Origin of the sequence: uncultured Oscillibacter sp. (genome assembly GCF_900546705.1) — a bacterium.
Taxonomy (GTDB): domain Bacteria; phylum Bacillota; class Clostridia; order Oscillospirales; family Oscillospiraceae; genus Oscillibacter.
Window position 1 is genome coordinate 53,899 of sequence record NZ_URDP01000002.1, and the last position, 43,908, is coordinate 97,806.

At 64.7% G+C, this 43,908-nt stretch carries 44 protein-coding genes (1 of these 44 only partly in view); 15 read left to right on the forward strand and 29 right to left on the reverse strand.

Going from position 1 to position 43,908, the window contains the following annotated elements; genetic code table 11:
- Nucleotides 1–1,159, forward strand: partial view of an ABC transporter permease gene (locus QZS13_RS00885; protein ID WP_295584311.1) — the 3' portion only. Its footprint begins 176 nt before the window's first position; only the last 1,159 of its 1,335 coding nucleotides appear in the window; its start codon lies beyond the left edge, outside the window; its stop codon occupies nt 1,157–1,159.
- A 217-nt stretch (nt 1,160–1,376) separates the two neighbouring features.
- On the forward strand, nt 1,377–2,762 hold the full coding sequence (locus QZS13_RS00890; protein WP_295584314.1) for a sodium:alanine symporter family protein: 1,386 nt from the start codon (nt 1,377–1,379) through the stop codon (nt 2,760–2,762).
- A 55-nt stretch (nt 2,763–2,817) separates the two neighbouring features.
- On the opposite strand, the gene QZS13_RS00895 is transcribed toward QZS13_RS00890, so the two are convergent.
- From QZS13_RS00895 to murI, 10 genes are all read right to left on the reverse strand, one after another.
- Complete coding sequence (locus QZS13_RS00895) at nt 2,818–3,918, reverse strand: TPM domain-containing protein (RefSeq protein WP_295584316.1); 1,101 nt, start codon at nt 3,916–3,918, stop codon at nt 2,818–2,820.
- 26 nt (nt 3,919–3,944) lie between these two features.
- Nucleotides 3,945–5,117 carry a toxic anion resistance protein gene (locus tag QZS13_RS00900; protein ID WP_295584318.1) on the reverse strand — a complete coding sequence of 391 codons (1,173 nt, stop codon included), beginning with the start codon at nt 5,115–5,117 and terminating at the stop codon, nt 3,945–3,947.
- 55 nt (nt 5,118–5,172) lie between these two features.
- Nucleotides 5,173–5,883, reverse strand: coding sequence for a 5-bromo-4-chloroindolyl phosphate hydrolysis family protein (locus QZS13_RS00905; protein WP_295584320.1), 711 nt, complete (start codon nt 5,881–5,883; stop codon nt 5,173–5,175).
- A gap of 128 nt (nt 5,884–6,011) precedes the next feature.
- Nucleotides 6,012–6,551, reverse strand: a complete 540-nt coding sequence (locus QZS13_RS00910) for a DUF6512 family protein (RefSeq protein ID WP_295584322.1) — start codon at nt 6,549–6,551, stop codon at nt 6,012–6,014.
- Nucleotides 6,552–6,630: 79 nt separating this feature from the next.
- Nucleotides 6,631–6,966, reverse strand: a complete 336-nt coding sequence (locus QZS13_RS00915) for a branched-chain amino acid transporter permease (RefSeq protein WP_295584324.1) — start codon at nt 6,964–6,966, stop codon at nt 6,631–6,633.
- On the reverse strand, nt 6,957–7,655 hold the full coding sequence (locus tag QZS13_RS00920; RefSeq protein ID WP_295584326.1) for an AzlC family ABC transporter permease: 699 nt from the start codon (nt 7,653–7,655) through the stop codon (nt 6,957–6,959). The genes QZS13_RS00915 and QZS13_RS00920 overlap by 10 nt, the downstream gene beginning before the upstream one ends.
- Before the next feature lie 9 nt (nt 7,656–7,664).
- Nucleotides 7,665–8,189: a hypothetical protein gene (locus tag QZS13_RS00925; RefSeq protein WP_295584328.1), complete on the reverse strand. Its 525-nt coding sequence runs from the start codon at nt 8,187–8,189 to the stop codon at nt 7,665–7,667.
- 69 nt (nt 8,190–8,258) lie between these two features.
- A complete protein-coding gene (gene argS / locus QZS13_RS00930) occupies nt 8,259–10,004 on the reverse strand; it encodes an arginine--tRNA ligase (RefSeq protein WP_295584331.1) in 1,746 nt (581 codons plus the stop codon).
- Nucleotides 10,005–10,033: 29 nt separating this feature from the next.
- The gene (locus QZS13_RS00935) at nt 10,034–10,480 is read right to left on the reverse strand and encodes a DUF1934 domain-containing protein (RefSeq protein WP_295584333.1); all 447 of its coding nucleotides are present in this window, start codon (nt 10,478–10,480) and stop codon (nt 10,034–10,036) included.
- Nucleotides 10,467–11,282 (reverse strand): glutamate racemase, encoded by an 816-nt coding sequence (gene murI, locus QZS13_RS00940; RefSeq protein ID WP_295584335.1) that lies wholly within the window; start codon nt 11,280–11,282, stop codon nt 10,467–10,469. The genes QZS13_RS00935 and murI overlap by 14 nt, the downstream gene beginning before the upstream one ends.
- Before the next feature lie 201 nt (nt 11,283–11,483).
- Between murI and QZS13_RS00945 the strand changes: the two genes are divergently transcribed.
- A complete protein-coding gene (locus tag QZS13_RS00945; protein WP_295584336.1) occupies nt 11,484–11,897 on the forward strand; it encodes a hypothetical protein in 414 nt (137 codons plus the stop codon).
- Between the two features lie 50 nt (nt 11,898–11,947).
- Nucleotides 11,948–13,066 carry a DUF362 domain-containing protein gene (locus QZS13_RS00950; protein ID WP_295584338.1) on the forward strand — a complete coding sequence of 373 codons (1,119 nt, stop codon included), beginning with the start codon at nt 11,948–11,950 and terminating at the stop codon, nt 13,064–13,066.
- Nucleotides 13,067–13,126: 60 nt separating this feature from the next.
- On the opposite strand, the gene arcC is transcribed toward QZS13_RS00950, so the two are convergent.
- Nucleotides 13,127–14,071, reverse strand: coding sequence for a carbamate kinase (gene arcC, locus QZS13_RS00955; protein ID WP_295584340.1), 945 nt, complete (start codon nt 14,069–14,071; stop codon nt 13,127–13,129).
- 117 nt (nt 14,072–14,188) lie between these two features.
- Between arcC and QZS13_RS00960 the strand changes: the two genes are divergently transcribed.
- The 7 genes from QZS13_RS00960 to QZS13_RS00990 all read left to right on the forward strand — a co-directional run bounded on the left by QZS13_RS00960 (nt 14,189) and on the right by QZS13_RS00990 (nt 20,900).
- Nucleotides 14,189–14,938 (forward strand): esterase, encoded by a 750-nt coding sequence (locus QZS13_RS00960; RefSeq protein ID WP_295584342.1) that lies wholly within the window; start codon nt 14,189–14,191, stop codon nt 14,936–14,938.
- A gap of 135 nt (nt 14,939–15,073) precedes the next feature.
- Nucleotides 15,074–16,090: a stage V sporulation protein AD gene (gene spoVAD, locus QZS13_RS00965; protein ID WP_295584344.1), complete on the forward strand. Its 1,017-nt coding sequence runs from the start codon at nt 15,074–15,076 to the stop codon at nt 16,088–16,090.
- Nucleotides 16,091–16,115: 25 nt separating this feature from the next.
- A complete protein-coding gene (gene spoVAE, locus QZS13_RS00970; protein ID WP_295584346.1) occupies nt 16,116–16,472 on the forward strand; it encodes a stage V sporulation protein AE in 357 nt (118 codons plus the stop codon).
- Nucleotides 16,473–16,595: 123 nt separating this feature from the next.
- A complete protein-coding gene (locus QZS13_RS00975) occupies nt 16,596–17,846 on the forward strand; it encodes a polysaccharide deacetylase family protein (protein ID WP_295584348.1) in 1,251 nt (416 codons plus the stop codon).
- Nucleotides 17,847–17,869: 23 nt separating this feature from the next.
- The gene (locus tag QZS13_RS00980; RefSeq protein ID WP_295584350.1) at nt 17,870–18,100 is read left to right on the forward strand and encodes a hypothetical protein; all 231 of its coding nucleotides are present in this window, start codon (nt 17,870–17,872) and stop codon (nt 18,098–18,100) included.
- 9 nt (nt 18,101–18,109) lie between these two features.
- On the forward strand, nt 18,110–18,541 hold the full coding sequence (gene cdd, locus QZS13_RS00985) for a cytidine deaminase (RefSeq protein WP_366557930.1): 432 nt from the start codon (nt 18,110–18,112) through the stop codon (nt 18,539–18,541).
- A 205-nt stretch (nt 18,542–18,746) separates the two neighbouring features.
- Nucleotides 18,747–20,900: an S-layer homology domain-containing protein gene (locus QZS13_RS00990; protein WP_295584354.1), complete on the forward strand. Its 2,154-nt coding sequence runs from the start codon at nt 18,747–18,749 to the stop codon at nt 20,898–20,900.
- Nucleotides 20,901–20,961: 61 nt separating this feature from the next.
- On the opposite strand, the gene QZS13_RS00995 is transcribed toward QZS13_RS00990, so the two are convergent.
- Nucleotides 20,962–22,365: a GNAT family N-acetyltransferase gene (locus tag QZS13_RS00995; RefSeq protein ID WP_295584357.1), complete on the reverse strand. Its 1,404-nt coding sequence runs from the start codon at nt 22,363–22,365 to the stop codon at nt 20,962–20,964.
- 143 nt (nt 22,366–22,508) lie between these two features.
- On the opposite strand from QZS13_RS00995, the gene QZS13_RS01000 reads away from it, so the two are divergent.
- Entirely contained in the window at nt 22,509–24,041 is a 1,533-nt protein-coding gene (locus QZS13_RS01000; RefSeq protein WP_295584359.1) for a sodium-dependent transporter, read from the forward strand.
- A gap of 92 nt (nt 24,042–24,133) precedes the next feature.
- On the opposite strand, the gene QZS13_RS01005 is transcribed toward QZS13_RS01000, so the two are convergent.
- On the reverse strand, nt 24,134–24,979 hold the full coding sequence (locus tag QZS13_RS01005; RefSeq protein ID WP_295584361.1) for a DegV family protein: 846 nt from the start codon (nt 24,977–24,979) through the stop codon (nt 24,134–24,136).
- 148 nt (nt 24,980–25,127) lie between these two features.
- Here QZS13_RS01005 and QZS13_RS01010 point away from each other — a divergent pair, with 148 nt between their 5' ends.
- Nucleotides 25,128–25,766 carry a sugar O-acetyltransferase gene (locus QZS13_RS01010; RefSeq protein WP_295584363.1) on the forward strand — a complete coding sequence of 213 codons (639 nt, stop codon included), beginning with the start codon at nt 25,128–25,130 and terminating at the stop codon, nt 25,764–25,766.
- A gap of 50 nt (nt 25,767–25,816) precedes the next feature.
- Here QZS13_RS01010 and mreB read toward each other — a convergent pair whose 3' ends face one another.
- From mreB to QZS13_RS01055, 9 genes are all read right to left on the reverse strand, one after another.
- A complete protein-coding gene (gene mreB, locus QZS13_RS01015) occupies nt 25,817–26,842 on the reverse strand; it encodes a rod shape-determining protein (RefSeq protein WP_295584365.1) in 1,026 nt (341 codons plus the stop codon).
- A gap of 103 nt (nt 26,843–26,945) precedes the next feature.
- Nucleotides 26,946–27,617 carry a ComF family protein gene (locus tag QZS13_RS01020; protein ID WP_295584367.1) on the reverse strand — a complete coding sequence of 224 codons (672 nt, stop codon included), beginning with the start codon at nt 27,615–27,617 and terminating at the stop codon, nt 26,946–26,948.
- Nucleotides 27,614–27,838, reverse strand: coding sequence for a helix-turn-helix domain-containing protein (locus QZS13_RS01025; RefSeq protein ID WP_295584369.1), 225 nt, complete (start codon nt 27,836–27,838; stop codon nt 27,614–27,616). The genes QZS13_RS01020 and QZS13_RS01025 overlap by 4 nt, the downstream gene beginning before the upstream one ends.
- A gap of 144 nt (nt 27,839–27,982) precedes the next feature.
- Entirely contained in the window at nt 27,983–30,199 is a 2,217-nt protein-coding gene (locus QZS13_RS01030) for an ATP-dependent RecD-like DNA helicase (RefSeq protein ID WP_295584371.1), read from the reverse strand.
- A gap of 21 nt (nt 30,200–30,220) precedes the next feature.
- On the reverse strand, nt 30,221–30,544 hold the full coding sequence (locus QZS13_RS01035) for a hypothetical protein (RefSeq protein WP_295584373.1): 324 nt from the start codon (nt 30,542–30,544) through the stop codon (nt 30,221–30,223).
- 44 nt (nt 30,545–30,588) lie between these two features.
- Nucleotides 30,589–31,089, reverse strand: coding sequence for an rRNA maturation RNase YbeY (gene ybeY, locus QZS13_RS01040; protein ID WP_295584375.1), 501 nt, complete (start codon nt 31,087–31,089; stop codon nt 30,589–30,591).
- Nucleotide 31,090: 1 nt separating this feature from the next.
- Complete coding sequence (locus tag QZS13_RS01045) at nt 31,091–32,074, reverse strand: PhoH family protein (RefSeq protein WP_295584377.1); 984 nt, start codon at nt 32,072–32,074, stop codon at nt 31,091–31,093.
- A 23-nt stretch (nt 32,075–32,097) separates the two neighbouring features.
- On the reverse strand, nt 32,098–33,294 hold the full coding sequence (locus QZS13_RS01050) for a sporulation protein YqfD (RefSeq protein WP_295584380.1): 1,197 nt from the start codon (nt 33,292–33,294) through the stop codon (nt 32,098–32,100).
- On the reverse strand, nt 33,295–33,582 hold the full coding sequence (locus QZS13_RS01055; RefSeq protein ID WP_295584382.1) for a YabP/YqfC family sporulation protein: 288 nt from the start codon (nt 33,580–33,582) through the stop codon (nt 33,295–33,297). It lies immediately after the preceding gene.
- 98 nt (nt 33,583–33,680) lie between these two features.
- Between QZS13_RS01055 and QZS13_RS01060 the strand changes: the two genes are divergently transcribed.
- Entirely contained in the window at nt 33,681–34,601 is a 921-nt protein-coding gene (locus QZS13_RS01060; protein ID WP_295584384.1) for a nucleoside recognition domain-containing protein, read from the forward strand.
- A gap of 69 nt (nt 34,602–34,670) precedes the next feature.
- Here QZS13_RS01060 and QZS13_RS01065 read toward each other — a convergent pair whose 3' ends face one another.
- The 7 genes from QZS13_RS01065 to QZS13_RS01095 form a co-directional block, all read right to left on the reverse strand.
- Nucleotides 34,671–35,612, reverse strand: a complete 942-nt coding sequence (locus tag QZS13_RS01065) for an ABC transporter permease (protein ID WP_295584386.1) — start codon at nt 35,610–35,612, stop codon at nt 34,671–34,673.
- Nucleotides 35,609–36,751 (reverse strand): ABC transporter permease, encoded by a 1,143-nt coding sequence (locus QZS13_RS01070; RefSeq protein ID WP_295584389.1) that lies wholly within the window; start codon nt 36,749–36,751, stop codon nt 35,609–35,611. Before QZS13_RS01070 ends, QZS13_RS01065 begins: the two co-directional genes overlap by 4 nt.
- A 3-nt stretch (nt 36,752–36,754) precedes the next feature.
- The gene (locus tag QZS13_RS01075) at nt 36,755–38,263 is read right to left on the reverse strand and encodes an ABC transporter ATP-binding protein (protein WP_295584405.1); all 1,509 of its coding nucleotides are present in this window, start codon (nt 38,261–38,263) and stop codon (nt 36,755–36,757) included.
- 168 nt (nt 38,264–38,431) lie between these two features.
- Nucleotides 38,432–39,601, reverse strand: coding sequence for a BMP family protein (locus tag QZS13_RS01080; protein ID WP_295584391.1), 1,170 nt, complete (start codon nt 39,599–39,601; stop codon nt 38,432–38,434).
- A gap of 177 nt (nt 39,602–39,778) precedes the next feature.
- Complete coding sequence (gene deoD / locus QZS13_RS01085) at nt 39,779–40,498, reverse strand: purine-nucleoside phosphorylase (protein ID WP_295584393.1); 720 nt, start codon at nt 40,496–40,498, stop codon at nt 39,779–39,781.
- 15 nt (nt 40,499–40,513) lie between these two features.
- On the reverse strand, nt 40,514–41,173 hold the full coding sequence (deoC, locus tag QZS13_RS01090; RefSeq protein WP_295584395.1) for a deoxyribose-phosphate aldolase: 660 nt from the start codon (nt 41,171–41,173) through the stop codon (nt 40,514–40,516).
- A 21-nt stretch (nt 41,174–41,194) separates the two neighbouring features.
- Nucleotides 41,195–42,190 (reverse strand): MBL fold metallo-hydrolase, encoded by a 996-nt coding sequence (locus QZS13_RS01095; protein ID WP_295584397.1) that lies wholly within the window; start codon nt 42,188–42,190, stop codon nt 41,195–41,197.
- Between the two features lie 130 nt (nt 42,191–42,320).
- On the opposite strand from QZS13_RS01095, the gene QZS13_RS01100 reads away from it, so the two are divergent.
- A complete protein-coding gene (locus tag QZS13_RS01100) occupies nt 42,321–43,886 on the forward strand; it encodes a S1C family serine protease (RefSeq protein ID WP_295584399.1) in 1,566 nt (521 codons plus the stop codon).
- Nucleotides 43,887–43,908: the final 22 nt, after the last annotated feature.

Consider the following 43,908-nt stretch of genomic DNA (forward strand, 5'->3'; position numbering starts at 1 on the left):
GACCATCATCACCGTCAGCGCCCCCCAGGGGGGCCGGGGCAAGACGAAGCTGGACGATCCCCTGGTCAAGAATCTGCGCACCATCTACGGGGTGGAGGCCGTCACCCCCAAGCAGACCCTGGAGGCGGACAGCATCCGCCTGGTCACCGGCACCGGCAAGCGCTATGTGTCCGAGTGGACCACGGTGGTGGGATTGGACACGGAGGCCATGGACCAGATGGGCTACCAGCTCATCGACGGCACCGCCGTCCGCCGCAGCGGCGACGTAATCGCCGGGCAGTACCTGGCCTACGGCTTCAAGGACACCCTGCGTCCCGAAGGCCGGAACATGATCGACCGCTGGGGCGGTGAGCTGGATCTGGGCGGCACGGAATCCAACCTGCCGGACCCCTACTTCAACCCCCTGAACCAGGACTACACCCTGGAGGTGGAGCTCCAGGGGAGCAAATTCTCCGTGCCCGTCCACGCCACCGGCGTTTCCAAGGAGGACTACTCCAAGGGGGCGGAGACCTCCGACGGCATCATCATGAGCCTCTCGGACCTGAAAAAGCTGCTGGAAAAGGCCCCGGGCGTCAAGAAGAAGCTCTCCTACGACTCCGTGCTGGTGAAGGTCACCGACATCTCGGCGGTGGAGCGGGTGGAGGGCGAGATCAAGGCCATGGGGTACAACACCGAGTCCATGGAGAGCATCCGCAAGCCCATGGAGAAGGAGGCCCAGCAAAAGCAGATGATGCTGGGAGGCCTGGGCGCCATCTCGCTGTTCGTGGCGGCCCTGGGCATCACCAACACCATGATTATGTCCATCTCCGAGCGCACCCGGGAGATCGGCATCATGAAGGCCCTGGGCTGCTACGTGACGGACATCCGGATTCTCTTTTTGTCGGAGGCCGGGGCCATCGGCCTCATCGGCGGCCTTATCGGCTGCATCATCAGCTTCTGCGCCTCCGTCATCATCAACCTGATATCCCTGGGGGTATCGCCGGACAACCTGCTGCCCGCCCTGCTGGGCGGCGAGGGCGTCAGCCGGGTCTCCGTGATTCCCTGGTGGCTGCTGCTCTTTGCGGTGGTGTTTTCCGTGTTCATCGGCCTGGGCTCTGGCTACTACCCGGCCAACAAGGCCGTTGGGATTCCGGCCCTGGAGGCCATCAAAAGCGAGTGAAATCGCCCGCCGGGGAAGGACAACGTCCTTCCCCGGTTTTTTTCGTCCGCAGACGCAAAAAAGGGCGCCCGGCGGCGAAACAGGGAAAAAGCGGTTGCATCCTCGGCACGTCCATAGTACAATGGTAGGGCCCGGCGCATTGGCGCTTTAAATGCATAGAGTCTCCCCATTCCGGGCGGCCGGATTTCCCGGCACCATCACTTAGGAGGCATGTTTCATGGAATTCATCGTCCAGCTCATCTCCCGGGCCTACGGCCTTTTGTGGGGCGATCTCATTACGCTGCCCCTGCCCGGCGGCGGCAGCGTGGGGCTTTCCCTGCTGGTGCTGCTGCTGATCCCCACGGGCGTTTTCTTCACCCTCCGCACCCGCTTTCTCCCGGTGCGATTGTTTCCGGAAATGCTCCGGCTGACGGTGGAAAAGCGGGGCACCGACGGCAGCGCCATCTCAGGTCTCCAGGCCCTCATCATCTCCACGGCCACCCGGGTGGGCATGGGCAACCTGATCGGCGTGGTGGCGGCCATCTCCGCCGGCGGTGCCGGGGCCGTGTTCTGGATGTGGCTCTCGGCCCTCATCGGCTCGTCCACCGCCTTTGTGGAGGCCACGCTGGCCCAGCTGCACAAGCAGCCCGATCCCCTGTACGGAGGCTACCGGGGCGGCCCCGCCTACTATATCCACGATTTTCTGGCCAAGGGCCGCCGCAAGTCCCTCATCGCCGTGCTCTTCGCCGTCTCGGGCCTCATCTGCTGGTGCGGCATCAGCCAGGTCATCAGCAACTCCGTTTCCTCCGCGTTCTACAACGCCTTCTCCGTGCCGCCCCTCTATACCACCGTGGCGCTGGTGGCGGTGGCCGCCGTCATCGTACTGCGGAAAAACGCCACGGTGAAGGTGCTGGACGTGCTGGTGCCCATCATGGCCGGGTGCTACTTTCTCATGACCATCTTCCTGATCGTGAAAAACGCCGCGCTGCTGCCGGCCGTGTTCTCCCAGATCTTCGAGGAGGCCTTCGGCATCCGCCAGGCGGTGGCCGGCGGCTTCGGCGCCGTGCTGATGCAGGGGGTCAAGCGGGGGCTTTTCTCCAATGAGGCCGGCTCCGGCTCCGCCCCCTGCGCGGCTGCCGCGGCGGATATCTCCCACCCGGCCAAGGCGGGACTTTTGCAGGCCTTCGGCGTGTTTCTGGACACCATCGTCATCTGCTCGTGCACGGCCATGATCATGCTGCTGACTCCGGCGGAGAAGATCGCGGGCCTTTCCGGCATGGACCTGCTCCAGACGGCCATGGACTACCACCTGGGCTCCTTCGGCGTGGTGTTCATCGCGCTGATCTTGCTGCTGTTCAGCTTCTCCACCTTCATCGGCGTGCTGTTCTACGCCCGGTCCAACGTGGCCTACCTCTTCGGGGACAACTGGGCCTCTCAGACAGCTTACAAGGTTCTGGCCCTGGGCATGCTCTTTGTGGGAGGCCTGGCCGCCTACACCTTCGTATGGGACCTGGGCGACGTGGGCATCGGTCTGATGACCGTGTTCAACATCGCGGTGATCCTGCCCATGTCCCGGGAGGCCCTGGCCTCTTTGCGGGAATACGAGTCCCTGCGCCGCCGCTGACGGCATCCCCTGCGGCAAACAAAAAATCACAGCTCTTTCGAGCTGTGATTTTTTCTTATCTCCGGCCTCCGAAGCCGCCGCGGCTGCCGCCGCCCCGGAAACCGCCGCCGCGACTGCCGCCGAAGCCCCGGCCAAAGCTGCCGCCTCCGCCGAAACTGCCCCGGCTGCCGCCGAAGCCTCTGCCGAAGCTGCCGCCGCCTCCGAAGCTGCCCCGGCTGCCGCCGAAGCCCCCGCCGAAGCTGCCGCCTCCGAAACCGCCGCCGCGGCTGCCGCCGGTGGGCGGACGGCGGGGCGGCTGGTTGGATCTGGGGGGACGGGGCGGGCGGGGCCGCCTGGGCGGTCTGGGCCGCCGGGGCCGTCCCCAGAAGATGGGATAGTAGAGCACGGTGGGCCGTCCCATGCCGGGCCGCAGGTACCGGCGGCGGTAACGGCTGTAGCGCACGCCGTCCAGGATGACCCAGACCACCACCAGCACCACCAGCATGGCCGCCACTTCCGCCGCCACCGCGCCGGGGGCGGGAGGCAGGTACCCGGCCGCCTGGGTGTAGTAGCCGTCCCCGGCGGAGTAAGTCTCCCGGACGGCGGGGATGTAGTTCTCCCGGACGGATACGCCGTAGAAGTCAGCGAACCACTGGAAGTAGGCGTCCGCCGTCTTGCGCACGGCAGCGTCATAGTCCCCGGCGGCGAAATCCTGCTCCATGTTGGCATAGAGCAGGCTGGTCAGCTCCTGGCCGTAGTTATAAAGTCCGTCTCCGCCGGAGACGCCGTAGTCTCCCGGCAATCCGCTCTGGGACACGTCGTCCAGCGTCAGCACCAGCACCAGGCCGTTGTTGCGCTCCCGGGAGCCCACGCCGTACTCGTTGCCCAGATCGGTGGCGTAATCCACAATATCCTCCCCGTCGGTGGTGAACACGGTCTGCACCATCAGCTGGGCGCCGGTCTGGGCGAAGAGGGAGGCGTTCATGGCGTCGATGTGGGCCATGGTCTCATCGGAGAGCACTCCGGCATAGTCGTACACATAGGTATAGGTGCCCACAATGGCGGTGGAGGGAGCCTGTCTGGTATCGGGCGCCCGGAGCGTGCCCAAGAGGATGCCCACTCCAATGGCCAGCACCATGATGACCGCCGCCACCGGGCGTTTTTGCAATGCTTTCATCGTTTTCCCTTTCCCGCGGGGTCAGCTCAGGTGCGCAGCTCCAGGAGCTTTTGCTTGAGCTCGCCCTCGATTCTGCCCAGCTCGGCCTCGGCGGCCTGACGCTTGGCGGCGCCCTCCTTCTGGATATTGAGCACCTCGTCCAGCGTGGAGATCAGCTGCTCATTGGTGTGCTGGAGGGTCTCGATATCCACCACGCTGCGCTCGGCCTCCCGGGCGGTAGCCACGGTGCCCATCTTGAGCATGTCCGCGTTCTTCTTCAAAAGCTCGTTGGTCATCTCCGTGACGGCGGACTGAGCCGCGGTGGCCTGGCGTCCGTGCTCCAGTCCCAATGCCAGCACCATCTGACTTTTCCACAGCGGGATGGTGTTGACCAGGGAGGACTGGATCTTTTCCACCATGAGGGTGTCGTTGTTCTGGAGCAGCCGGGTCTGGGGACCCATCTGGATGGAGATCATCCGCGTCAGCTCCAGGTCGTGGAGCTTCTTTTCAAACCGGTCGCACAGCTGGGCAAGGTCGTTGTAGGCCTGGGCGTCCTCCTGGGCGCCGGTCTGCTCCGCCTTGGCTTTCAGGGCGGGCAGTTCCGCAGAGCGCACCTGCGCCAGCCGTTTCTTGCCGGCCAGGATATACATGGTCAGCTCCTTGTAGTACTTCAGGTTCAGCTCATACATCTGGTCCAGCATGGCCACGTCCTTCAAAAGGGTCACCTGATGCTGCTCCAGCTCCCGGACGATCTTGTCCACATTGGACTCCACCTTGGCGTACTGGGCCTTCATGGCCTCCAGCTTGCTGCCGGTCTTTTTAAAGAGGCCGAAGAGGCCCTTCTTCTCCTCTTCCTCGCCGAAGCCCTTGAGTTCCACCACCAGTTCGGAGAGGGACTTGCCCACCTCCCCCAGATCCTTGGTGCGCACGGAGTTGAGGGCGTTTTCGGAAAAGCTCGCCACGTTTTTCTGGGCGGCGGCGCCGTACTGGAGAATCATCTGGGAGTCGGTCAGGTCAATTTTTTTGGAAAACTCCTCCACCGCCTGCTTCTCCGCGTCGGAGAGGAGGCTGTCATCCATCTGCACCGGCTCCGCCGCCGGCTTCTCCGGCTCCTGGGGCGCCGCCTGGGCCGCCGGGTCCAGGGTCAGCTCCGGCACAGCCTCCTGGGGTGCGTCCGGGGTCAGGGTCAGCTCCGGCATCGTGTTCTTTTCATCAGCCATAGTTTCTTCCTCCGTTCCGGGTCCCGCCTGGGGACCGTTCGATTGTTTCCGTGGTTCAAAGCCCCGGCCGTGCGGTGCCGTCTGCGGGCTCGTCCGCCTTGAGCGGCTGGTCCGTCAGTCCCTCCCGGGCCATCATGGTCTCCAGCACGGTGATGTCCGTGGAGATGTCCATGGCCTCGGCGCCGTACAGGCTATCCAGCTGCTTTTCAAAGGCGGAGACGATGGTGCGCATCATGCCCTCCACCCGGGCAAGGGTGGCGTCGATGTTCTCCCCGGAGACGCCGGTGCCGCTCATGCGGTCGTAGGCGTTCAAGAGCTTGAGGGTGGTAGGCAGGTAGTAGTCCATGAACTTGCGGATCTGGGGCAGCTTTTCCGGGCTGCGTCCCACCTCCTCGAAGATCTTGGCGGACACCTGCTCCAGCCGCACGATGTCGGCGGAGATGCCGGCATCGGCGATGTTCTCGTCCAGCCGCTTCATCTCGGCGATAGCCAGGCGGCCGTCTTTTCGCACCTTGTCCAGCTCCGGATTGCCGCTGCTCTCCTCCCTGGGCTGCGCCTCCTTGGCCTGCGTCTCCCCGGCCTGGGACGTCTGTCCCACAGCGCCGGCGCGGCAGAGCCTGCTCACCAGGAAAAACACCACCACCGACACCAACGCCGCCGCGGCTATGTGGGCCGGCCGGTACAGCGGCGCCAGCGCGCCCCAACAGATCCAAAGCACACCCACCGCGTAAAAAGGCGCCGTGCTTTTGCGTTTTTCCGCTTCCACGGGCAAGCCTCCTTTTCCGTTTTTGTTGTGGCTTTATTATACCCTGCCGCCCGGACAGGGTCAAGGCGGCGGGTTGTGAAATGATTGTGAATGAAAAAGCCCCCTCCCGGCATGGGAGAGGGCACGGGCTAGGGCCGGGGGATGCCGTACGCTCCGGTGACGGCGTCCTGCCACAGAGGCAGATGGGGCGGGCGGAAGGTGAAATAGATGAACAAAAACGCCAGAATCCACAGCACCAGCAGCCCTGCCACCTGACGCCACAGGGCGCTGGAGCGCCGCCGCTCCAGCAGCACGAAGTCCACCGCGAACACGGCGGCGGCCGAGAGCACAAACACGGCGATATCCGCCCACAGCCAGTGGCGGCCGGTCACGCCGGTGTAGGTATAAAAGAGCACGGGGATGAGGGCAAGGCCCGCCAGCATCCCCGCCGCCCGGGCGGAGAGCACGTTGGGGTAGTTGCGGCCCAGGAAGCACACCTGGATCACGGAGAAGAAAAACACCGGGAAGAACAGCAGCTTCATGTGCTCCCAGGTGGACTCGTTCACGGCGGAAAAGGCCGCCGCCAGCACTGTGCCGCCGCTCCAATCATAGGTGAAATGGAGCAGCGTCCCCGCCGCCACCGCAAAAAGGAACCCCGCCGCCTCCCAGAAAAACAATCGCTTTCGCATCGCGGCCGCCTCCAACAAAAAAGACTGCGGCCCGGCAGCCGCAGTCTCATTGTACGCCGCGAAGGCGGAAAATATACCCTCAGACGAACACCGCCTGTACCAGCACCATATAGAGGGCGGTGCCCCCGGCGATGGACAACAGCACATTGCGCCGCCAGCAGTGGAGCACCGCCACCGCCGCCACGGACAAAATCTCCGCCGCCCCGTGGGGCGGCGCGGAAAACTCCACGCTGCGCAGGCAGTACACCACCAGAAGGCCCATGACCGCCGGCGGCAACACCTTCCCCAGATACAGCACCACCGCCGGAGGCCGCCGCTTTTCCGGAAACAGCCAGAAGGGAAGCCACCGGGTCAGCTGGGTGCCGGCCGCCAGGGCCAGGATCATGATGATCGTCTCCAGTCCCGTCAGACGCACAGCCGTTTCCTCCCTCCCAGTAAAATCGCCGTCATGATGACCATGGCAGGGATGACCAGGTTGTCCGGCCCGAACACTGCCAGGGACACCACCGCCGCGCCGATGCCCACGGCGCCGGGGACTCGCGCCTCCGGCTTTTTCCACTGCTCCAGAAACAGCACCACAAAAAGGGCCGTCAGGGCGAAGTCCAGCCCCGTGGTGTCAAAGGGGATGTGGCTGCCGGCCAGGGCCCCCAGAGCGGTGGCCCCAACCCAGTAGCTGTAGTCCAGCAGGGAGATCCAGAAGTAGAAGTCCCGCCGCGCTACTCCCTCCGGCGCCTCCAGGGTGGACACCAGGGAGAACGTCTCATCGCACAGCGTGGAGATGAGGAACGGCCGCACCCGGCCCAGCCCCCGGTACTTGTCCAGCAGGCTCAGTCCGTAGAAAAGGTGCCGGGCGTTGACCATCACCGAGAGCAAAAACGCCTGCACCGGGTCGAAGGCGGTGGTCAGCAGCGTGACGGCCACATACTGGATGCTGCCCCCCAGCACCAGGGCGCTCATGGCCGTGGCCCACACCACGCCGTAGCCCTTGGTCTGCATCAGCACGCCGTAGGCAAAGCCCAGCACCAAAAACCCCGTCATCACCGGGACGGTGGCGGGGAAGGCGGCCCGCAGCGCCGCCCGGCGTCCCTTGGTCGTCGATTCCATGGTGCCCCCTTACTTCATGACCGCCTGGGGGCAGGCGCCGCGGAAAAACGCCAGGAACGCCTCACAGGACGCGGCGGCGCCGTCCTTGAAAAAGCCGGACTTGTCCAGCCGCACCACGGTGCCGCCGTCGAAGATCACCGCCAGCCACTCCCCCTGGTCCCGGACCTCCTTCACCTGGTCGTAGGTCTTTTCCGCCTGGGCGGCGGCGTCGCGGACGGTGATGGTCTCCGCCCCGAAGGTGACGGTGCGGTGCCAGGCGTCCACGCCCCACTGGGAAAGCAAGCGGCGGTACTGGTTGCGGGCCATGATGGGCAGGTAGAACTTCATCCGGAACACCGTCAGCACCAGCAGCAGGGCAAACAGCGCCGCATAGCCCCAGTTGCCGTCCAGCACCGAGCGCACCGCCATCACGGCGCAGCCTGCCGCCACCACCAGGGGCAAAAGCGGGATGCGCCGCCGTCCCGCCAGCAGCACCGGCCGCCGGGCCCAGTCCACGTACAGCGCCTGAGTAATCTCATAGCGATTTTCAAACATAAGTGCCTCCTTGCCCTCCGGGCATCTGAAAAAAGAGGGCGGGCCTGTGCCCGCCCTCTCCGGGTTATGTCACATTCTCTCCGGCGCGTCCACGCCGATGAGCTTCAGGCCGTTTTTGAGCACCACGCGGGTGTCGTCGGCCAGCTTGAGCCGGGCGGCCATGACGCCGCGCTCCTCGCCCTTGATGCGGCAGGCGCTGTAGAAGCGGTGGAAGCAGCCGGCCAGCTCCTGGAGATAGCGGTTGATGTGGCTGGGATCGTAGTCCCGGGCGGCGAGCTTGATCTCCTCGCAGAACTGGGCGATCTGCTTGATGAGGGCCTTTTCCGTCTCGCCGGTGAGCACGGACATGTCCACGTCCGCCTGGTCGGGCACGCTGACGCCCTCCTCGCCCAGGGCCCGCAGCAGCGAGCAGATCCGGGCGTGGGCATACTCCACGTAGTAGATGGGGTTCTCGCTGTCCTCCCGGACGGCCAGACCCAGGTCGAAGTCCATCTGGGTGTCGGGCTTGGCGTTGAAGAACCAGCGTGCGGCGTCCACGGGGATCTCGTCCAGCAGGTCGCTCAGGGAGATGGCCTTGCCGGTGCGCTTGGACATACGCACCACCTCGCCGTCCCGCAACAGCTTGACCAGCTGCATGAGCACGATGTCCAGCTTCTCGGAGCCATTGAGGCCCAGGGCGTCCAGTGCCCCCTTCAGACGGGCCACATGGCCGTGGTGATCGGCGCCCCAGACGTTGATGACCTTGTCGAAGCCCCGGACGGCGAACTTGTTGCGGTGGTAGGCGATGTCGGCGGCAAAGTAGGTGTAGAAGCCGTTGGCCCGGCGCAGCACGTCGTCCTTGAGGTCCAGCTTCTCAATGTCCGCCTCCTTCTTGCCGGCCTTGCGGAAGTGCTCCCGGAGGATGTCGGCGGTCCGGAGCCACAGCGCCCCGTCCTTTTCGTAGGTCCAGCCCTTCTCCGTCAGAAGGTCCACAGTCTCGGCCACATACCCGCTTTCGTGGAGGGTGGACTCATAGAACCAGTTGTCGTAGTGAATCTTGTACCGGGCCAGGTCGGACTTCATCTTGGGCAGGTTCACGGAAAGGCCGAACTGGGCCAGCTTCTCCTGACGCTCCGCCTCGGGCACGTCCAGAAGCTCCTTGCCATGCTGATCGTAGTAGGCCTGGGCCAGGTCCCGGATGTCGCCTCCCTGGTAGCCGTCGGCGGGGAATTCCACCGCGTCCTCCCCCAGGATGATCTGGAGATACCGGGCCTCGATGGAGTGGGCGAACTTGTCGATCTGGTGGCCGGCGTCGTTGACGTAGAACTCCCGGGTCACGTCGGCGCCGCAGGCGGTGAGGACGCTGGCCAGGGTGTCGCCCAGCACGCCGCCCCGGGCGTTGCCCATGTGCATGGGGCCGGTGGGATTGGCGGAGACGAACTCCACCATGATCTTCTGGCCCTTGCGGGTGTCGTTGGTGCCGTAGGCGCCGCCCTCGGACTCCACGGCGCCCATGACGCCGGCGTACCAGCTGTCGTGGAGGCGGAAGTTCAGAAAGCCCGGGCCGGCGATCTCGGCGGAGGCAAAGTAGGTGCCCTCCAGGTCCATATGATCCAGCAGCGCCTGGGCGATGTTCCGGGGGGGCTGGCGCAGCGCCTTGGAGGCGGCCAGGGCGAAGGTGGTGGTAAAGTCGCCGTTGGCCGTGTCCTTGGGGATCTCCACCGGCGCGGTCTTGACCTCCGCCCGGGGCAGCGTGCCGTCGGCCACCGCCGCCTCGTAGGCGGACATGGCCAGCTGTGCCGCCTGGTCCTTCGCGTTTTGAATCATGTTGATCATATCTGAAAAATCCTCTCTCGTTTGATTTTTTATCGTTCCTTCCGCCTGACCTGGATCTTGAAGCAGTTGCGCCCGGTCACCGTGTGCTCTACGGCGATGGAGTAGCGGATCTCCATGACGCCGCCCCGCTCGGTGAGGTTGTGGCGCAGGCGGCTGGTCTGGATATCCACGGCCAGCTCCCCGTAGGGCGTCTCGTAGAGGGAGGTGTGCTGCCGTCCCTCCTCAAAGATCATCTGGGAGTTGACGCTGCCCGCCCGGGTCAGCGTCACCCTTCCGTCCTCCACGGCAAACGTGGTGACGGTACCCTCCATACCGGTGAGGGCCGTCTCCTCATAGGTCAGGACCAGTCCCCGGTCCGTCAGCTCCAGGGTGCCCTCGGTCATCAGCTCCGTCTCGTCGGGGTCGATGCCGTCAAAATACTGTTCGCCCCGGATACGCAGCAGCACCGGCAGCTTCTCCTGTTCAATAGCGTTCAATGTCGATCCTCCGTGCCGCGTGATGAAGGTCCTCCTGCAAAAAGAGGGAGGCCAGGTGCTCAAAATCCTCCGCCCGGTCGCTGACGAAAAACTCCGACTCGCCCCGGCGGTTTTCGTCGGCCCGCAGGCCTCTGGCCTTGAGCATGCGCTTGAGCTCGAAGGCGGACTCCTCCCCGGCGGACACCAGCTCCACGCCCGGCCCCATGATCCCGGCGATCACGTCGGTGAGGAGGGGGTAGTGGGTGCAGCCCAGAATGAGGGTGTCGATGCCGGTCTGGCGCAGGGGCTCCAGATACTCCCGGGCCACCGTCTCGATGACCACGTCCCCCGGCCGCACCCGGCCGTTTTCCACCAGGGGCACCAGCAGCGGGCAGGCCTTCTCCGTCACCTGGATCTCCGGGTCCAGCCGGTGCAGCGCCGCGCCGTAGGCCCCGGAGCGGACGGAGGCGGGGGTGGCGATCATGCCCACACGCTTGTTCTTCGTCACCGCCGCGGCCCGGCGGCAGGTGGGCTCCACCACCCCCACCATGGGCAGGTCGTTTTCCGCCTGGAGGGTGGAAAGGGACGTGGTGGTCACCGTGCCGCAGGCGATCAAAATGGCCTTGAGGTCAAAGCTGCGCAAAAACCGCACGTCCTGCCGGGCATACTTCAAAATGGTCTCCCGGGACCGCCCGCCGTAGGGCACCCGGGCGGTGTCGCCGAAATAGATGAGATTTTCCTCCGGCAGGATCTTCCACAGGGCGCGCACTGCCGTCAGCCCGCCCAGGCCGGAATCAAAAACGCCGATGGGTCGCATATCCATACGCTTGATCGAACTCCTTCTGTCCATCCGGGCGGGCCGGAACCTCAGTTACATCCGAGTTATATATTATACTATGGGCACCGGGCAGCCGCAAGACAGATTTTAGTCTTTTTACCCGCTTTTTTGTGTGGAATTTTGCCCGCGGCTTTGCTATAATCATACCGTATGAACAACGTGAACCAAGCGGGAGGTGTTTATCCAATGAAGATCGAGCTGACGGACCGGCAGTTCCGCTATCTGCTGGACCTGGTGTACATAGGCAACTGGGTGATCAATTCCACCCGGGAAAACGACCGCATCGAGGAGTATGACCAGGTGGAGAGCCTGGTGTTTTCCCACTGTCTCCAGCACAAGATGAGCAAGCTGGTGGAGCTGTACCGGGGTGAGGTGATCCCCTCCCGTGCCTTCGCCGACGGCGGCATCCATGAGGCCATCGAAAACTACGAGGACGTGGTGTTCTACGAGATTCTGGCCGAGGAGCTGGCCCTGCGGGACATGGACGGCGAGCCCCTGACCTGGGAGAATTACAGCGAGCTGATGGACCGGATCGACGCGTATTTGTCGGAGTTCGACCAGCACGGCACGGATAACATCAGCGTGGATATGGACGAGTGAGCCATCCGCCGCCCGTCCGGGAAGTACAAGGGAACGAAAAGGAGAAGCGTATGAGTGAGACATCCAAGGTGTATTTTGCGGATTTCCGGTGCCCCAGCTGGCGGGAGAACCTGCCCCAGAAGCTGGCCCGGCTGATGATGACTGCCGGCTTCGGCGACATCGACATGGACGGTAAGTACGTGGCCATCAAGATGCATTTCGGTGAGCCGGGGAACCTGGCCTACCTGCGGCCCAACTGGGCCAAGGCGGTGGCGGACCTGGTCAAGAGCCAGGGCGGCAAGCCCTTCCTCACCGACTGCAACACCCTGTATGTAGGCGGCCGGAAAAACGCCCTGGACCACATTGAGTCCGCCTATGTCAACGGCTTCACCCCCTACTCCACCGGCTGCCACATCCTCATTGCCGACGGCCTCAAGGGCACGGACGAGGTGGAGGTGCCCGTGGAGGGCGGCGAGTACGTCAAGTCCGCCAAGATCGGCCGGGCGGTGATGGACGCGGACGTGTTCATCTCCCTGACCCACTTCAAGGGCCATGAGCAGGCGGGCATGGGCGGCACGCTGAAAAACATCGGCATGGGCTGCGGCTCCCGGGCCGGCAAGATGGAGCAGCACAACTCCGGCAAGCCCTTCGTCAAGGAGAAGCTGTGTGTCGGCTGCGGCTCCTGCGCCCGGATCTGCGCCCACGACGCTCCCCAGATCTCCGGCGGCAAGGCCACCATCGACACGGATAAGTGCGTGGGCTGCGGCCGGTGCCTGGCCGTGTGCCCCAAGGACGCCATCCAGTGCCTCTACGACGAGGCCCCGGCCATTTTGAACAAGAAGATCGCCGAATACACCAAGGCCGTGGTGGACGGCCGTCCCTGCTTCCACGTGTCGCTGGTGGTGGATGTGTCCCCCAACTGCGACTGCCACGCGGAAAACGACGTGCCCATCGTCTCCGATGTGGGCATGTTCGCCTCCTTCGACCCCGTGGCCCTGGATCAGGCCTGCGCCGACGCGGTGATGGCCCAGCCCTCCGCCCCCGGCTCCGTCCTCTTCGACAAGGGCTGCGACGGCAGCTGCGCCGACCACTTCCGGGCCGTCCATCCGGACACGGAGTGGCAGGTGTGCCTGGAGCACGCGGAAAAGCTGGGCATCGGCACCCGCAAGTACGAGCTCATCAAAATCTGAACCATGGCAAAACGCCGCCGCGGCACACCGCGGCGGCGTTTTTTTGTGCTCCGGCCCGCCTTATGCGAAGGTCACCACGGTGCCGGTTTTGCCGTCCAGGGCCTCCAGGGCCTTGTCCAGGCTGGTGATGATGGCCCGCTTGCTGGGGTTGGCCCGGACGAATTTCATGGCCGCCTCCACCTTGGGCAGCATGCTGCCCACGCCGAACTGGCCCTCCCGCACATACCGGGCGGCCTCCTCCAGCGTCAGCTGACCCAGGTCCTGCTGGTCCGGCTGGCCGAAGCGGATGGCCACCTTCTCCACCTCCGTGAGAATGAGCAGCACGTCCGCCGCCACCTCCTCGGCCAACAGCTCGGCGGCAAAGTCCTTGTCGATGACGGCGGCCACTCCCTCCAGGGTACCATCCGGGTTTTCCACAACCGGCACGCCGCCGCCTCCGCAGGTGATGACAATGGCGTGGTCCCACAAAAGCCGTACCGCCCCGATTTCCACAATCCGTCTGGGCTGGGGGGAAGCCACCACCCGGCGCCAGCCACGGCCGGCGTCCTCCCGCATCACATAGCCCTTCTCCCGCTCCAGGCGCTCCGCCTCCTCGCGGCTGTAAAAAGGCCCGATGGGCTTGGTGGGATTCTGGAAGGCCGGGTCGGCCCGGTCCACCACCACCTGGGTGGTCAGGGATACCACCGGGTAGTCCTTGCGCCGGCGGCTGAGGGCATACTTGAGGGATTGCTGGATATGATAGCCGATATAGCCCTGGCTCATGGCGCCGCACACGTCAAAGGGCATGGGCGGCACCACATCCTTGGCCGCCTCGCTGGCCAGAACGATCCGGCCCACCTGGGGCCCGTTTCCGTGGACCACCGCCACCTCGTAGCCCCGCTGGCTGATGCGGGCAATGGACTCGCAGGTGCGCTTGACCGTCTCCAGCTGAGCCTGGGCCGTGGGTTCGGCCCCCTTGGACTGCAGGGCGTTGCCGCCCAGGGCGATGACAATTCTCTCCGGCATATACGCGTCTCCTTTCCGTATTCACCCTGATAGTCTGCGCCGCCGCGGCCGGATTATGCGCCGCCGGTCTTGCCGCGCCCCCACATGTGTGGTAAAATGCCCCCGGGAGGGATGCGGGTGTATACCGAATACCACAGAGAATTCAGCGGCGCGCTGGCCCGGGAGATCGAGTACAAGGTCTACGGGCGGGGCGGCGTGCCGGTTTTGGCCTTTCCCTGCCGGAACGGCCGCTTTTACGAATGGGAGGACGCGGGGGTCATCCACGCCCTGGCCGGGGAGCTGAGCGCGGGGCTCATCCAGCTCTTTGTCACCGACCCGCCGGACGGCCAGGTGCTCTGCCCCGGCGATCCCCGGCAGCGGGCAGAGCACTACGAGGCCTGGTACCACTATGTCACCGAGGAGCTGACCAACTGCGTCCGGCAGATCAACGGCCGGAACCTGCCGCCCCTGGTCACCGGCTGCGGCATGGGCGCCTACCACGCCGCCAACCTGTTCTTCCGCCGGCCGGACCTGCTGGGGGGCGTGGTGGCATTGTCCGGCGTGTACGACACCGCCGGGCTCTACGACGGCTACATGGACGAGACCGTCTATTTCAACGACCCCTGCGCCAGCCTTGCCAATCTGCCGGCGGACCACCCCTATGTGGAGTTGTTCCGCCGCCGTCCCCTGTTTTTCTATACCGGGGCGGGTACCGGCGAGGATGAGACCCTGCGCTCCACCGGCCGCCTGACGGACATCCTGGCGGGGTTGGACATTCCCGTTTTTTGGCAGCAGCAGGGCGCCGACGCAGGACACGGCTACGCCTGGTGGACCCGGCAGCTGACAACGCTGCTTACCCAGGCGGCATTCCGGGCCGGCGCCCGCTGATCGTACACAGATGACGCGCAACTAACAGCGTGCACCGGCATCGGGTGCGCGCTGTTTTTTTGTCTGCCGCCCTACGCTCATACTTTTCTCCGCCGCCGGGCATGCTAACGGCAATCCAACTGCGAGGTGAGTGCAATGACCAACAAACGCCTGGGCCGGCAGACCGTGGCCCTGTCCGCCCCGCCCTCCATCTGCGCGGGGGCCTGCGTGGGCGGCAAGATGGAAAAGGAGGGGCCTCTGGCGGCGTGGTTCGACTACCTGGACGAGGACTCCTTCTTCGGCCAGCAAACCTGGGAAAAGGCGGAGTCCTATATGCAGCAAAAGGCCCTGACCCTGGCCCTGGAGAAGGCGGGGCTCGCGCCGGAGAACCTGGACTACGTGCTGGCGGGCGACCTTTTGAACCAGTGCATCGGCTCGTCTTTTTGCCTGCGCTCGTTTCAGATCCCCTTCTACGGGCTCTATGGCGCCTGCTCCACCATGGGGGAGTCCATGTCCCTTGCCTCCCTGCTCATCGACGGAGGGTTTGCCCGCCGTGCGGCCGCCATGACCTCCTCCCACTTCTGTACGGCGGAGCGGCAGTACCGCATGCCGGTGCCCTACGGCAACCAGCGCCCGCCCACGGCCCAGTGGACGGCCACGGCCGCCGGGTGCACTATCCTGGAAGCGGAGGGCAAGGGCCCCTATATCACCCACGTGACCTGCGGCAGGATCGTGGACAAGGGCATCTGCGACGCCAACAACATGGGCGCCGCCATGGCCCCCGCCGCCTACGACACCCTCTCGGCCTTCTTCCGGGACACGGGCACGGCGCCGGAGGACTACGACCTGATCGTCACCGGGGATCTGGGCAAGCTGGGCCACGAGATCGTGGCAGACCTGTTCCGGCGGGACGGCGTGGAGCTGGGCAGCCGCTTTTGCGACTGCGGATTGCTGCTCTACGACCTTTGCCGGCAGGATATGCACGCCGGCGCCTCCGGGTGCGGGTGCTCCGCCTCCGTGTTCAACGGGTATCTGCTCTCCGGACTGCGGGAGGGGAAGTGGCGGCGGATCGTGTTCGCCCCCACCGGCGCCCTGCTCTCGCCCACCAGCGCCTTTCAAAAAGAGTCCATTCCGGGCATCTGCCACGCGCTGTGCATCAGCGCCCTGGGCTGACCGCCCGGGCCATCAGGAGGTCACTATGGAATATCTCAACGCGTTTTTGTGCGGCGGCATTCTCTGCGCCATCGGACAGATTCTCATCGACCGCACCACCCTCACCCCCGCCCGCATCCTCACCGGCTACGTGGTGGCCGGCGTGGTGCTCAGCGCCCTGGGACTCTACGAGCCCCTGGTCCGCTGGGGCGGCGCCGGGGCCACCGTCCCCCTGACGGGCTTCGGCCACCTGCTGGCCAACGGCGCCCGGCAGGCCGTGGCGGAAAAGGGCTGGCTGGGGGTGCTCACCGGCCCCCTGGGCGCGGCCGCCGGCGGCATCACGGCGGCGGTGGTGTTCGGCGCGGCGGCGGCGTTTTTGTTCCGCCCCGGCAGCAAGCGGTAAACGGAGAGGACGCGCAAAGGCGCGTCCTTTTTCGTCTTTTTTTGTCACCATTTTGTTGTTCCTTCCGTCTGGAAAACTGGTATACTGAAAATAACCTATTTTTCGACAGAAAGGACCATCATCATGCGTCGCTGGATCTGCTTTTTCCTGGCCGTATGCTGCCTGCTGAGTCTGTGCGCCTGCGGCCAGACCCCGGAGCAATCCGACTCCCAGGACCCCGCCGGGGAGGAATCCCAGGAGCCCGAGGCCCCGCCGGAGCCGGAGCCCTATTCCATTTACGACCCCACCGTCATGCCGGAGGGCGGCACCCGGGACGGCGTCACCTACGCCGCCTACGACGGCATTGTGGAGCACCTGTTTTTCCACCCGGTGGTGGCTTACCCGGAGCTGGCCTTTGACGGCGACGCCCAGTCCGACGGCATCGACGACTACATGGTCACCGCCGACGAGTACCGCAAGATCCTCCAGAGCGTCTATGACCGGGGCTACGTGCTGGTGGACATCGCCGACGTGTGGAGCGAGACCACGGACGAGAGCGGCAACGCCAAAATGGTAAAGAACACCCTCTACCTGCCGGAGGGGAAAAAGCCCCTCATCCTCTCCTTCGACGACACCAACTACTATGAGTACATGCTCGCCAACGGCTTTACCTACAAGCTGATCCTGGGCGAGGACGGGAAGATCGCCTCCTGGGGCAAGGACCCCCAGGGCAACGAGGTTGTCTCCCGGGACCTGGACGCCATCCCCATTCTGGACAAGTTCGTGGAGGAGCATCCGGACTTCTCCCCCTTCGGCGCCAAGGGCTGCCTGAGCCTGACCGGCTATGAGGGCATTCTGGGCTACCGCACCCAGACGGACACCAAGAGCTGGACGGAGGCCCAGGAGCAAAACCGCCAGAAGGAGCGGGAGGCCGTCAAACCCATCATTGCCGAGCTCAAGCGCACCGGCTGGACCTTCGGCAGCCACACCTGGGGCCACATCCGCCTGGGCACCAAGTCCCTGGAGTCCATCCAGGCGGACACCAAGCGGTGGCTGGACGAGGTGGGCTCCCTGGTGGGCCCCACCACCATCTTGTTCTACCCCCACGGCGAGCGGCCCGACGGGGACGACTGGAAAAAGACCGGCCCCGTGTTCCAGTACCTCCAGAGCCAGGGCTTCCGGGTGTTCTGCTCCGTGGGCATCAACAGCTTCAGCTATATCAAAAAGGACATCTGCGCCGTCATCTGCGACCGGCTCCACCCGGACGGCACCACCCTCCGTGGAAGCGACAAGGTGATCGGCTGGTACAGCCAGTTCTACGACGCCCGGGACATCATTGACCTGGACGTGCGGCCGGACCGGGGCGTCAAGTGGACCCCCAAGAGCGGCGCTTGACCGTACAGGAAAGGAGAACCGCCATGAAAAACAGCGGTATTTGCCCCAAATGCGGCAGCGGGGACATTTTGAAAGTTCTCAGCTACACCAACCGTTTCGGCGGCGGAGATGTCATTTTGACAGATAATACGCTACCGGTTTCGCTCTGCGGTGTTCGGGTCCCCCGTTATGTCTGCTGTGCCTGCGGTTATTCCGAGGAGTGGATCGATCCCAAAAACCTTTTGAAACTCAAAAAACAATACGGCCGCCCGTGAGACTGCCGCATCACCACACAGAAAAGGAGTGGTTCCATGACCCGTGAAGAACTCAAAGCCGCCGCTGTTGCCATGCTGGACCGGGCCTATGTGCCCTACTCCCACTTCCCCGTGGGGGCGGCACTGGAGTGCGCCGACGGCACGGTGTTCACCGGCTGCAACATCGAAAACGCCGCCTACTCCCCCACCATCTGCGCCGAGCGGTGCGCCGTGGCCAAGGCGGTCAGCGAGGGGCACCGGGACTTTGTGCGCATCGCCATCGCCGGCACCGGGCCGGACTTCTGCGTCCCCTGCGGCGTGTGCCGACAGGTGCTCTCGGAGTTTGCCCCGAATCTGGAGGTCATCTGCCTGAGCGGCGACGGCCGGGAGCTTGCCACCACCCTCTCTGCCCTGCTGCCCCACGGCTTCGGTCCCGGAAATCTGGAACACGCCCAATCATGACCCCAAACGGCAAAGCCCGCGCCGTGCCGGCGCGGGCTTTTTTTCAGTATACCATCCCCGTCCGGCTGTAAAACCACAGAACCCTGCCCGGTTGGATACGAAATATTGTTATATTAGCAGCAAAATATTTATTTTATTACCATTAAGTGTACAGCTTTGATCTCTCTTCCAACACCACGCTTCCACGTGAAAGAAAGGATGTTTTATGAAAAGACTGCTCACCCTGCTGCTGACCCTCTCCCTGGCGGCCTCCCTGGCCGCCCCGGCCATGGCCCGGGAGACGTCGTTCTTCTCCGCTTTCCCGGAGGAGATCCCCCAGCAAAACCGCTCCTGGAATGAGGCGGCCGCCCAGGCGGACAGCGCCCTCACCGCCCTGGAATCGGCCCTGGCCGCCGGCCGTGACGCCACCGCGCTCTTCTCCCTGTGGCAGACCGCCGCCGGCACCCTCACCGCCCTGGACACCGCCTATTCGTTTTTGACCGTGGACTACGCCCGGGACCCCGCCGCCTGGGGCGGAACCTATACCGCCGGCACGGCCCAGTCCGCCCGGCTGAATAACCGCTACCTGGCTGTCACACAGCAGCTGCTCTCCTCCCCCTGCGCCTCCCGGCTGGAGGCGGAGCTGGGAGATACGGCGGAGAGCTTCCGGCAGACCGCCGCCAGTACGCCGGAGCAGCTGGCCATGCTGGAGGAGGAGACGTCCCTGGTGAACGACTACTGGCAGGCCATGGCCGGGACCTACTCCGCTCCGGCGGCGGGACGGACCTGGACGATGGAGGAGGCGTCCGCCGCCTATGATGCCGGGACCTTGTCCGAGGCGGACTACCTGGCGGTGCAGCAGGAAGTGTCCCGGGTCCAGAACGCCGGCGCCGCCCCCATTCTGGTGAAGCTGGTGGCGCTGCGCAACCGCTACGCCGCCTCCCTGGGCTACGACTCCTACGCCGACTACGCCTACCAGGTGGTCTACGGCCGGGACTACGACCCCCAGGAGGCCCGGGCCCTGCAGGAGGCGGTGAAGACGTACATCGTCCCCCTCTACCAGCTTCTGGGCAGCGCCCAGGCCCTGCACCCGGAGCTGGGCATGGGGCATCTGAGCGGCCTTTCGGGGCTGGACCAGGAGACGCTGCTGGATCTGGCGGAGCCTGTCATCAAAGAAGTCTCCGACGAATACGCGGCGCTCTACGACTACATGCGCGCCCAGAACCTGTGCGACATCGGGCCTCTGGCCACCAAGGCCGCCAAGGGCTTTACCGTGGCCCTGCCGGAGTACGGCTCCGCCTACCTCTTCAACGCGCCGGACGGCTCCTTTTACGATCTGGACGCCCTGACCCATGAGTTCGGCCACTTTGCCGACTTCTGCCTGGCCCCGGACCAGATCTCCTGCTACGATACCGCCGAGATCTGCTCCCAGGGGCTGGAGGTGCTCTCCCTCCACAACGCCGGGGCCCTGGCCGGTCCGCGCGGCGGGGCGGCCTACCGCACCGCCGTGGTGACCCAGATGCTCCACAGCGTCATCTCCGGCTGCCTGGAAGACGAGTTCCAGCAGCAGGTCTACGCCGCCGGGAACCTGACGGTCCGGGAGATGAACCGGCTCTACGGAAGTCTGTCCGCGGAGTACGGCTTCCCTCCCGCCGAGGAAGCTTACGGCTGGGTGCAGATCTCCCACACCTTTGAGATGCCCTTCTACTACATCAGCTACGCCACCTCCGCCCTCTCCAGCCTGGAGATTCTGGCCCGGTCCCTGGACGACTTCGACGCCGCGGCGGACACCTACCTCTCCCTGGTGGCCCTGACGGACAGCACCGGCTACCGGGACGCCCTGGCACGGACGGGCCTTTCCGACGTGTTTGCAGGCGACGGGACCGTGGCGGACCTGGCCGGCGGCATCCTGGACTATCTGGAGTCCGGGATTCTGGATGTCCCGGTCCCGGCGGACGCGGCAGGCTCCTGGGCAAAGGACAGCATCGGCATCTGCCGCCTGCTGGATCTCTTCCCCGCCGGCGGGCAGCAGTTCCGCCCCCAGGCGGTCCTGACCGCCCCGGAGGCCGTGGAGGTGCTGGGGCGGGCCGCCGGCACCGGCATCCAGGCATCGGACGCCGGGCTTTCCGATCCGGCAAGCGGCACGGTGACCCGCCAGGCGCTGGTGTCCGCCCTGTGCCGCCTGCTGGACGCCCAGGCGGACCCCGCAGTGCTCCGCTCCTTTCCCGACGCCGCACAGGTCTCCCCGGAGGCGGCAGGGGCCATGGCCTGGGCCGTGGAGACGGGTCTGGTCCGGGGCACCTCCCAGGGCCTGCTGGCTCCCGACCGGGCCATCACCCGGGCTGAGACTGCGGCCATCCTCAGCCGCCTGTTCTGGTAAATGCCCGTAAAATGAAGCCACGGCGGGGTCCCGAATGGGACCCCGCCGTGGCTTTGTGGGTTTACACCACTTTTTCGAAGTAGAAGAACGTGTCGTCCGCGCCCTTTTTCCGCATACAGGACGAGAGCATCTTGTAGGAGGCCTGGTTCTCCTTGAAGCACTTGGCCACCACCCGGCTCAGATGCACCTTGTAAAGGGCCCAGTCCGCCACGGCGGCAAAGGCCTCGGTGCCGTAGCCGAAGCCCGCGTAGGCCTTGTCGATCCGGCAGCCCAGCTCCGCGCCGCCCCGGCAGTCGAACCGGTAGAGCACCGCCTCGCCGATGAGCTTGCCGTCCAGCCGGACGGCGAAATTGGCCGCCTGGCGGTTTTCAAAGTCACGGTTTGCCACGTCGAAGAAGCTGCGCTCGGTGACGGGGCCGCCCAGGCCGCCCACGTCGTCGTAGCCCCACCAGCGGTTGCGCTCCCCGTCCAGCACCAACGCGTTGTAGGTGGGGATGTCCGCCTCCGTCAGGGCCGAGAGGGTCAGCCGCTCCGTCTTCAGCTCGGGAATGGCCCGCACATGGGCAAAGAGCTCATTCTGGGGCTCGAAGCGGTACTTGGGCGCCAGCTTGGCCGGGCCGTACTGGAGCTTGGAGGTCCGCAGGCCCCGGTCCGCCGCGTCGTCCTCCCGGTTGATCCACTGGCAGCCGTCTCCGTAGGCGTCGGCAAAGGCCTGCACCAGCGTGGGATAGACGCCGGTGTAGGAGTAGAGGGCCTTTTCAATGTGGATAATCAGCGTCTCGCCGCACTTTTCCGCCAGGGACAGGGCAATGAGCTTGTCCCCGTCGAACATGCCGCCGGCAAGGAACCAGGGCTTGCCCGCCATGCCCAGCATCTTCTTGGCCAGCTTCAGCTCATCCCGGGCCTTGGCGTTGTCCCCCTTGGGGAACTCCGCCTCGTAGTCCGTCCAGAATTGCTCGATGACCGCCTGGTCGTCCTTGCCCAGGGGCCGGAACTGGGCATCCGGCCACTTGGAGCGGAACTTGTTGATGTGGTTGCGCTGACCGGAGTAGCGCCGCCCGGCAAACAGCTGCAGATCCTCCCGGTAGTAGACGTAGTCCCGCCAGGTGCGCACGTCGCTCACCCGCACGTAGGGGTACCGGCTCAGAAGCCGGGCCGCCTTGCAGTCGGGCACCACGGAGATCACCGGGGGGATTCCCTCCTCCAGGCAGTCATTTTCGATCAGCTCCAGCGCCGCGTCCTCATCGCCCTCGGGGCCGGGGACGGGATAGTCGAACACCACCTGTCCGTCGATGCAGTTGCGCACGATCAGGCACCCGGCCGCCTCCGTCCAGGTGGGATGGAGGGTACTGCGCCACATGAGCTTCGTGCCCACCGAGTACTCGCACAGGCCGTAGTCGCAGTGCTCATAGTACTTGCGCAGGGTGGGGGCACACTGTTTGGTCACGGATTGAAATTGTAACATGTGATTCTTCCTTGTCTTTCTTTTTATTGGAGGGTATGTCCGCCCGCCTCCCGTTCTCTTGACACCGGATGGAAAAGGGGGTATCCTACATGCAGAATCCGAATGAGGGGTATTCAAGAATAGAATAGGAGAGAGGGATTGTTGTGAAAAATGAGAGAGGCTCCTGGGCCAGCAACGTGGGGTTTTTGCTGGCGGCCATCGGCTCCGCCGTGGGGCTTGGAAACATCTGGGGCTTTCCGTACAAAATGGGAAAATCCGGCGGATTCACGTTTTTGATCGTGTATCTGCTGCTGGCGGTATTCGTGGGATTCATCGTCATGGTCAGCGAGCTGGCCATGGGCCGCAAGGTGGGTCAGGGGGTCATCGGCTGCTACACCAAGCTCTCCCGCCGCTTCAAGTGGGTGGGCTGGCTGGCAGTATTCTCCCCCTTCGTGGTCATGAGCTTTTACGCCGTTCTCGGGGGCTACTGCATCGAGTACATGGCCCTGAACCTGAGCACCCTGGCCTTCCCCACGGAGGTGGATACCGGCGCGGCGCTGTTTGACTCCATGCTGACCAACCCCTTCGGCAGCATCCTCTTCACGCTGCTGTTTCTGGTGATCTGCTATCTCATCAACCGGGGCGGCATCTCCGGCGGCATTGAAAAGTTCAACACCGTGGGCATGCCGGCGCTGTTCATCATGCTGGTCATCATCATCTGCCGCAGCCTGACGCTGCCCGGCGCCATGGAGGGTCTGAAATTCATGTTCGTGCCCGGCTACGCCGTTTCCGCCGGCTTCATCGACAAGGCCCCGGGCTTTTTGACGGTGCTGGCCACCGCCGGCGGGCAGATGTTCTTCTCGCTGTCGCTGGCCATGGGCGTCATGTTCACCTACGGCTCCTACCTGAAAAAGGACGAGGACCTGGTGAAAAACTCCGCCGTCATCGTGGGGGCGGACACCCTGGTGGCCGTCATGGCGGGCGTGGCGGTGATCCCCGCCGCCGTGGCCAACGGCATCCAGCAGGGCATGGATGTCAGTGAGATCGTCCTGGGCGGCCCCAGTTTGCTGTTTATCACCCTGCAGGACGTATTCAGCGCCATGGGGGCCATCGGGCCGCTGTTCGGCGTGATCTTCTATCTGCTGGTGCTCATCGCGGCCATCTCATCCGCCATCTCTTTGATCGAAGTGGTGGTGACGTTCTTCCTGGACCGCCGCTCCCTCCACGGGAAAAAGGGCGTGCGGGAGCGGGTGGTGCTCCTGGTATGCCTGGCCATCATGGCGGAGGCGGCGCTGGTGGCGGTGGACGGCCTGGGCCGCAACGGCGTGCCCGTGCCCTTCAAGGAGACCACCGCCCAGGTGCAGCTTTCCGACGGCAGCGAGGTAGCTCTCAAGGATGCCTCTGAGGCTATGATTGCCGACGGCACCGTGAAATATGCCCCCTGGAACGACAACTGGCTGGACTTCATGGACATGATGTCCGAGGGCATCGCCATGCCCCTGGGGGCCCTTTTGATGAGCCTGATGGTGGGCTGGGAACTGCGGCCCAAGGTGGTGATGGAGGAGGTGCATCTGGGCAGCAGGCGCCGGATCGACCGGTTCTACTCGTTGTGCGTCCGCTTCATCACGCCCATCGGCATGGTGCTGGTGCTGCTGGGCCAGGTGAACGACTTCTTCGCGCTGGGTCTCTTTGTCTGAGGCCCCATGGTTCATTTACTCCAATTTCACAAAAAATGCAGTTGCAAGTGCAACAGGAACGGAAAGCAGAGCCGGATGGCTCTGCTTTCTTGTCACTTCAGACCGATATAAGCCACGCCGTAGCAGCCGGGGCCGGAGTGGGTGCCGATGACGGCGCCCAGCTCGTCCCAGGCGTAGTCCCGGATGCCCAGGGCCTGGACGCACTTGTCCCGGTAGGCCTCCATGGTCTCCAGGCACCGGGAGTGGCCGAACATGACGCAGTGGCGGCTGTCCACCGGGTACTCCCGGAAAAAGTCCAGGGTGTAGCTGAGGATCTTCTGCTTGCCCCGCACCTGGCCCACGGACTTGACCTCCCCGTCCACGATGGCCACCACCGGGGAGATGCCCAGCATGGTGCCCAGTACGGCGGTGGACGCGGAGATGCGCCCGCCCATCTTCAGATACTTGAGGGTGCCGATGAAGGCCACGAACCGCACCCGGTGCCGCATCTCCTCCAGCGCCGCGGCGATCTGGGCGCCGGTGGCCCCGGCGTCCCGCATGCGCACCGCCTCCCGCACCAGAAGGCCCTCGCCGATGGTGACGTTCAGGGAGTCCACTAGGTAGAGCCGCTCTCCGCCTCTGGCCATGTCCTTGGCGATCCGGGCGGACTGGAACGTGCCGGACAATCGTGAGGACATGAGAATGGCCACCACCTCGTCGCCGCCCTCCAGCAGCGGCTCAAAGGTGTCGCAGTACTCCTGGGGGTTGACCTGGGTGGTCTTGGGCAGGACCTTGGCCTGGGCCTGCTTTTCATAAAATTGTTCTTTGGTAATGTCAACGCCGTCGGTATAGACGCCGTCCTCAAAGATGACCCGCATGTGGAGCATGTGGACGTTGAGCTCCCGCAGCTCCTCCTCGGTCAGATCGCTGGTGGAATCCGTGAGAATCTGGACTGCCATAAGGCGTTCTCCTTTCGCGGTTTTGACGCCGAATCGTTGGTATCTACTATATCAAACTCCCATAAAAAAGCAAGGGGCTTTCCCGTTGACACCGCCCCGCCGGTCTGCTTTACTATACAGGGAAAGCAACAAAGAGGAGGCGCTTTTTATGAGCGAATGGGAGCGGATGGTATCCGGAGAGATCTACTATCCCGGAGACGAGGAATTGTGGAAGGCCCGCTGCCGGGCCAAGGCACTTTGCCGGCAGTACAACGACGCCCCGCCGGAGGACGACAAAGCCCGGGACGAGATCCTGCACCAGCTGCTGGGGTCCGTGGGAAAGGACTGCTGGATCGAGCCCACGTTCCGCTGTGACTACGGCGTCAACATCACCGTGGGGGACTATTTCTTTGCCAATTACGACTGCATCTTCCTGGATATTGCCCCCATCACCATCGGCAACAACGTGATGATCGCACCCCGGGTGTGCCTTTATACCGCCGGGCATCCCATCTCCGCCTCCGTGCGCAACACGGGGCTGGAGTTCGGCGCCCCCATCACCATCGGAGATAACGTCTGGATCGGCGGCGGCGTGACCGTCTGCCCCGGCGTCACCATCGGCGCCGGCTCCATCATCGCCGCCGGGTCTGTGGTCACCCGGGACGTGCCGCCGGGGGTGGTGGCAGGGGGCAATCCCTGCCGGGTGCTGCGGCCCATCACCGAAGCGGACGAGGCCCGCTGGCAGTCCCGGCGCCTTGCCTATGAGACGGAGACCGGCAAGGCCCCCTGGCAGACACCCCAGACATGACCCTTCACGGCGTAAAAGCGCCCGGACGAAAGTCCGGGCGCTCTCTTTTTTCAGTTCATCTGACGGCGCCGGGAGAGGTTCATGGTGCCGTCCTGCATGTTGTTCAGGGAGTCCAGGCTCTTGCCGGTGCCGATGGCCACGCAGGAGATGGCGTCGTCGGCGATGACGGTGTGGATGCCGGTGCGGGCGGTGACCAGCTTGTCGAAGCCGGAGACCAGGCTGCCGCCGCCGGTCATGACGATGCCGTTGGTGGAGATGTCCGCCACCAGCTCGGGGGGCGTGCGCTCCAGCACGGAGTGGATGGCCTCCATGATGCGCTCCACAGGCTCTTCAAAGGCGTCCATCATCTCCACAGAGCTGACGGTAACCACACGGGGCAGGCCCGTGAGCAGGCACCGGCCCTTGACGTCCATGGTTTCCTCTTCCTCCTTGGGGAACACGCAGCCGATCTGCTTTTTCATCTCCTCGGCGGTGCGCTCGCCCACCAGCAGGTTGTGCTTGCGGCGCATATACTTCACCACGGCCTCGTTGAGCTGGTCGCCGGCGATCTTGATGGAGGCGGACTCCACCACGCCGCTCAGGGAGATGACGGCGATGTCGGCGGTACCGCCGCCGATGTCCACTACCATGTGGCCGTCGGGCTGGGTGATGTCGATGCCGGCGCCGATGGCGGCGGCCACGGGCTCTTCAATGAGGTACACCTTCCGGGCGCCGGCCTGGATACCGGCGTCGATGACGGCGCGCTCCTCCACCTCGGTGATGCCGGAGGGGACGCAGATGATGACCCGGGGCTTGAAGAAGGACACGCCCGCCACCTTGTGGATGAACTCCCGGAGCATGCGCTCGGTCATGTCGTAGTCGGAGATGACGCCCTCCCGCAAAGGCCGGATGGCGATGATGTTGCCGGGGGTACGGCCCAGCATGGCCTGGGCCTCGGCGCCCACCTTCAAAAGCTTTCCGGTATTTTTATCCAGCGCCACCACAGAGGGCTCGTTGAGCACGATGCCCTTCCCCTTCACGTAAACCAGAACCGACGCGGTACCCAGATCGATACCGATATCCTTTGCCATGGCCATAGATTCCACCTCATTATCTAATCTTTCTTTCGTTATCTTCAGCGGCTTTCCCGCACACAGTCATACAGGTTATATTATATCTGCATTTTGCCCGATTGCAACCCTATTCTTCCGTGTTTTTGTGAACTTTTTTCTCACGGGACAGGGCCGCGGCAACACATGTCACACTCTGGGCGCCGGCAAGGCGCAATTCTCTGGCACATTCGCACAGTGTGGCCCCGGTGGTGCAGATATCGTCCACCAGCAGCACACGCCGTCCCAGGGCCCCGGACCGTGCCCGGTAGACCCCCAGCACGTTGGCCCGGCGGGCGGCGGCGTCTGCAATACCGGACTGGGCGGGGTTGTCCACGGTCTTTTCCAGCAGTCCCATGACGGGCAGTCCCAGGCAGCGTCCCACGCTCCGGGCCAGGAGCCGGGACTGGTCGTAGCCCCGCTGCCACCGCCGTCTGCGGCTCACCGGCACCCAGGTCACCGTGTCGAACGCGCCGGGAAAGCAGGCAGCGGCGCACCGGGCCGCAAGCTCCCCCAGGGGCCGTGCCCCGGCAGGCGAGTCCCGGAATTTCAGCCGCAGCAGCCCCTCCCGGGCAAGGCCCTCGTACCACAGCGGCGCGGCGCAGTCGGGGCCGCCGGGCAGATGCCGCACGGCGTTTTCCGTCCACGGCAGCGCCGCCAGGCACTTGGGACACACCCCCGTGTGCAGGAGCAGCCTGCCGCAGAAGGGACACCGGGGCGGAAACAGCAGGTCCATCCCCCGCTCAAACCAGGTCCATTTCATTTTCGTCTCCTGGGGTAGGGCGCCGTCTCGTCGGTGAGCCCCACCAGATAGTCCACGCTGACGCCGTAAAACTCCGCCAGCCGGACGGCCAGATGCAGCGGAAGTTCCCGCTCCCCCCGCTCGTATTTGGAGTAAAGCGACTGGTCGCACAGCAGCAACGCCGCGATCTCCCGCTGCTTGAGGTCCCTGTCCTCCCGCAAATCCCGGATTCTCAGAATCATGTTTCATCACCGAGATGATTCTATCCAGAGGACATATTGTACTATTCGTTTTAGGACTATTTGTCCAAACCAGCAGTTGCCGCTCTGTCCCCATCTGTCCTGACGGTTTCGGGACAAAAAAAGAGACTCCGAAGAGCCTCTTTTTCATGCTTTTTCTCCGTCGCCGCTGTGGGCCAGCCGCCACCTCAGGCCGGAGTAGCGCCGCTGCTGGCGGTCGTTTTCCGCCATGGCCCGGATGGCCGCGTCGTCCCCCACCACGATCATCAGCTCCCGGGCCCGGGTCAGGGCCGTGTACAGCACCCCCCGCACCATCAGTGACGGCGCCGACGGCAGGGCGCACAGCACCACGCACCGGTACTCGCTGCCCTGGGCCTTGTGGACGGTCTGGGCATAGGCCAGGTCCAGCTCGCTGAGCTGCTCGGCGCCGTAGAGGGCCACCCGGCCGTCGAAGTCCACCGTCAGAAATTCCCCGGAGGGGTCGATGTCCACGATCTTGCCCACGTCGCCGTTGAACATACCGGTGCCCACGGTGCCGTCGGCCTTCTCCCAGACCACGTCGTAGTTGTTGCGGGTCTGCATGATCCGGTCCCCCTGGCGGAACAGCCGCTCCCCCCACTGGATTTCCGGGCGGTCGGGGCCGGGGGGATTGAGGGATTGCTGGAGGCTGCGGTTGAGGCGGATGGTGCCCGCCGCCCCCTTGCGGGTGGGGCTGAGCACCTGGATCTGGTCGGCAGGGATGCCCATTTTCTCCGGCAGCCGGTGCTCCACCAGCTCCACCACCGTCTTTACCGCCCGGTCGGCGTCCCGGCGGCACAAAAAGAAGAAGTCCCCCTGGTCGTTCTGGAGCCGGGGCGGCTGGCCCAGGTTCACCGCGTGGGCATTGCGGATGATGGCGGACTCCGATGCCTGGCGGAACACCTCCCGCAAAAACACCGTTTCCACCCGGCCGCTGCGGATCAGGTCGGAGAACACGTTCCCGGCCCCCACGGAGGGCAGCTGGTCCGCGTCCCCTACCAGAATGAGCCGGGTGCCGGGCCGCAGGGCCCGCAGCAGCGCGGCAAAGAGGCTCACGTCCACCATGCTCATCTCGTCCACGATGACGGCGTCGGCCTCCAGGGGGTCCTGCTCCGTTTTCTGGAACGTGAGCTGATGGGTGGCCTCGTTCCAGCTCATACCCAGAAGCCGGTGGACGGTCTGGGCCTCCATGCCCGTCAGCTCGCTCATGCGCTTGGCGGCACGGCCCGTGGGCGCCGCCAGCTGGATGGTGTACCCCATCTTCAAAAGCAGCGCCACGATGCCCCGGACGGTGGTGGTCTTGCCGGTGCCGGGCCCGCCGGTGAGGATCAGCACGCCCTCCCGGGCGGCCAGCTCCACCGCCTGGCGCTGCTGGGGCGCGTAGGTGATGCCCTGCTGGCGCTGGATCTCGTCGATGACCCGTCCCGCCTGGCCGGAGCGGTCGGCGTCAGCGGAGAGCAGGGCGCAAAGGCGCATACAGGCGGAGCTCTCCGCCTCCCACAGCCGTCGAAGGTAGCACGCCTCCACATTGGCCACCCGCTGGCAGATCACCTCCCGGCGCTCCGTCAGGGCGTCCAGGGCCTGCTCCACCAGCTCGCTGCCGCAGTCCAGAAGCTGGCTTGTGGCGGCCACCAGCTTGTCCCGGGGCAAAAACACGTGGCCGTTATTTTCGTTGTGGCTGAGTTCGAACAGCACCGCCGCCTGGAGCCGCTGGCTGCTGTCGGCGGCAAGCCCCATGCCCATGGCCATCTCGTCAGCCAGGGAGAACTCCACGCCGCAGCCGTCGGCGCTGAGGAGGTACGGGTTGGCGCGGATCATCTCCAGCGCCGCGTCCCCGTACCGCTCCCGCAGTTCCACGGCCAGCACCGGGGGCAGCTGGTAGCGGGCCAGGAACTCCATGAGCCGCCGTAATCCCATGTGGCGGCGGAAGCTGGCGGCGATCTCCTGGGCCTTCTTCTCCGTCACGCCCTTGATGAGGCTCAGCCGCCGGGGTTCCGTCTCCAGCACGTCCAGCGTCTCGGGGCCGAACCGGTCCACGATGCGCCGGGCGGTGGCGGGCCCCACGCCCTTGATGACGCCGGAGGAGAGGTAGCTGAAAATCTCCTCCTCGTCCTCCGGCAGTGCCCGCTCCAGCTCCACAGCCCGCAGCTGCTCCCCGTGCTGGGGGTGCTGCTCCATGACGCCGGAGACCGTCAGGTGCTCGCCGGGCGCCACGCAGGGGATGCAGCCCACCACCGTGACCACCTCGCCCTCCTCCGTCAGGAGGCGCAAAACCGTATAGCCGTTCTCCGGATTTTGAAAAATAACGCTATGTACGGTACCGTCGTAGGTGGTCAGCTCTTCCATGGTTCTCCCTCTTGTCTTTTGTTATTCTACCTGCAGGCACTTCCCCTCCGCCAGGGCGATGTTCTCCGACCGCCCGGCCAGGTACCCGGCCAGGGACCGGGCTTCGTCGCTCATGCCGCAGTCGGCCAGGACAATCCGGGCCCCGGGCAGCCGGTGGCAAAGACGCCGGAGCTCCCGCACGTCGGCCTCCATGGCCAACGCCTCCCCCCGCAGGGGCAGCACCAGCAAAAGGCCGGGCACCGTGGGCCGCCCGGCGTGCAGCAGCGCCCCGGCCACCAGCCACACCACCGTGGTCACGCCCACGGCGGAGAAAAAGGCGATGCATCCATCTTGCAGCAATACCATCCCAAATCACCTCGGGATAGTCTATGCGGCGGGGTCGTCCGCCGTCAATCTCCCTCCCGGGTGATGCCAAGTTCGGCCAAAATGGCCTCCTCCCTCGTGCGCATCTGCCGTTTCTGGGGCCCCTCGTCCAGATGGTCGTAGCCCAGCAGGTGCAGCACGGAGTGGACCACCAGGTAGGCAAGCTCCCGGCGGTTGGAGTGGCCGTACTCCTTGGCCTGGGCCGTCACATGCTCCCAGGAGATCACCATGTCCCCCAGAGGCACCAGGCCCGTGCCGGGGTCGGCGTCCTCCGCCTTTGGCAGCTGCCCCGGCGTCAGGTCGAATTCCGGGAAGCTCAGCACGTCCGTAGCCCGGTCCACATCCCGCATGTCCAGATTCACCTGGTGGATGTTCTCGTCGTCGGTGATGAGCACGTCCACCTCGCAGGGAAAGTCCACCCCCTCCGCCGAAAGCGCCGTGCGGATGACCTTGCGGATAAAGGCCCGCCGGTCCTCGCTGATGCCGGGCACGTCCGCCGTCACGGGGATATAATGCCGCTTTGCCATGTCACTTCCTGCCTTTCCCGCCGCTTTTGGCGTCCTCGTACCGCTCGTAGGCCTCCACGATCCGCTGCACCATCACATGGCGCACCACGTCCGCGTTGGTCAGCTGACAGATGCCGATGCCCTCTACGTTCCGCAGCACCCGCATGGCCTCCTTGAGGCCGGAGGCCTTGCCGTCTGGCAGGTCGATCTGGGTCACGTCGCCGGTGATGACGATCTTGGACCCGAAGCCAAGGCGAGTCAGGAACATCTTCATCTGCTCCCGGGAGGTGTTTTGTGCCTCGTCCAGGATGATGAAGCTGTCGTCCAGGGTACGGCCCCGCATGTAGGCCAGGGGCGCCACCTCAATGTTGCCCCGCTCCAGGTACTTCTGGTACGTCTCCGCCCCCAGCATGTCAAAGAGGGCATCGTAGAGGGGCCGCAGGTACGGGTCCACCTTGCTCTGCAGGTCGCCGGGCAGAAAGCCCAGCCGCTCCCCCGCCTCCACCGCCGGGCGGGTGAGGATGATGCGGTTGACCTGCTTGTCCCGGAATGCCTGGACGGCGGCGGCCACGGCAAGGTACGTCTTGCCGGTGCCCGCCGGGCCCACGCCGATGGTGACGGTGTTGTGGAGGACGGAGGCGATATACTCCTTTTGTCCGATGGTCTTGGGCTTGATGGGCCGGCCCTTGGCGGAGATGCACAGCACGTCGCCGGTCAGCTCCGCCACCTGGGACTCCTTGCCCGCGCGCACCAACGAGATCACATACCGCACGTTCTGCTCGCCGATGGTCTCCCCCCGGGAGGAGAGGGTCAGCAGCGCCTGGATGGCCTTGACGGCAAGATACACGTTCTCTGCCTCGCCCTCCACCCGCAGCTCCCCGTCCCGGTTGACCACGGTGACGGAAAACTCCTGCTCCAAAAGGCGGATGTTGGCGTCGAAGGACCCGAAAATGTTCACGGCCTGTTCCAGCCGTTCAATGCTGATTCGCTGTTCCAATGGTTCCATCACTCCTATCGCTTTGCCGGACGTCATTGGTCCGGATGATCCTGATAGATGGGCACCGTCTTTCCGATCTGCTCCTCACACTCCGCCCGCAGCGTCACCGCCAGGCTGCCGTCCCGGATCTGGGACGAGCACAGCACGGAGCGTACCTGCCCGTAGGGGTCCACCAGCGTGTGGAGGTACGCCTCCAGCAGCGCCCCGCCGGCGTCCTCAGCCGCCTGGGGGTCCACCGCCGCCGTCTCGGTCTCGTAAAAGCAATACCGCTCCGTCACCACGGTCACCGGCAGGGGAAGGCCAAACAGGGAAAGTGGGTGTCTGGTGGTTATTTTATCATATTTGCGCCCCTCGATGCTACTGTTTGAAAAGAATTTTACCCGATGGGTGCCCAGCACCAGCGTCAGCCCCAGTTTTTCCTCCCCGGTGTAGCGCTTGACCGGGGCCGTCAGGGGCATGCGGGTGGAGATGGTGTACCAGGTGCGCGCCTGCACCGTACCCATGCCCGCCAGCAGACGGGCCCCCACGGTCTCCGTATCCTCCACGCCGGAGATGAGCAGCTGCCCTCTCTCCACCGATGTGCCCGGCAGCACGCACTTGACCCCGTCCAGGGCCTGCACCTGCTGCACCAGCCCCGCCCGCCGGGCCACCACGTTGGTGGGCTGGCGCTCATCCACCATCTCTGGGGCCATGACCCGTTCCCGCACCTGCACATAGGCCCGGCAGCCGGACACATTCACCGTCATCCAGCTCAGCTCCGGGATCTCCAGCAGCACGTGGTTTCGGATGTCCTCCGCGTCCAGGGAGAAGCCGAAAGTGCCGATGCCCACGCCGTTTTTCTCCAGCGCCCGTAAGATCTCCTCCTCCGTGACGGTCTCGTTGCCCTCCACGGTGAAGTCCCAGATGAAAAACGAGCCCACGGACATCCCCGCGGCGCACAGGGCAAGCCCCGCCAGCAGGGCGTAGCGCTTGCGGAACCGGCCCACAAAATAGGGCACCCCCTCCCGCCGCACTACCGTAATGGTACACGCCAGGCGCTTTGCCGCCCGGCGCAGCGCGGCGAAGTCCCGGCGGCTGAGGCGGCAGGTGAAGGCCGTCTCGCTCTCCCAGTCCAGATCCCAGAAGGCCAGATTCCGCTCCCCGCACAGGTTCAAAATCCGCTCGGGGAACGGCGCCTCCACCCGGATCCGCACCTGCCCCCGCAGGCGGTTGACGATCTCACTGAGCATCTATCTCACCCACTCCAAAGCGTCGATGCGGCCGCCCAGCCGCAGCTCCTCCGCCGTCATGGCCGTCAGCGCCAGGTTCCCGCCCCGGACCCGCAGCACGCCGCCGGGGGTGTTGATGTCGATCTGGGTCTCGCTGTAGGACAAAATGCCCGTGTGCCGCTCCAGATACAGCTGGCGGCTGCCTACCATCTCCAGATGGGGCAGCCCCGCAATCACGTCCGCCGGCAGGTCGAAAAGCTCCGCCACGGACCCCAGTACGCTGCCCCGCTCTTTTCGGTTCCGCTCCATTGCACTCACCTCACGTCCCACTGTATGCAACCGGCCCGTCCCACTTGCCTGGGGCATGGAGCGGCCGGGGCGGGCATATCCATACAGGGGTGATGTGTATGAAAATCCGATGGAGGCGCCTTGGCTGCCTGCTGGTACTGGGGACGCTGGTGTGGTTCCTGGCGGACGCCCAGGCGGTCCGGCAGCGGGCCGTGGAGGCCCTGGCGCTGTGCGTCACGTCCGTGATCCCGGCCCTCTTCCCGTTTCTGGTGGTCTCGTCCCTGCTTTTGAAGCTGGGGTTCGGCGAGGCTCTCTCCCCCTGGCTGGCGGGGCTCATGGAGCCGCTGTTCCGGGTGAGCGGTGCCGGGGGCGCGGCGCTGGTGCTGGGCCTTGCGGGGGGCTATCCGGTGGGCGCCGGGACGGCGGCGGAGCTGTATACTTCCGGCGCACTGAGCCGGGAGGAGGCGGAGCGGCTGCTGACCTTTGTCAACAACTCCAGTCCCGTCTTTTTAATCAGCGTACTGGGTGCGGGGGTGTTCGGCTCCGTGCGGACGGGGGTGTGGCTGTGGCTCATCCATGTCCTGGCCGCCCTTTTGACGGGGCTGTGCTTCCGGGGGCGGGGCGTCTCCTTCGGGCACCAGCGCATGACAAGGAAAACAGCTTCACATGCAGTCTCCTTCCCCACCGCCCTGGTGCGCTCCGTCCGGGACAGCCTCCAGGCCATGGGGTCCGTGTGCGCCTTCGTGGTGTTCTTCTACGTGCTCTCCCATCCCCTGGCGGACCTGGGGGGACGGCTGGGAGCCGCGGCGGTGGGCGCAACGGAGCTCTTTTCCCTGACGCCGCTGGTGACGCCGGACGCCGCCGGGTTTGTCCTGGCCGCAGCTGCGGCAGGCTGGGGGGGACTGTCCGTGCTGTGTCAGACGGCGGCGGTGGTGGAGCCCAGCGGCCTGCGGATGCGCCGGGCCGTGGCGGGAAAGGCCGTCCACGGACTGCTCTCGGGGCTGCTGGCGGCGGCCCTGGCCGGGTACGTACTGGCATAGCAATACCCTCCGCCGCCGGAATCCGACAACGGAGGGTATTGCCGCAGCAAAATTCTACAATCTGTATCGTTATCGCTGGCCCTTGTCGTAGGGAATGCCCTCGGCCTTGGGGGCCCGGGACTGCTGGGAGGTGAACGCCAGCACCACCAGGGAGATGATATAGGGCAGCATGTTGTACACGGAGCTGGGCAGGTTCAGCGCCTGGAGGAAGCCGAAGCCGGAGTACACGTTGCCCAGGGCCCGGAAGAAGCCGAACAGGATGGCCGCCAGGGCAATGCGGGTGGGCTTCCACTGGCCGAAGATCATGACGGCCAGGGCCAGAAAGCCGAAGCCCGCCACGCCGTTTTCAAACTTCCACTCGCTGACGCCGGCGGTGATATACACGATGCCGCCAAGGCCGCCCAGAACGCCGGAGATCATGACGCCGGCATAGCGCATCTTGTAGACGTTGATGCCCACGCTGTCCGCCGCCTGGGGATGCTCGCCGCAGGCCATGAGCCGCAGTCCGAAGCGGGTCTTGTACAGCGTCACGTAGGAGATGACCAGCGCCGCCACAGCCATGAGCATGAACCAGTTGAACTCAAAGCTGCCGATGTTCACCAGAAACGCCCGCTTGGGCTCGATATACTGGATGGTGGACGAGACGTTGTCCACGCTCTCGGCGGTGTTCATGGCCTTGACGAACACGGTGGCCGCGGCGGTGCCCAGCAGGTTCATGGCGGTGCCCACCAACGTCTGGTCGGCCTTGAAGTTGATGGCCGCCACCGCCAGCAGCAGCGAGTACAAAAGACCCATGAGCATGCTGGCCAGAGTCACCAGCAAAATGATGACCGGCGCGGCGGTGTCCGCGGGCAGGAACTTCATCATCAGCGCGCCGCCCAGGGCGCCCAGAACCATGATGCCCTCCAGGCCGATGTTGATGACGCCGGAGTGCTCGGAGAAGCACCCGCCCAATGCCACCAGCACCAGCACCGAGGCGAAGATCAGGGTGTATTGCACAAGCAGTGTCATTTCGTCTGACCTCCCTTCCCGTCGTCCGTCTTCCGCCGGGCGCGCTTTTCATCCCGGCGGTCCAGCCGCTGGTTGAGGATATACTTGAAAAACAGCACGAAGCTGCAAAGGTAGATGATGATGGCGGAGATGAAGTCGGAGATCTGGGCGGAGTACATGGTCTTGTCCACGTAGGCGCCGCCGTTGGTGATGTGCTGGATGAACAGGGACGAGAGCACGGCGCCGATGGGATGCAGGCACCCCAGGAAGGCGGCGGCAATGCCGTTGAAGCCCATGGCGGGCACAGCGGACTGGGTGCACTGCCACTGCTCGAAGCCGGTCAAAAACAGCATGGCGGCACCCAGGGCGGCAAGACCCCCGGAAATGGCCATGGTGAGGATCAGGTTGCGCTTTTCCGCCATGCCGCAGTAGCGGGCGGCGAACTTGTTGCAGCCGGTGGCCTTGAGCTCATAGCCCAGCTTCGTCTTGTCCAGCAGCACCCACACGCCCACAGCCAGCAGCACCGAAAGGGGGATGGCGATGGTCACATACTGGTTGTTGCTGAAGAGGGACCCCAGCCCCAGGCTGGGCAACAGGGCGCCGGGATTGACGCTGGAGATGTTCTGGGTGTAGGGGCTGGTGGGCTCCTTCACCCGGGTGAGGATGGTGTTGACCAGGTACAGGCTGATCCAGTTGAGCATGATGCAGGAGATGACCTCATTGACGTTGCGGTAGGCCTTCAGGATGCCGGACACGGCCCCCAGCACGGCGCCGGCAGCCACAGCCGCCAGCATGCACACATACCAGGGCAGTCCCCAGGCCAGGGCGCAGTAGAGGCTGGCCCCGGCGCCCACCACGTACTGTCCCGCAGCGCCGATGTTGAAAAGGCCCACCTTGTAGGCAAAGAGCACGGACAAACTGCACATGAGCAGCGGCGCGGTCTTGACCAGGGTATTGCCCAGGTACTTGAGCTGGGCGGTGGACCGGGAGTAGGTCATGAAGTTTTTCACAATGGTGACAATGGCCTCTCCGGCGCCGCTGGGATTGATGAGCAACAGGGCGATGTAGCCGATCAGCAGGCCCAGCAGGATGCACAGCAGCGACGCCATCAGGGACTGGACCGTGCCGTTGCGCAGCAGGGAAGTTTTTTCCTTTTTCATCGCTTACGCCCCCTTTCGTTTGGCGCCGGCCATGTAAAGACCCAGCTCCTCCACAGTGGTGGTCTTGGGGTCCAGCTCACCTACGATCTCACCCTCGTACATGACCAGAATCCGGTCGCTGAGGGCCATGACCTCGTCCAGCTCCAGACTCACCAGCAGCACGCCCTTGCCGCCGTCCCGCTGGGAGACGATCTGCCTGTGGATATACTCAATGGCGCCCACGTCCAATCCGCGGGTGGGCTGGACGGCAATGAGCAGCTCGGGATTCTTGTCGATCTCCCGGGCGATGATGGCCTTTTGCTGGTTGCCGCCGGACATGCTGCGGGCCACGGTGGCCGGGCCCTGACCGGAGCGGACGTCGTACTGGTCGATAAGGCGGGAGGCGTAGGAGCGGATGGACTTGCGCTTGAGGAAGCCGGCTTTGGTGACGAACTCCGGCTCAAAGTACCGCTGGAGCACCATATTGTCCTCCAGGGAGTAGTCCAGCACCAATCCGTGCTTGTGGCGGTCCTCCGGAATGTGGCTCATGCCCATGGTGGAGCGGCGGCGGATGGAGGCGTGGGTGATATCCTCCCCCCGCAGCCGAATGTGTCCGCTCTTGACCGGCTCCAGTCCCGTCAAGCCGTAGACCAGCTCCGTCTGACCGTTGCCGTCGATGCCGGCGATGCAGACGATCTCTCCGGCCCGGACGGTAAAGGATACATCCTTGACCGCGTTGTTGCTGTGGGCCTTGGACGCCACAGTCAGCCCCTCCACCTCCAGGATGGTCTCGCCGGGCTTGGCCGGCTCCTTGTGGACCACGAAGTCCACGTTCCGGCCCACCATCATGCGGCTGAGCTCCTCCCGGGAGGTATCGGCGATGTTGACGGTGCCGATGTACTTGCCCTTGCGCAGTACAGTGCACCGGTCGGCCACCTCCATGATCTCGTTGAGCTTGTGGGAGATGAAGAGGATGGACTTGCCCTCGGCAGCCAGGGAGCGCATGATCTGCATGAGCTCCTCGATCTCCTGGGGCGTCAGGACGGCGGTGGGTTCGTCGAAGATGAGGATCTCGTTGTCCCGGTAGAGCATTTTCAAAATCTCCGTGCGCTGCTGCATGCCCACGGTGATATCCTCCACCAGGGCGTCCGGGTCCACCCGCAGCCCGTATTTCTCGCTCAGGGCCATGACCTTGCGCCGGGCCTCGTCCTTTTGCAGAAAGCCGCGGCGGCAGGGCTCCACGCCCAGGATGATGTTGTCGAGCACCGTGAAGCACTCCACCAGCTTGAAGTGCTGGTGGACCATGCCGATGCCCAGGGCGTTGGCGTCGTTGGGGTCGCGGATCTCCACTTCCTGTCCGTCCTTTTTGATGACGCCCTCCTCCGGGCGGTACAATCCGAACAGCACGCTCATGAGCGTGGACTTGCCCGCGCCGTTTTCGCCCAGGAGGGCATGGATTTCTCCCTTTTTCAGCTGCAGCGTAATATCGTCATTGGCCACAATGCCGGGAAAACGCTTGGTGATATGCAGCATTTCAATGGCATATGGATGTTCCAAATTCACGACCTCCCCCTTGTTTCCTTTTTCGCGGAACCGTTATGATTTATTGTACTATATTTCCCCCTATAATTCAAAGCAAAGTTGTGGGGCGGCAAAAAAAAGAGGACGGGAGTTTCCCGTCCTCTTTTTGCGCAGAGGGATTTACTTGATGTTGCCGTACTCGTTGACCGTAATGGCGGTCTCGGGCATGGCGGTGGTGTCGTTGGAGACGGTGATGGTGCCGTCGAACATGCTCTTGACCAGGGCCTTGTAGTCATCCTGGGTGAAGGTGTCATCCCACTGGGTGGACTCCATGGGCAGCTGGACGTAGTTGGCGGTGGGATCGTCGCCGGACACCAGGCCCAGCGTCTCGATCTTGCCGCCGTAGTTGGCGAAGTTGCCCGCAGCGATCTCGCTGAGCATGTGCTGCACGGTGGGAGCCAGGCCCTTCATGGCGGAGGTGACGGTCATGCCGTCGCCGTAAGCGCTGTCGATGATGGCAGCCTGGTCCACGTCCACGCCGATGACCTTGCCGCCCACCTTGGCAGCAGCCTCAGCAGCAGAGGTGTAGATGCCGCCGCCGCAGGCGAACACGACTTCCACGCCCAGGGTCTGATACCAGTTGTCCATGTACGCGGTGATGTCGGCGTCGCCGGAGAAGGCGTTGCCGTAAACATACTCCACGGTCACGTTGGCGCCGGGCTCGTCGGCCGCAGCGGCGTCAGCGCCCTGGACAAAGCCGTAGCCGTAGCGGACCACGGCGGGGACAGCCATGCCGCCCAGGAAGCCCAGGTGGGTGTAGCCCATCTTCACAGCGGCGTAGCCGGCCATGTAGCCGCACAGCTCTTCCTGATACACCGCGCAGTACACGTTGGAGGGCAGCTCATAGGGCTCGGCGGGGGGATTGCCGTCGGCATCGAGGGGATTGAGATCCAGCTCGCCCACGTCCAGAGCCACGAAGGTCACGTCGGGATAGGTGCCGGCGGTCTCCTTGATGGTGTCGGCAAATGCGTAGCCGGGCATGACGACCACATTGTAGCCCTCATCCACGGCGGACTCCACCATGGCAACGCGCTCGGCGGTGGAGTCACCGGCGGGCTTGAAGTAGTTGAACGTGATGCCGTTGGCCTCACAGTAGGCCTTGCAGGCCTCGTAGGTGGTCTGGTTGAAAGACTGATCGGTAATGTCACCGTAGTCGGTGATCATGGCGACGCTCATATCGGTGGCACCCTCGGTGCCCTCCTCGGCGGGAGTCTCCTCCTCTTTGCTGCCGCAGGCAACCAGAGAGAGGGCCATTACCAATGCAAGCGTCAAGGCAAGAAACTTCTTCATTGGAATCTACCTTCCTTCCATTGTTCCGACCGCCCGCAGGCGGTCATGTTCCGTTCGGGACAGCCCCATTATATCATTCTTTACATGAATTTCAATGAATTTTCACATTTGTTTTCCATTTGTCCACATTTTTGGTCAAAAGGGAAAATTTTTATCTGGGGACGGCACAGCCTGCCGTCATCCTTTTTTTGCCATCTCCACGGCCACGCCCAGGGCGATCTCCATCATGCGGGTGAAGGTGGTCTGGCGCTGGTCGGGCGGCAGGGCCTCCCCGGTGACCAGACTGTCGGAAATGGTGCACATGGCCAAAGCCCGCTTGCCCGCCTCGGCGGCGTTATAGTAGAGTGCGGCGGCCTCCATCTCGATGGCCAGCACCCCCATCTGGCCCCACTTCAGGGTGTCTCCGGCCTTGTTGTAGAACACGTCGGAAGAGAGCAGGTTCCCCACCGGGGGCTCCACGCCCATGCGCCGGGCCACGGCCACCGCCGTCTCCAGCAGCGTGAAGTCGGCAATGGGGGCGAAGGTGCCGCCCAGGCCGAACTGATGGGCGTAGTTGGAGTCCGTGCAGGAGCCCTGGCCGAACACCACGTCCCGCACCTTCAGCTGGGGGGAGATGGCACCGGCGCTGCCCACCCGGATGATGTTGTCCACATCGTAGAAGTGGAACAGCTCATGGGAGTAAATGCCGATGGAGGGCATGCCCATGCCGGAAGCCATGACGGACACGGGCGTGCCCTGGTAGGTGCCGGTATAGCCCTGGACGCCCCGGACGTTGTTCACCAGCTTCGCGTCCTGGAGAAAGGTCTCCGCGATGAATTTGGCCCGCAGCGGATCGCCGGGCATCAGAACGGTCTTGGCAAAGGCCCCCTGGGCCGCCTCGTTATGGGGAGTTCCCATGTTTTCATTTCCTCCTTATTTCTGCTCCATGGCCTTCACGGCCTTGACGATCCGGCTGGTGCCCAGGCGGGAGGCACCCAGGTTGATGAAGTCCTCCGCGTCCTTCAGGTCGGCAATGCCGCCGGCGGCCTTGATCTTCACATTGGGACCCACGTGCTTGGCAAAGAGGGCCACGTCCTCCCGGGTGGCGCCGCCGGTGCCGAAGCCTGTGGAGGTCTTGATATACTCCGCGCCGGAGGCGGTGACGATCTCGCACATCTTGATCTTCTCCTCGTCGGTGAGGAAGCAGCACTCGATGATGACCTTCAGCAGCTTGCCCTTGCAGGCGGCCTTCACGGCCTTGATCTCGGAGAGCAGGTCGTCCCACTTCTGGTCCTTCACCCAGCCCAGATTGATGACCATGTCCACCTCTTCCGCGCCGTTCTCCACGGCGTCCGTGGCCATGAAGCACTTGGCGGCGGTGGTGTCATACCCGTTGGGGAAGCCGATCACCGTGCAGATGGGCAGCTTCCCCGCCACGTACTCCGCCGCCTGCTTGACATAGCTGGCGGGGATGCAGACGCTGGCGCAGCCGTACTTCATGCCGTCGTCGCAGATGGCCTGAATCTCCTTCCAGGTGGCCGTCTGGGCCAGCAGGGTGTGGTCGCACTTGCTCAGAATCTCTTTCACTTCCATTTGAAGCATCTCCTTTATCATTCATATTTTGTCGCCCACGCCGGCGAAATATACCCGTTTTCCGTGTATCTCCTGGCGGCAGACCCGCCCTTGGGCCTCCAGATGGTCCAGATGGGCCAGGGCCTCTCCCACGGCAAAGAACTTCTGCGCCAGGGGAAAATCCGCCCAGTCCCGGCAGCGGATGCTCCAGCGCATCCGGCCCGCGATCTGGTAGGCGGTGAGGCCCGGCGCCTCCTCCACGGTCCGCAGGGTGTCCTCCAGCCGGCGGGCGTGGTGGGCCTTCAGCTCCGCCGTCCGCTGCCGCAGGTCCCCGGTCTCCGCCCGGTGGGCGGGATACAGCTCCTCCGCGTCCAGAGCGGCTGTCCTGTCCAGGCTGCTGAGATAGTCCCCCAAAGAGTCCGCCACCCCCTGCCAGCGGCAGATGTTGGGTGTGATGTGAAACAGCACATGGTCCCCGCAGAACAGCCGCCGGCGGTCCGAGTCGTACAGGCACAGGTGCCCCGGCGTGTGGCCCGGCGTCAGCACGCACCGCAGCGTGCGGCCGCCGTAATAGAGCGCCGCGCCGTCCCGCAGCTCCGTATAGAGTCCCTCCCGCCAGGGCGGGGCCGCCGTCTGGGCCGGATTGTCTCCCCACAGGGCCTCCATCTCCGCCCAGGTGAAGCCGTCCCGCACATACTCCCCGTAGAGCCGCTCCCAATAGGACGGATCCGAGGCGTTTTTCACGCCGGGGCCGTCGATCTCCCCGATATAGATCCGGCAGCCGGGGCGGATCAGCTCCGGCGCCAGCCCCGTGTGGTCGCTGTGGAGGTGGGTGCAGAAAATGTCCAGCCGGTCCCGGTCCACGTGCGTCTCCGCCAGCTGGCGCTCCATGGCCTCGCGGCAGGGCTGCTGGCGGAAGCCCGTGTCGATCAGCAGGCTCCGCTCTCCGGTCAGCAGATAGCTGTTCAAGTTTTTCAGCGGGTTCCCCACCAGGGGGATGTCCAGCCGCCAGAGGTCCTCCGCCAATCGCTCCGCCATGGGCCGCTTCCTTTCCAAAAGGTAGATTCAGTATAGCAGACTTTTGCCCGCCTGTCCAGTGAGCCGGGCCTTGCCAAGCGCTCTGCCCGGTGCTAAAATGGAGCCATTCTCAAGATTTGGAGGCTACCCCATGAAAAAACGACTTCTTTCGCTCCTCTGTGTCCTTGTCCTGACGGTGAGCGTGATTCCCGCCGCCTCCGCTCTGGAGGGGGAGGCGTCCCGGGCCGCGGACACCCTCTCCACCCTGGGACTGATCGACTCTACATATCATCTGGACGCCCCCGCCACCCGGGCCCAGGCAGCCGTGCTGCTGGTGCGCCTGGCCGGGGCGGAGCAGGCCGCCGCGGCGGACAACTGGCTGGCCGGCTTCCGGGACGTCCCCGCCTCCATCGCCCAGGAGGTGAACTACGCCGCCCGGCAGGGCTGGATCACCGGCGTCACGGCGACAGCGTTCCGGCCGGACGCGGTCCTCACCGCCAACGCCTGGAGCGCCTTCCTGCTGCGGATGCTGGGGTATTCCGACAAGGCGGGCGACTTCACCATTGCCGACGCCGCGGGCTTTGCCCAGCGGATCGGCCTCTTCCCCATCGCCTACACCGGCACCCTGACCCAGGGGGACCTGTTTGAGATGGCGGCGGACGCCCTGTCCTTCTCCTACCGGGACGGCAGCGCCACAGTGATCGGACGCCTGGTGAGCCAGGGGACCGTCTCCCGGGCCGCGGCCAACGCCCTGGGCCTGCTGACCCCCGCCCTCACCGCCCGGCAGGTGGCGGACCGCTGCGCGGCCGCCGTGTTCCGTCTGGACACCTATGAGACGGAGGCATACCGGGACGAGGGCCTTGTCACCGGCGAGGCCAGCGGCTTCTTCATCACGGAGGACGGGCTGGCCGTCACCAACTACCACTCCATCGCGGACGCGGTCTCCGCCACCGCCACGCTCTCCACCGGAGATGTGTATGAAGTGGAGCGGGTCATCTACTACGATCCGGACATCGACATCGCTGTGATCCGCGTCTCCCGCACCGCCCTGAAGGGACACGACACCTCCGCCTTTGCCACGCTGGACATTGCGGATTCCGGCACCGGAGACCTGCGGGCAGGCGATACGGTCTACGCCATCGGCAATCCGCTGGGCGTGGAGCTCCGCGGCACGCTGACGGACGGCATCGTCTCCGCCATCAACCGGGATGTGCAGGTGGACGGCCGGACCATGACGCTGGTCCAGACCAACGCGGCCCTGAACTCCGGCAACTCCGGCGGCCCCCTGATCAACGCCTACGGCCAGGTGGTGGGCATCAACACCATCAAGATGAGCTCTGATTATTCCAATGTGGAGGGCCTGGGCTTCGCCATTCCCTCCGCCTCCATCCGGCGGCTGGTGAACGACCTGCTGACCTATGGAGAGGTCCGGCCGGAGCCCTCCTTCGGCGTGACGGTGCTCCAGACGGGCACCCGGCTGGAGGACGACGTCTGGGGCCTGCAGGTGCTGGAGGTCACGCCCGGCTCCGCCGCGGACCTGGCGGGCATCCGGGAGGGGGACTTCATCCTCGCCGCCGGCGGCAGGCCGGTGGAAACCAGTCAGGAGCTGCTGCGCATCCGGCGGCAGCTGTACGTGGGCGATCAGGTGACCATGGAAATCTGGCGGGACGGGGAGCGGATGGAAGTGACGCTGACCCTGAACGACCCGGTGGAATAAAGAACAAAGGCGCGGCCTGCGG

Coding starts and splice junctions, on each gene's coding strand:
- QZS13_RS00920 (WP_295584326.1), bottom strand. CDS start 7,655: ATGGAATCGACGACCAAGGGACGCCGGGCGGCGCTGCGGGCCGCCTTC.
- QZS13_RS00900 (WP_295584318.1), bottom strand. CDS start 5,117: ATGGCTGATGAAAAGAACACGATGCCGGAGCTGACCCTGACCCCGGAC.
- QZS13_RS00990 (WP_295584354.1), top strand. CDS start 18,747: ATGAAAAGACTGCTCACCCTGCTGCTGACCCTCTCCCTGGCGGCCTCC.
- QZS13_RS00910 (WP_295584322.1), bottom strand. CDS start 6,551: ATGCGAAAGCGATTGTTTTTCTGGGAGGCGGCGGGGTTCCTTTTTGCG.
- deoC (WP_295584395.1), bottom strand. CDS start 41,173: ATGGAAGTGAAAGAGATTCTGAGCAAGTGCGACCACACCCTGCTGGCC.
- QZS13_RS01030 (WP_295584371.1), bottom strand. CDS start 30,199: ATGGAAGAGCTGACCACCTACGACGGTACCGTACATAGCGTTATTTTT.
- spoVAE (WP_295584346.1), top strand. CDS start 16,116: ATGGAATATCTCAACGCGTTTTTGTGCGGCGGCATTCTCTGCGCCATC.
- QZS13_RS00945 (WP_295584336.1), top strand. CDS start 11,484: ATGAAGATCGAGCTGACGGACCGGCAGTTCCGCTATCTGCTGGACCTG.
- QZS13_RS01025 (WP_295584369.1), bottom strand. CDS start 27,838: ATGATTCTGAGAATCCGGGATTTGCGGGAGGACAGGGACCTCAAGCAG.
- QZS13_RS00995 (WP_295584357.1), bottom strand. CDS start 22,365: ATGTTACAATTTCAATCCGTGACCAAACAGTGTGCCCCCACCCTGCGC.
- arcC (WP_295584340.1), bottom strand. CDS start 14,071: ATGCCGGAGAGAATTGTCATCGCCCTGGGCGGCAACGCCCTGCAGTCC.
- QZS13_RS01100 (WP_295584399.1), top strand. CDS start 42,321: ATGAAAAAACGACTTCTTTCGCTCCTCTGTGTCCTTGTCCTGACGGTG.
- QZS13_RS01075 (WP_295584405.1), bottom strand. CDS start 38,263: ATGCTGCATATCACCAAGCGTTTTCCCGGCATTGTGGCCAATGACGAT.
- QZS13_RS01070 (WP_295584389.1), bottom strand. CDS start 36,751: ATGAAAAAGGAAAAAACTTCCCTGCTGCGCAACGGCACGGTCCAGTCC.
- QZS13_RS00890 (WP_295584314.1), top strand. CDS start 1,377: ATGGAATTCATCGTCCAGCTCATCTCCCGGGCCTACGGCCTTTTGTGG.
- QZS13_RS00925 (WP_295584328.1), bottom strand. CDS start 8,189: ATGTTTGAAAATCGCTATGAGATTACTCAGGCGCTGTACGTGGACTGG.
- mreB (WP_295584365.1), bottom strand. CDS start 26,842: ATGGCCATGGCAAAGGATATCGGTATCGATCTGGGTACCGCGTCGGTT.
- QZS13_RS00980 (WP_295584350.1), top strand. CDS start 17,870: ATGAAAAACAGCGGTATTTGCCCCAAATGCGGCAGCGGGGACATTTTG.
- QZS13_RS01080 (WP_295584391.1), bottom strand. CDS start 39,601: ATGAAGAAGTTTCTTGCCTTGACGCTTGCATTGGTAATGGCCCTCTCT.
- QZS13_RS01050 (WP_295584380.1), bottom strand. CDS start 33,294: ATGCTCAGTGAGATCGTCAACCGCCTGCGGGGGCAGGTGCGGATCCGG.
- deoD (WP_295584393.1), bottom strand. CDS start 40,498: ATGGGAACTCCCCATAACGAGGCGGCCCAGGGGGCCTTTGCCAAGACC.
- QZS13_RS01010 (WP_295584363.1), top strand. CDS start 25,128: ATGAGCGAATGGGAGCGGATGGTATCCGGAGAGATCTACTATCCCGGA.
- QZS13_RS01005 (WP_295584361.1), bottom strand. CDS start 24,979: ATGGCAGTCCAGATTCTCACGGATTCCACCAGCGATCTGACCGAGGAG.
- ybeY (WP_295584375.1), bottom strand. CDS start 31,089: ATGGCAAAGCGGCATTATATCCCCGTGACGGCGGACGTGCCCGGCATC.
- QZS13_RS01065 (WP_295584386.1), bottom strand. CDS start 35,612: ATGACACTGCTTGTGCAATACACCCTGATCTTCGCCTCGGTGCTGGTG.
- argS (WP_295584331.1), bottom strand. CDS start 10,004: ATGATCAACATGATTCAAAACGCGAAGGACCAGGCGGCACAGCTGGCC.
- QZS13_RS00975 (WP_295584348.1), top strand. CDS start 16,596: ATGCGTCGCTGGATCTGCTTTTTCCTGGCCGTATGCTGCCTGCTGAGT.
- QZS13_RS01045 (WP_295584377.1), bottom strand. CDS start 32,074: ATGGAACCATTGGAACAGCGAATCAGCATTGAACGGCTGGAACAGGCC.
- murI (WP_295584335.1), bottom strand. CDS start 11,282: ATGGATATGCGACCCATCGGCGTTTTTGATTCCGGCCTGGGCGGGCTG.
- QZS13_RS01095 (WP_295584397.1), bottom strand. CDS start 42,190: ATGGCGGAGCGATTGGCGGAGGACCTCTGGCGGCTGGACATCCCCCTG.
- spoVAD (WP_295584344.1), top strand. CDS start 15,074: ATGACCAACAAACGCCTGGGCCGGCAGACCGTGGCCCTGTCCGCCCCG.
- QZS13_RS01055 (WP_295584382.1), bottom strand. CDS start 33,582: ATGGAGCGGAACCGAAAAGAGCGGGGCAGCGTACTGGGGTCCGTGGCG.
- QZS13_RS00950 (WP_295584338.1), top strand. CDS start 11,948: ATGAGTGAGACATCCAAGGTGTATTTTGCGGATTTCCGGTGCCCCAGC.
- QZS13_RS01020 (WP_295584367.1), bottom strand. CDS start 27,617: ATGAAATGGACCTGGTTTGAGCGGGGGATGGACCTGCTGTTTCCGCCC.
- QZS13_RS01060 (WP_295584384.1), top strand. CDS start 33,681: ATGAAAATCCGATGGAGGCGCCTTGGCTGCCTGCTGGTACTGGGGACG.
- QZS13_RS00895 (WP_295584316.1), bottom strand. CDS start 3,918: ATGAAAGCATTGCAAAAACGCCCGGTGGCGGCGGTCATCATGGTGCTG.
- QZS13_RS01035 (WP_295584373.1), bottom strand. CDS start 30,544: ATGGTATTGCTGCAAGATGGATGCATCGCCTTTTTCTCCGCCGTGGGC.